The sequence below is a fragment of the Streptomyces sp. NBC_00009 genome, from assembly GCF_045040855.1.
Taxonomy (GTDB): domain Bacteria; phylum Actinomycetota; class Actinomycetes; order Streptomycetales; family Streptomycetaceae; genus Streptomyces; species Streptomyces aureus.
Genome location: NZ_CP108312.1, coordinates 2,698,056 through 2,753,086, shown reverse-complemented (window position 1 = coordinate 2,753,086; position 55,031 = coordinate 2,698,056). Strand labels below are relative to the sequence as shown.

Here is a 55,031-nt window from a genome sequence, read left to right as displayed (position 1 = left end):
TGTCATCCCGGACACCGGCCTCCCGACACTGCCGGGCACCCGCCCCCGCCCGCCACCATGGGTTCCATGACAACGACAGCACAGGCCACCGAGGTGGTCAGCTTCGAGCGGGTGAGCAAGAGCTACGGGGACGTCAGGGCCGTGGACGGGCTCACCCTCGATCTGCACCCGGGCGAGACCGTCGCCCTCCTCGGCCCGAACGGCGCGGGCAAGTCCACCACCCTCGACCTCCTCCTCGGCCTGCGCCCCGCCGACACCGGCACCGTCCGCGTCTTCGGCACCAGCCCGCGGGACGCGATCGTCCAGGGCCGCGTCGGCGCCATGCTGCAGAGCGGCGGCCTGATGGACGAGGTCACCGTGGCCGAGCTCGTGAAGCTCGCCTGCGCCCTGCACCCCAAGCCGTACAAGCCGGGCGAGGTGCTGTCCCGGGCGGGCATCGCGCAGATCGCCGACCGCAAGGTCAACAAGCTCTCCGGCGGCCAGGAGCAGCGCGTCCGCTTCGCCCTCGCCACCGCCGGGGCCAACGACCTCATCGTGCTCGACGAGCCGACCACCGGCATGGACGTCTCGGCCCGCCAGGCGTTCTGGGCCACGATGCGCGAACAGGCCGACCAGGGCCGCACGGTCCTCTTCGCCACGCACTACCTGGAGGAGGCCGACGCGATCGCCGACCGCGTCCTCGTCCTGCACCGCGGCCGCCTCCTCGCCGACGGCACCGCCGCCGAGATCAAGGCCAGGGCGGGTGCCCGCAAGGTCGCCTTCGACCTGGAGGGCGACATCGACGAACAGGCCCTGCGCGCCCTGCCGTTCCTCACCACCCTCGACGTGTCGGGCCGCACCGTCCGCCTCCAGTCGAGCGACGCCGACGCCACCGTGCACGCCCTGTACGGACTCGGCGTCTACCCGCGCAACCTGGAGGTCGCGGGCCTCGGCCTGGAGCAGGCCTTCGTAGCCATCACCACGGCCGAGGAGGCCAGGACGTCATGAACAGCCTGATCAAGCTCGAGATCACCCGGGCCCTGCGCAACAAGAAGTTCCTGTTCTTCTCCGTCGTCTACCCGTCGGTCCTGTTCCTGCTCATCGCGGGCAGCTCCGACAGCTCGACCATGGTCGACGGCACCGGCCTCAACCTCGCCGCGTTCATGATGGTGTCGATGGCGTCCTTCGGCGCCCTGACCGCCGTCCTCATGGGCAACAGCGAGCGCATCGCCAAGGAGCGCGAGAGCGGCTGGGTGCGCCAGCTGCGCCTCACCACGCTTCCCGGGCGCGGCTACGTCCTCGCCAAGACCGCCAGTGCCGCCGTGGTCAGCCTGCCGTCCATCGTCGTGGTCTTCGTCGTCGCCGCGGTCACCAAGGGCGTACGGCTCGACGCCTGGCAGTGGCTCGCCCTCGTCGTCGCGATCTGGGCCGGCAGCCTCTGCTTCGCCGCGCTCGGCGTGGCCATCGGCTACCTCGCGACGGGCGACGCCGTCCGCCCCATCACGATGATCGTCTACTTCGGCCTGTCGATCCTGGGCGGCCTGTGGTTCCCCTCGGCCAGCTTCCCCGAGTGGCTGCGGAACATCGCCTCCTGGCTGCCCACGCACGCGTACGCTGCCCTCGGCCAGGCCATCGAGCTGGGCAACGCCCCGCACGCCAAGGACGTCACGCTGATCGTCGCCTACTTCCTGGTCTTCGCCGGCGGCGCGGCCTGGCTGTACCGGAAGGACACCCTGAAGGCGTGAACGCCATGACGTCGGACGAGACCACGCTCACCGGCATGGGGCAGCCGCCCCGCAACCACCGTGAGGCGCTGCGCAAGCTGCTGTGGATCGGCATCTGGCTGGTCTTCATGGCGGATCCGATCGACGACCTCGTCAACGGCGGCCACACGGCCTGGGCCACCGCGCTCGGCTGGCTCGGCCTGGTCGCCTTCGTCGGCGTCTACCTGGCCCTCGTCTTCCGCCACACGGCCCGCGCCATGCGCCTGGGGCGGCTGGCCGCGATCCTCGGGGCGCTCGCCGCGGTCGCCGTCGTCATGTCCCTCACGCTCGGTGCCCCCTGGCTCGTCCTGTTCGTGTACGTCTCCGTGTCCTGCGGGGCGGTGCTGCCCATGCGGTACGCCCGCTGGACGATCGTCGCGGTCACGGCCGCGATGGTCCTCCTCGGGATCCCGCTCGGCCGCGGCTGGGACCTCGGCCTGGTCGTGCCCGCCCTCCTCGGCGGGTTCGCGATGACGGGCGTACGGCAGCTCGTGCGCACGACCGTCGAACTGCGCAGGGCGCGCGCCACCGTCGCCCAGCTCGCGGCCAACGAGGAGCGCCTGCGCCTCGCCCGCGACCTGCACGACCTCCTCGGCCACTCGCTCTCCCTGATCACGCTCAAGAGCGAGCTCGCCGGCCGCATGCTCCCCGACCACCCCGAGAAGGCGGCTCAGCAGGTCGCCGACATCGAGCAGGTCAGCCGCCAGGCACTCGTCGACGTCCGGGAGGCCGTCACCGGCTACCGGCGCGCCCGCCTCGGCGCCGAACTGGCCGGAGCGCGCGCCGCGTTGGCCGCCGCCGGCATCGAGGCCGAGGTTCCCGCGGACGCGCCCGACGACCTGCCCGCCGAGCAGGAGGCCGCCCTCGCCTGGACCCTGCGCGAGGCCGTCACCAACGCCGTACGGCACAGCGGCGCGCACCGCTGCACGGTCGGCATCGCCCGCCGCCAGACCCTGGACGGCCCCGTCATGGAGCTCACGGTGGAGGACGACGGGGCCGGCGCCGCGACGGGCGGCAGCGGCGTACCCGGCAACGGCCTGACGGGTCTGCGCGAACGCGTCGAGGGCGTCGGCGGCACCCTGGAGGCGGCGCCCGTGCGCGACCGCGGGTTCCTGCTGGTGGCCCGGGTGCCCGTGGGCTCCGTAGGATCCGCCGCATGAGCGCTCAGATCAAGGTCCTGCTCGCGGAGGACCAGTCGATGGTGCGGGAGGCCCTCGCGGCGCTCCTCGGCCTCGAACCCGACATCGAGGTCGTCGCCCAGGTGGCGCGCGGCGACGAGGTGCTTGAGGCGGCCCGCGCACACGGCCCCGACGTGGCGCTCCTGGACATCGAGATGCCCGGCATGACCGGCATCGAGGCCGCCGCCCAGCTCAGCGAGCACCTGCCCGCCCTCAAGGTCGTCGTCCTCACCACGTTCGGCCGCCCCGGCTATCTCCGTACGGCGATGGAGTCCGGCGCCCACGCGTTCCTCGTCAAGGACGCCCCCGCGGCCCAACTCGCCGAAGCCGTACGCAAGGTGCTCGCCGGCGAGCGTGTCATCGACCCCACCCTCGCGGCCGCCGCGCTCGCCGGGGGCGCCAACCCGCTGACCGACCGCGAACGCGAGATCCTGCGCGCGGCGGCCGACGGCTCGACCAACGCCGAGCTGGCGGCGGCCCTGCACCTGTCGCAGGGCACGGTCCGCAACTACCTCTCGACGGCCATCCAGAAGCTCGCCGTGCGCAACAGGGCGGAGGCGGTACGGATCGCCCGCGAGAAGGGGTGGCTGTAGCCGGTCAGTTGAGCATGGCCCGGGCCGCCCGCGCCTGCGCGCGCACCGTCTCGGCGGCCGGGGCGTCCACGGCGCCCACCACATCCGCGTACGCGTCCAGCTCCGCCGCCCCCGCGAGGAAGTCCCCGCTGCGGACGAGGAGTTGGGCCCGTTGGTAGCGCAGCCGGGCCGGGTGCGCGGGCAGCAGCAGCGACAGCTCGACCGCCCACAGCGCCACGTCCGACCGCTCCGGCCGCGTGGCCGCCCACGCGCCGATGTTGTTCAGGATCCGCAGCACGACATCCAGCGGATCGGCCGGCTGCAGCATCGCCGCGTTCAGCGGCGCCCCCGTCGCACCGGCCACGAGCAGCTCCGCGTCCGCGCCGGTCAGCACCCGGCCCCCGTCGAACGGGTCGGCGAGCACCTGATCCTGCGCGGGGCCGAACCCGACCACGAAGTGCCCCGGCAGCGCCACCCCGTACACCGGCGCCCCCGCCCGCCGCGCGACCTCCATCCACACCACCGACAACAGGATCGGCAGCCCCCGCCTGCGCCGCACCACCTCGTGCAGGAGCGACGACTCCAGGCGCTCGTAGTCGCCCGGCGTGCCACGGAAACCGCAGCGGGCGCCCAGCAGCTCGGCCAGCGCCGTCGCCCACGCCAGCGGCCCGCCGGGCCGGAACGGCACCTGCCCGGCGAGCCGGTCGAGGTCCATCTGGACCGCGTCCATACCGGCCTCGTCGAGCGAGCCGTCCGCCTCCGCGGCCACCAGCAGGCACAGCTGCGACAGATCGGGCCGCTCCGTCCGCGCCTCCTCGGCGAACCGCCGGCGCAGCTCCTCGGAGCGGGGTGAGATGTGGGGGGACATACGTACCTCGCTCAGTGTCCGGCCGGGTCCGGGTCCGGGTCCGGTGCGCGGTAGTGGTGGTACGCGTGGTGCGCGGCGAAACCCAGCCGCCCGTACATCGCCCGAGCCCCCTCATTGTCCGCCTCCACCTGGAGCCAGGCCGCTGACGCGCCCTCCTCCAGTGCGCGCCGCGAGAGCGCCGTCATCACGGCAGACGCCAGGCCCTGGCGCCGCCGTGAGGGGGCCACCTCGACCGCCGCGAAGCCGGCCCACCGCCCGTCCACGACGCACCGCCCGATCGCGTCGGGCTCCCCGCCCTCGCCCGGCACGGTCGCGAACCACACGGAAGGCCCGGAGGTCAGTACCTTCAGGGCCACCTCGCGGGCGCCCTTGCGCTGATACCGGCCGAGCCACGCCTCGCCCGGCTCCCGCGTCAGCTCGATCCCTTCGCCGGGGTCCACGCCGTCCGCGACCGGCGCGAGCCCCGCGATCCACATCTCCGCGGTGACCTCACGCACCCACCCCCGCGCCTCCAGCTCCGCGCACAGCAGCTCCTGCGTGCCCTCGGCGCCGGTCGCGGTCTGGATGTACGCGGGCAGCCCGCGCAGCTCGTACCAGGCGCGGACGCGCGAGAGCGCCTCGTCGAGGGGGAGCCCCGGATCACCCAGTGGCAGCACCGAGTTGGCCCGCCGGGTGAACCCGGAGGCAGCCCGCAGCTCCCAGTCGCCGAGCCGCTCCGGCTGCCACGCGCGCGCGCCCGCCCGCGCCAGCTCCTCGTACGACGCGGCGGGCCCGCGGCGCCGGGCGGGCGCGGCCGGCACGACCTTCCCCGCGACCAGCGACGATTCCGAAATACGGACCTGTTCGCCACCCCGCGTTGTGATGAGCAGCACACCGCCGTTCCACGATGTGAGAACTCCGACCGTGTCGGTGAACTTCGCACCCGGCGAGCCGCCCTCGGTCAGCCGTCGCACAGAGACACGTTTTCCCACGTCAGAGGCCGTCAAGCGAACCTCGAGCCGTCCGCCCGCAGAGAATTCCACAGCTCGGTCCACCCCTCCTGTTCGGATCATGCCCAGGAACGGAGATACTAGATGCGGGCATCGACGACGCCGCGCTCCCGCGCGCCACGCGGACGGAGCCGCAGATCGGCCCGCCGCGCCCTATCGAGGAGGAACGACAGCGTGACCTACGTCATCGCGCAGCCTTGTGTCGACGTGAAGGACAAGGCGTGCATCGAGGAGTGCCCGGTCGACTGCATCTACGAGGGCTCCCGGTCCTTGTACATCCACCCGGACGAATGCGTCGACTGTGGAGCCTGTGAGCCGGTCTGCCCGGTCGAGGCGATCTTCTACGAGGACGACACTCCTGAAGAGTGGAAGGACTACTACAAGGCGAACGTCGAGTTCTTCGACGAGCTCGGTTCGCCCGGCGGCGCCAGCAAGCTCGGCCTGATCGAGCGCGACCACGCCTTCATCGCCGCGCTTCCGCCGCAGAACCAGTAAGCGGGCCGCATATCGCGCCGCCCCGGTCCCGTACGGCACGCCCGCCGTACGGGACCGAGGCGTTTGCCCGAGTGCGCATGCACGTACGAAAGAAGTGAGCCAGGTGTCCGCAGTCTCCGACCGCCTTCCCACGTTCCCCTGGGACAAGCTCGAGCCGTACAAGAAGACGGCCGCCGCCCATGAGGGCGGGATCGTCGACCTCTCCGTCGGCACGCCGGTCGACCCGGTGCCCGAGCTGATCCAGAAAGCGCTGATCGCGGCCGCGGACTCGCCGGGTTATCCCACGGTGTGGGGCACGCCCGAGCTGCGGGACGCACTCGTGGGCTGGAGCGAGCGGCGCCTCGGCGCGCGCGGGTTCACCCACCACAACGTCCTGCCGGTCGTCGGTTCCAAGGAGCTCGTGGCCTGGCTCCCGACGCAGCTGGGCCTCGGCCCCGGAACTGCGACATCTAAAGACGTGGTCGCCTACCCGCGCCTGGCCTACCCGACGTACGAGGTCGGCGCCCGCCTCGCCCGCGCGGACCACGTCGCGTACGACGACCCTACGGAGCTCGACCCCACCGGGATCAAGCTCCTGTGGCTCAACTCGCCCTCGAACCCGACCGGCCGCGTCCTGTCCAAGGACGAGCTGACCCGGATCGTCGCCTGGGCGCGCGAGCACGGCATCCTCGTCTTCTCCGACGAGTGCTACATCGAGCTCGGCTGGGAGGCGGACCCGGTCTCGGTCCTGCACCCGGACGTCTGCGGCGGCTCGTACGAGGGGATCGTGTCGGTCCACTCGCTCTCGAAGCGGTCGAACCTCGCCGGCTACCGGGCCGCCTTCCTGGCCGGTGACGCCGCCGTCCTCGGCGACCTGCTCCAGATCCGCAAGCACGGCGGCATGATGACGTCCGCCCCGACGCAGGCGGCCGTCGTCGCGGCGCTCGGCGACGACGAGCACGTGCAGGAGCAGCGCGGGCGCTACGCGGCCCGCCGTGCGGCCCTGCGCGACGCCCTGGTGAAGCACGGCTTCCGCATCGAGCACAGCGAGGCGAGCCTCTACCTGTGGGTCACGCGCGACGAGTCCTGCTGGGACACCGTGGCGCATCTGGCGGAGCTGGGGATCCTGGTCGCGCCCGGCGACTTCTACGGTCCCGCGGGCGACCGGTTCGTCCGCGTGGCGCTGACGGCGAGCGACGAGCGCGTGGCCGCGGCGGTCGAGCGCCTGAGCCAGGGGGCCTGAGCCAGGGGGCCTGAGCCAGGGTGCCTGGGCTGGGGCGTCTGAGCCAGGGCGCCTGGGCTGGGGCGCGCTTGGGCTGGGGCGTCTGAGCCAGGGCGCCTGGGCTGGGGCGCGCTTGGGCTGGGGCGCCTGAGTTACAGCTCACGCGGCTCACGGCACAGCGAAGGGGGCGGGGAGCCTGTCGTCACAGGCTCCCCGCCCCCTTTCACTCTCACTGTGTGGCGGATGCTCAGCCGAGCGGCAGGCCCTGCGTCGGCAGCTCGCCCGTGGCGGGGAGCGCGCCGGTAGGCAGGCCGCCGCCGAGCGCGCCGGTCGGGAGGCCGCCGTCGGTGGCCGCGCCCGCGGTCTGGCCGACCACGTCACCGGCGCTGCCCGCGACGTCGCCGGCCGCCTTCTGGGCGGCGGGGGTGGCCGTCTTGGCGCTCCGGCCCACGGCCTTGCCGGCGGTCGGCACGGCCTTCTTCACGGCCTTGCTGCCCGTGTTACCCGCGAGGCCGCTGACGTTCTTGGCGGCGCCGTCGACGGTGTTGCCGACGTTCGCGCCGTCGAGCGCGGTGAGGCCGCCCACGTTCGGGGTGGCCGGGAGGTCTACGGCGCTCGCGGATCCGGCCGCTCCGACCACGGGAGCCGCTCCCGCTGCGATCAGCAGCGCGGCACGGGCGATCCGGCGGGTCAGGGGGAGGGACATTGATGCTCCTTAGACGGGAGAGAACGGTGGTGTCAGGCGCCGGGTGCCCGGCGCTCGGACGCAGTGACTACCGCTCGAAGGTCGCGAAGGTTTCGCCCCCGCAACGTAAAGAGTTGGCAATGTGTCGCATTATCATCTGCGGCGAAAAACGGGCAAACGCCACGAGCTCCGCGAGGTCGTAAAACGCCTACGCCCCTTTGCCCGCAAGGGATTTCCGCATATGCCCACGGGTCCTGCGAAGAACCGTGCGGGACGTCGCCCCCGGATGACGTACATCGCCCGATCGAGCTATCAACCGCACTACTGCGCGGTGACGATCCGGACCTCTCCGAGGCCCTTCCCGGCCCCCGCCGCGGCCTGCGCCGCCGCCCCGCTCCACTTGCCGCCGGCGTCGCCCGCGGTCCAGTCGCGGCCCGCGTAGGACACCCGCTCGATGTGCAGCGCCGAGGAGTTGGCCACCGCCCAGTGCGCCAGCTCCCAACCGCGCTGCCGCTCCCCGCCCTCGGCCGAGTCCACCGTGGCGGGCACCGGGACGGTCACGCCGTGCCCGCCCGCGCCGGCCGCCGGCGACACCTCGCGCCCGAAGTCACGCACCAGCGCCGCCCGCACCTTCGCCGGATCGCCCGGCTTCCTGACCTCCGTGCCGCTCGGCCGGCCCTCGCAGGTCAGCGACGCACCCGCCCGGCCGGTCAGCGCCGCGGCGAGCAGCGTGGCGTCCGGCTCGTGCTTCGCGTACGCCTGCGGATAGCCGCTGCGCTGCACCCGCTGCGCGGCGACCGTCAGGGGCAGCCGCGAATAGCCCGGGATCTTGTCCAGATGCTCGTAGAACCGCCCCGCCGCGTACACCGGGTCCATGATCTGCGCCTGCGTGCCCCAGCCCTCCGACGGGCGCTGCTGGAACAGGCCCAGCGAGTCGCGGTCGCCGTGGTGGATGTTCCGCAGGCCCGACTCCTGGAGCGCGGTCGCGAGCGCGATCGTGACGGCGCGCTCGGGCATGCCGCGCGAGGTGCCGACGGCCGAGATCGTCGCCGCGTTCACCGCCTGCTCCGAGGTGAACTCGTAGGACGCGCCGTCGCCGTTCCCCGACACGACCGTGCAGCGCGGGGCCGGTCTGCCGCCCGAGACGTACTGGACCACCAGATACGCGGCGACAGCGAGCAGCACCACGACGGCCGCCCCGATACGGAGGAGACGGCCGCGCCGGACGAGGGTGGGGGGCTCAGGCACGCGTCAAAGGTACTGGAGGCCACCGACAGGGCCCGCAGCCGCCGGGCATTAGGGTCGGCACCATGGACCTCACCGCCCTTGACCTCACGCGGGACGCCGCGCTGCTCACCGCCCAGCTGGTCGACTTCGCGTCGCCGAGCGGGCAGGAGAAGCCCCTCGCCGACGCCATCGAGACGGCCCTGCGCGCCCTGCCGCACCTCACGGTCGACCGGTACGGCAACAACATCGTCGCGCGGACGAACCTGGGGCGCGCCGAGCGGGTCATTCTCGCCGGGCACATCGACACGGTCCCGATCGCGGACAACGTCCCTTCGCGCCTCGACGAGGACGGCGTCCTGTGGGGCTGCGGCACCAGCGACATGAAGTCGGGCGTCGCGGTCCAGCTGCGCATCGCGCAGACCGTCACCGAGCCCAACCGCGACCTCACGTTCGTCTTCTACGACAACGAAGAGGTCGCCGCACACCTCAACGGTCTGGGACATGTGGCCGAGGCCCACCCCGACTGGCTGGAGGGCGACTTCGCGATCCTCCTGGAGGGCACCGACGGCGAGGTCGAGGGCGGCTGCCAGGGCACCCTGCGCGTCATCCTGACGACCAAGGGCGAGCGGGCGCACTCCGCGCGCGCGTGGATGGGCTCCAACGCCGTCCACAAGGCCGCCCCCATTCTCGAACGCCTCGCCGCGTACGAGCCCCGCAAGCCCGTCGTCGACGGACTCCAGTTCCACGAGGGCCTCAACGCCGTGCGCATCGAGGGCGGCGTCGCCACCAACGTCATCCCCGACGCCTGCTCCGTCACCGTCAACTTCCGCTACGCGCCCGACCGCAGCGCCGAGGAGGCCGAGGCCTTCGTCCGGGACTTCTTCGCCGGCTGCGACATCGACGACTATGTGGTCGACGACCACACCGGCGGCGCGCGCCCCGGCCTCGACCACCCGGCCGCCGCCGCCTTCATGGCGGCCGTCGGCGGCAAGGCCCGCCCCAAGTTCGGCTGGACGGACGTCTCCCGGTTCAGCGCGCTCGGTGTCCCTGCCGTGAACTACGGCCCCGGCGACCCGATCTTCGCCCACAAGAGGGACGAGCACGTGGACACCCGCAAGATCCTCGCCGCCGAGGAGCGTCTGCGCTCCTGGCTCACGGCCTGACACTCCGAGGTCCCCCGCACGTAACCCGCGTAGACCTACCCTTGCTGAACGTACGCAGTGGAGGGAGCAGCGAATGAGCAACCCCGAGGGCAGGAAGCGTCCCCAGGAGCAGCGGCTCGGCCCGGTGATCCGTCGCCACGACCAGGTCCAGTCGAGCACCACCGATCAGCGCCTCCTCGACTCCGAAGGTCCCTCCGAGTGGGTGCACACCGATCCCTGGCGGGTACTGCGCATCCAGTCGGAGTTCATCGAAGGCTTCGGCACGCTCGCCGAACTCCCGCCCGCCATCAGCGTCTTCGGCTCGGCCCGCACACTGCCGGACTCGCCGGAGTACGCGGCGGGAGTCGCCATCGGCAGGGCGCTCGTCGAGGCCGGGTTCGCGGTCATCACGGGCGGCGGCCCCGGCGCGATGCAGGCCGCGAACCAGGGCGCCGTCGAGGCCAAGGGCATCTCCGTGGGCCTCGGCATCGAGCTGCCCTTCGAACAGGGCCTCAACCAGTACGTCGACCTCGGCCTGAACTTCCGCTACTTCTTCGTCCGCAAGACGATGTTCGTGAAGTACGCGCAGGGCTTCGTGGTCCTGCCGGGCGGCCTCGGCACCCTGGACGAGCTGTTCGAGGCGCTCACCCTCGTCCAGACCACGAAGGTCACGCGCTTCCCGATCGTCCTCTTCGGTACGCAGTACTGGAGCGGCCTGGTCGACTGGCTGAAGAACACCGTCATCGCCCAGGGCAAGGCCTCCGAGGCCGACCTGCTCCTGTTCCACGTCACGGACGACGTGGAAGAGGCGATCTCCCTCGTGACCAAGGAAGTCGGCAAGTAAGGCCCTGAGGACAGGCCTGCGCGAGCCCTCGGCGGGCGACCGCCGGGGGCCGGGGGCCGGTGGCCGGCGATGGTGGCCACCATGTCGAGCACCTGCCTGGGCCCCTTCTTCGTGCCGCCCTCGCACTGCTCGGCCGCGGGCGGCCTCCCTGGCTTCGGGCGGCTGCGTCGGCCTCCGGCCTCCGGTGTGTGCCGGAGCTAGGCCAGTCCGCGGCGGGCGACCGCGGGTGGCCGGTGGCCGGCGATCGTCGCCACCATGTCGAGCACCTGCCGCGTCTCGGCCACCTCGTGGACCCGGTACACCTGCGCGCCCAGCCACGCCGACACCGCCGTCGTCGCCAGGGTCCCGATCACACGCTCCTTGACCGGCCTGTCGAGCGTCTCGCCGACGAAGTCCTTGTTCGACAGGGACACCAGGACCGGCCAGCCCGTCTCCACCATCTCGCCCAGCCTGCGCGTCGCCTCCAGGCTGTGCCGGGTGTTCTTGCCGAAGTCGTGCCCCGGGTCGATGAGCACCGACTCACGCGGCACCCCCAGCGCCACGGCCCGCTCGGCGAGCCCCACCGTCACGTCGAGGATGTCCGCCATCACGTCGTCGTACGTGACCCGGTGCGGGCGCGTACGCGGCTCGGCGCCGCCCGCGTGCGTGCAGACCAGACCCTTCCCGTAACGCGCAGCGACCTCCGCCAGCTTGGGGTCGACGCCGCCCCACGCGTCGTTCAGGACGTCGGCGCCGGCCTCGCAGACCGCCTCGCCCACGTCGTGCCGCCAGGTGTCGACGCTGATGACGACGTCCGGGAAGCGGCGGCGCACCTCGGCCACGAAGCCGACCGTGCGGCGCGCCTCCTCCTGCGCGCTCACCTCGTCGCCGGGGCCCGCCTTGACCCCGCCGATGTCGATGATCGCGGCGCCCTCCGCCACGGCCTGTTCGACCCGGGTGAGCGCGGGCTCGTCGTGGAACGTCGAGCCCTGGTCGTAGAACGAGTCAGGGGTCCGGTTCACGATCGCCATGATCACCGGCTCGTGTGCGCCGAACTCGCGCGGGCCAAGCCTGAGCATCCCCTGTGACTCTCCTTGTGGCTGCTGTGAAACCTGTCGACCGGTCGCCTGCGACCTTAACTGTCACACCCTCATGGCACGATCGGACCCTGACAGTTTCCGGACCGGGATCGGGACCGGATCCGGGCTTCGAGCCAGGGGACAGCGAAGATGGTCATGTTCTTGTTTCTGGTCGTCGCGCTCGTCGTGGTCGTCGGCGCGGTGACGCTCGCCGTGCTCGGCGGCGGCGAGAGCGGGGCGCTCCCGGAGGCGCCGCCCGAGCAGTTCGCCGACCCGCTGCCCTACGACCGGCCGGTCGGCCGCGCCGACGTGGAGGCCCTGCGCCTGCCCGTCGCGCTGCGCGGCTACCGCATGGCGGAGGTGGACGACGCCCTCGGGCGGCTTGGCGCCGAGCTCGCCGAGCGGGACCGGCGCATCGCCGACCTCGAGACCGCCCTGTCGGGGGCGCGGGCCCAGATGCGACCCCAGGGACCCGGTTTCGGCCGGCACCCCGGAGAGGACCACCAGTGAGCGACGAGAGCGCCGGCGGGGCTGTACCGGGCCCGGACGGGGCGCTGCGCTGCCCGTGGGGCCTGTCCACCGAGGACTACGTGACGTATCACGACGAGGAGTGGGGCCGCCCCGTCCACGGCGACGACGCGCTGTTCGAGCGGGTCTCCCTGGAGGCGTTCCAGTCCGGCCTGTCCTGGATCACGATCCTGCGCCGCCGCGAGGGCTTCCGCGCCGCGTTCGCCGGGTTCAAGATCTCCGACGTGGCCGCGTTCACGGACACCGACCGCGAGCGGCTCCTCGCCGACGAGGGCATCATCCGCAACCGCGCCAAGATCGACGCGACGCTGGCCAACGCGCGCGTGATCGCCGACTGGCCCGAGGGCGAGCTCGACACCCTCATCTGGTCGCACGCACCGGACCCGGCCGCCCGCCCGGCGCCGCGCGTCATCGGCGACGTACCCGCGATCACGGACGAGTCGACGGCCCTGTCCAAGGCGCTCAAGAAGCGCGGCCTGCGCTTCGTCGGCCCGACGACGGCGTACGCGCTGATGCAGGCCTGCGGCCTGGTCAACGACCACCTGGTGGACTGCGTGGCCCGCAAGCGCTGAGGACGGGCCTCAGGCACGCTCCGGGCCGCGCACGCGACCTGCCGGCCCAGGTATTTGGGCTACCGGCCCAGGTACTTGGGCTTCTCCTTGGCGATGAACGCCTGGACCGCGATGGCGTGGTCCTCCGACGCGCCTGCCCTCGACTGGAGTTCGTCCTCCTTGTCGAGGGACTCGTCCAGCGTGTGGCCCGCCGCGAAGGCGAGGGACTCCTTCAGCGCCGCGTACGCCAGCGTCGGACCCTCGGCCAGCGAACGCGCCAGCTTCCGTGCCTCCCCGGCCAGTTCGCCCGCGGGCACGACCCGGTTCGCGATCCCGAGCTCGTACGCCTCCTGCGCCTTCACCGAGCGCGGGAACAGCAGCAGGTCGGCGGCGCGGCCGGGGCCCACGACGCGCGGCAGCGTCCAGGACACACCCGAGTCCGCGGTCAGGGCGACGCCCGCGAAGGACGTGTTGAAGGCCGCCGTGTCCGAGACGATCCGGTAGTCGGCGGCGAGCGCGAAGCCGAAACCGGCCCCGGCGGCCACACCGTTGACCGCGGCCACGACGGGCTTGGGCATCTGCGTCAGGGCCCGCAGGATCGGGTTGTAGTGCTCGCGCACGGTGTTCATGGTGCGGCCCGTGCCCGCCTCGCGGTCGGCCATCAGGGAGCCCACGTGCTCCTTCAGGTCCTGGCCCACACAGAACGCCCGGTCACCCGCGGCGGTGAGCAGCACGGCCCGTACCGCACCGTCCGCCGCGGCCGCCTGCGCCGCGTCCCGGAAGGCGACCTTGGACTCGGTGTTCATCGCGTTCATCGCCTCGGGGCGGTTGAGCGTGATGGTCGCGAGCCCGTCGCTCACCTCGTAGAGAACGCTGTCGGCCATGGATCCCCTCCAACTGATGCGGCTCGGTCGTCGTCAGTGCTCAGCATGACGGAGATCACGGTCCGCGGCGGGGCCCGCGCATGTGACCTGCGTCAAAGAAATTAGTCTCGGGGGAGTCGTGAAGGAGGCGCAGTATCGCAGCCACATCGCCGAATTGAGTGGTTTTGCTCAAGCGCGTTGCGCAAGCGATGCGGACCGGAGTTGGTCATCGGGTCCCGCGATGCGGGATAATGGCCAAGAAGCAATATGTTCGATGCCGGTGACACCTGGGTTGTCGGCTGCGATGAGCTGGTTTCAGGAAGGGGAACGAGCATGGCGGCCATGAAGCCGCGGACGGGCGACGGCCCGCTCGAGGTGACCAAGGAGGGGCGGGGCATCGTCATGCGCGTTCCGCTCGAAGGCGGCGGTCGGCTTGTCGTCGAGCTGACTCCGGACGAGGCCGATGCACTCGGCGATGCCCTCAAGAAGGTCGTCGGCTGACGCGGAAGCGACCATACCTGTCGACTGCCCCGGTACCGCAAGCGGTGCCGGGGCAGTCGTGTATCCGCAGGTCAGATAGCGTGCAGAAGCATTTTCTACGGGGCTCGGGACGCGGCGTCAGCGCTTGACGGCGCAGAGCAGCCCGTCGCCGACGGGGAGCAGCGAGGGCACCAGTTCCTGCGCCTCGCGCACCGCCCGCAGCAGCTCCCGCATCCGCAGGACCTCCACCGGCTGGGGGCCCGAATCGACCGTCCGGCCGTCGGCGAAGACGCCCTCGAAACAGACGAGCCCACCAGGTCGCAACAGGCGCAACGATTCAGCGAGGTAGTCGAGGCACTCGGTGCGGTCGCCGTCGCAGAAGACGAGGTCGTACCCGCTGTCAGCAAGCCGGGGCAGCACGTCGAGGGCCCGTCCGGGGATGAAACGCGCCCGATTGCTCGCGAATCCTGCGGCGCGGAACGCCTGCCGGGCGAACTGCTGCCGCTCCGGCTCCGGATCCACCGTGGTCAGGACGCCGTCGGGCCGCATGCCGTGCAGCAGATGGATTCCGGACACCCCGGTCCCCGTGCCGATCTCGGCCACCGCCTTGGCGCCCACGGTGGCAGCGAGCATCCGCAGCGCGGCGCCCGCGCCGGGCGACACCGGGCGGGAGCCGGCCTCACGGGCCCGGTCCCGGGCCCAGCGCAGCGCGTCGTCCTCGGCGACAAAGGCGTCGGCGAACGCCCAGCTCGTCTGCCGGTTGCCGGTAATGGCCCTCTCCTGTCCCCGTGGTTGCCTGCGCGTGACTGTATCCGTTGGTGGCGGGAACTCGCAGATGGGACCGGGCGTTTAAGGGGGCAGGGGAAAACGGCGTGGGACAGAGCGCGGGGGTGGCCGGTGGACGGACAGGGCAATCAGCGCAGGCGAAGCGCCCGGCGCCCTCAGGCAAATCTCAGTAAAAACGCTTATCCGGAGCTAACGGGCGAGGTGGCTATGGTAGGGGCTCCACTGGACACCACCAGAGCCGATAGGGGAGGTGCGGCTGCGCCTGTGGATCGGGGAGGAGTGCTGCGGCGCTTTCTCAGGTCGGCGGGTGAGCCGAAATCCGTGACCAACACTGCTGACCGTTCCAACGCCGCCCGTTCCGCGCAGACCGCGACCTTTGCCGCTGATGCGGAATCGCAGGCGTGGACTCCCCCGACCTGGGAGGAGATCGTCAGCACGCACAGCGGCCGGGTCTACCGCCTCGCCTACCGCCTGACGGGTAACCAGCACGACGCCGAGGACCTCACACAGGAAGTCTTCGTCCGCGTCTTCCGCTCGCTGTCGACGTACACGCCCGGCACCTTCGAGGGCTGGCTGCACCGCATCACCACGAACCTCTTCCTCGACATGGTGCGCCGCAAGCAGCGCATCCGCTTCGACGCCCTCGGCGACGACGCGGCCGAGCGCCTGCCGAGCCGCGAGCCGTCGCCGCAGCAGGTCTTCCACGACACGCACTTCGACGCGGACGTCCAGCAGGCGCTGGACACCCTCGCGCCCGAGTTCCGTGCGGCCGTCGTCCTGTGCGACATCGAGGGCCTCTCGTACGAGGAGATCGCCGCGACCCTGGGCGTCAAGCTCGGCACGGTCCGCAGCCGGATCCACCGCGGCCGCTCGCAGCTGCGCAAGGCCCTGCAGCACCGGTCGCCGGAGGCCCGCGCCGAGCGTCGCTCGCTCGCGACCACGGGCGTTCCCGCGCTTGGAGGAGGGGGCGCGACCGCGTGAGTGGATCACGTCCGGACCCCACCGAGCGGCAGCTCTCCGAGCAGCATCTGGGAGACCGGCTCGCAGCCCTGGTCGACGGCGAGCTGGGCCATGACGCCCGCGAGCGGGGACTCGCCCATCTGGCCACCTGTCCGAAGTGCAAGGCCGAGGCCGACGCGCAGCGGCGGCTGAAGAGCGTCTTCGCCGAGGCGGCACCACCGCCCCCCACCGAGAGTTTCCTGGCACGCCTCCAGGGGCTCCCCGGGGGAGGTGGCGACTCATACGGCGGCGGCACCCCGTTCGGCGGGGGAGGACTCGGCGGCAGAGGCTTCGGGAACGGAGTCTTCGGAGTAGACCCCGAACCCTTCGGCTACGCCCCGACCGGCCGCCACAACGCACTGCTCGCCAGCGCCCCGGCCGCGGAGCGCGGCTTCCGCATCCATGAGGTCGGCCGCGGTGACAGCGACCGCGCGGCCTCCCGCGGGCGCCGCTTCGCGTTCGCCGCCGCCGGTGCGGTGTCGCTGGCCGCGATCGCGCTCGGCGGCGTCTCCACCGGCGTTCCCGCCGACACGGGCGGTGACGTCCGGGGCGGCGGTTCGGGCAGCAATGCGACACCGCTGCGCACCCAGGGTGCCGGCGTCGCGACGGCGGCCGAGTCGCAGCGCCGCCGGAACCTGTCACCGATGCTCGGACAGCGGGCGGGCGGCGCGCTGAACGCGCCGGTCGCCGCCACGGAGTCGGGCGCCCCCCTGCTGTCCGGCATGGCCACGCAGCCGGGCGCGCAGAGCGCCGTCTACCCGCTCGCGGCCCCGCTCCTCAGCGGGCCCCAGACGCTGTCTCCGCTGATACGTCCCGCCGCATCCGTCCCCGCAGTGCCCCTGTCCGGCGTCGGCACCGCTTTCGAAAGCCCCGGGCCGGGTCCGGAGTCCAGCCCCGGGTCAAGCCTCGCGGCGGCCCCCGCGGCGTCGCCCTCCGGCACGCCCACGGCCTCCGCCCGCTGACCCTGCCCTCTGCGCGCCGGTCCGCGAACCTGGTTGAATCCATGGTGAGCGGCCGCGCCCGCCGGGCGATCCCGGGGCGCGGCGCCGAGGGGCGGTCCGACTGGGGCGATCGCCGTGTGGCTGCCCGCGGGTCGTTGCCGCGGGCCAGGTGTGGGGAGAGCGGCGGAACATGGACGAGGGGAAGCCCACGAAGGCGAAGTGGTGGAGCCGCCCCCGGCCGACCGGGGGCGCTCCGCGCGACGACGGGGACTTCGAGCTGGCCGAGCCGGCGCCCGCAGCTGTGGTGTCGGGCTCAGGGGATGGGTCCGATGCCGCAGAGATCCTGGCCGGGAACGGTGAGGGCGCGGGTGACGGGGCGTCGGTTGCGGGCGCGGGTGCCGATGATGGTTCCGGTGACGGCTCTGCCGTTGCCGAGGTGGTGACTGCTGAAGCTCCCGGTGATCCCGCGCAGGCGGCTGGTGCCGTGGCGGGCGAGGTTGAACCCGCGCAGGTGGCCGATTCCGTTGTCGCCGAAGGGTCTGCCGCGGCGCCCGGTGAAGCCGTAACGGTTGATCAGGGTGCCGTGCAGCAGACGCGGCCGCGTCCTCTGCATGCCCCGGACCCCTACGGCACGCCGCCTTACGGCGAGCCCGGGCCCTGGGCGCCCGCGCCGCCGGTCCAGCACCCGGCCACCGCCACGCCCGCGCAGGGCACGGCCATGCCGTCCCCGGCCCACGGCACGCCCATACCGCCGGAGCACGGCACCCCGCCGCCGTACGCCGGCGGACCGATACTCCACGCCGCCCCGTACGCCCCGCACCCGGCGGATCAGGCACCGGTGCCCGTCGAACAGCAGGCCCACCATGCGGCACCGCTGCTCACAGGCGGTTCGGCGGGGCCCGGGGCGGTCCCGGGCGGACCCGGGATCAACCCGCCCCCGCCCGGAGGGCCTTGGCAGCGGTACGACCCCTGGAACGCGCCCGCCCCCGCGAACGGGCAGCGGCGCGGGACCAAGCGGGGGCGGCGGCTGCTCGTCGTCTGGACCGCCGTGGTCGCGCTCGTCGCGGGCGGGATCGGTGGCCTAGTCGGCACGTATCTGGAGCGCGACGGCTCGTCCGCCGACGTGGAACTGCCGCAGGCCGACACCGAGTCCGTGAAGCGCGACCCCGGCAGCATCGCCGGTATCGCGGCCCGTGCCCTGCCGGGCGTCGTCACGATCCACGTCAGCGGTTCCGACGCCCAGGGCACCGGCACCGGCTTCGTCCTCGACGCCCAGGGCCACATCCTCACCAACAACCACGTCGTCGAACCGGCCGGCAGCAGCGGCGACATATCGGTCACCTTCAGCGGAGGCGAGACCGCCAAGGCCGAGGTGATCGGCCACGACTCCGGCTACGACCTCGCCGTCGTCAAGGTCACCGGCGTACGCGGGCTCAAGCCCCTCGCCCTCGGCAACTCGGAGAACGTCCAGGTCGGCGACCCCGTCGTGGCCATAGGCGCGCCCTTCGACCTGGCCAACACGGTGACCTCCGGGATCATCAGCGCCAAGGAGCGGCCCATCACGGCCGGCGGCGAGAAGGGCGACGGCAGCGACATCAGCTACGTCGACGCGCTGCAGACCGACGCGCCCATAAACCCGGGCAACTCGGGCGGTCCGCTGGTCGATGCGCAGGGCCGCGTCATCGGCATCAACAGCGCCATCCGCTCCGCCGACAGCGGCTCGGACCTGGAGGGCGGCCAGGCCGGCTCGATCGGCCTCGGTTTCGCCATCCCCATCAACCAGGGCAAGCGCGTCGCCGAGGAGCTGATCAACACGGGCCGCGCGACCCACCCTGTGATCGGCGTCACGCTCGACATGGACTACTCGGGTGACGGAGCCCGTGTCGCGACGAAGGGCAACAACGGCGGTTCGCCGGTGAATCCGGGCGGCCCCGGCGCCAAGGCCGGGATCGAGGGCAGCGACGTCGTCACCGCGGTGGACGGTGCGCGTATCCACTCCGCCGAGGAACTCATCGTCAAGATCCGGTCCCACCGGCCCGAGGACCGCCTGGCCCTGACCGTGGAACGGGACGGCAAGGAGCACAAGGTCACCCTCGTCCTCGGCTCGGCGGACGGCAGCTGAAAGGGCAACCGACGACGCGCGACAGGCGCCCCGCCGCGGCCCCACCGCGGCCCCGCCCCGGCCCCGCCCCCGCCCCCAGGGGGTCATGGCGGGACCCTGGTGAGGTGCCGGCGGCAAGCGCTTGTGCGACGGCTGAGCCCAGACGTAGCCCAGTGGCTACCGGACGGACAGCAACGCCGGGTACCGTGGACCCGGTCCGGAACCCGGAAGACCTGCCACGGAGACCTGCTGCGGGCCTGAGGACACGCTAGGAGCGCAAGGTGTTCAACGACATAGGCCCACTCGAGCTGCTGACGCTCGTCGTCCTCGCGGTGCTCGTCTTCGGCCCGGACAAGCTGCCGAAGGTCATCCAGGACGTGACGCGCACGATCCGTAAGATCCGCGAGTTCTCGGACAGCGCCAAGCGGGACATCCGCGAGGAACTGGGCCCGGAGTTCAAGGACTTCGAGTTCGAGGACCTCAACCCGAAGACGTTCATCCGCAAGCAGCTGGACAACGACGAGCTCGGGCTGAAAGAGATCCGCAACGGCTTCGACCTGAAGAAGGAGATGGCCGAGGTCACGGAGGCCGTGCAGAGCGCGGACGAGGTTTCGTCCGGCTCCGGGGCCGCCGCCGCGTCGTCCGGTTCGGCTCCCGCCAGGATCGACATGCAGAAGAAGCCGGGGAAGCCGGCGGCGGACGACCACCCGCCGTACGACGCCGACGCGACCTGAGGCGTCCCGACTCGCTGCGCAGCGGCCCGGCGACCCGCCCCGCGTACCTGCCGGAACCCGGGGTCGCGTACCCGGGTGTGGCATCCTGCCTTGTTGTTGCGCGGATCGGTGGCGAGGACGCCCGAGGGGGGTGGGCCGCCGCGGTCCGACTGAGCGAGGAGGCGGCCGGGTACATGGAGACGACGAGTCGGGTAGGCGCGCAGGCGCCCGCGGCGGAAGGGGCCCCCGAGGTCCTGACGGCCCGGCGCACGGTCGACGGCTACCTGCTGGCGCCCTTCCCGTGGTACGGCCTCGACGAGGCGTACACGGGACCGCGGTGGCTGATGCAGGTCGGCACCTCGGCGGAGGGCGCCGTGGAGCACGGTTCCATCGGGCACGGCGACGAGCCCACCTTGCGGAGCGAAGGACCGGCAGGAAGGGACGCCCAGGAGCGGTTCGCGGTCGTCGTGACCGTGGCGGCCAGCCCCGTCCGGCGCAGCGCCGACGGCACGGGTGTCCTGGAGGCGACCTCGGTCTCCTCGGCGGCCTGGCTCGCCGGGGTCGGCCTGCTCAACGTCACGTGGCCGGGGCAGATGGACCACACCCTGCGCGACGACTGGCTGGACCAGCAGACCGAGACGGCGTGGGTCCTCGCGGACGACCTCGAGGGCGCGGACTGGACGATGCTGTCCCTGCCGGTGGACGGCGTCCCGACGCCGTTCCACTACCGGGAGTCGGAGTTCGGCTGGGTCCTCGCCGGGTCGACGCAGGAGGGCGTGCACCTGGGGGCGTACGGGCGCGGCATGAGCGCGTACGGTCTGGGCTTCTCGATGATCAAGGACATCGGCGCCTACGAGGCGTAGCGGTTCCGAGTACGCCGATGGGGCACGGTCGCGATGACCGTGCCCCATCGGCGTACTCCCTGAGGGTCAGAACTTGTTGCGCGGGGTGATTCCCAGCGACATGCCCGACAGGCCGCGCTGGCGGCCGCCCAGCTTGCCGGCGATGGCGCGCAGGGCGGAGCCCGCGGGGGAGTCGGGGTCGGAGAGAACCACCGGCTTGCCCTCGTCGCCGCCCTCGCGCAGCCGGACGTCGATCGGGATGGAGCCGAGCACCGGCACGTTCGTCCCGGTCGTCCTCGTCAGGCCCTCGGCGACGCGCTCGCCGCCGCCCGTGCCGAACACGTCGACCATCTCGCCGCAGTGCGGGCACGGCAGGCCCGCCATGTTCTCGACGACGCCGACGATCTTCTGGTGGGTCTGGACGGCGATGGAGCCGGCGCGCTCGGCGACCTCGGCCGCCGCCTGCTGGGGCGTCGTGACGACGAGGATCTCCGCGTTCGGGACGAGCTGCGCGACGGAGATCGCGATGTCGCCCGTGCCCGGCGGCAGGTCCAGGAGCAGGACGTCCAGGTCGCCCCAGAAGACGTCGGCGAGGAACTGCTGGAGCGCGCGGTGCAGCATCGGGCCGCGCCACACGACCGGCGCGTTGCCAGGCGTGAACATGCCGATCGAGATGACCTTCACGCCGTGCGCGGACGGCGGCATGATCATGTTCTCGACCTGGGTGGGCTTGCCGTCGGCGCCCAGCATGCGCGGCACGCTGTGGCCGTAGATGTCGGCGTCCACGACGCCGACCTTCAGCCCGTCGGCGGCCATCGCCGCCGCCAGGTTCACCGTCACCGAGGACTTGCCCACGCCGCCCTTGCCGGACGCCACCGCGTACACACGGGTCAGCGAGCCGGGCTTGGCGAAGGGCACCTCCCGCTCGGCCGTGCCGCCGCGCAGCGCCGCGGCGAGCTCCTTGCGCTGCTCGTCGCCCATCACGTCCAGCGTGACGTCGACGCGCGTGACGCCCTCGACGGCCGCGACCGCGTCGGTCACGTTCTTGGTGATGGTCTCGCGCATGGGGCAGCCGGAGACGGTGAGGTACACGGTGACCGCGACCGCGCCATCCGCGCCGATCTCCACCGATTTGACCATCCCCAGCTCGGTGATGGGTCGCTGGATCTCGGGGTCGTTCACCGTCGCCAGTGCTTCGCGCACCGCGTCTTCCGTAGCCATACGCCGATAGTACGGCGCGGTAACCCTTGTCCGGAAAGCCCTGTCAGCGGTCGTCTACGTCACGTCCGTGACCTGCGTCGGGCGTGGAGCCGGCCGGGAAGGTGACGCGCTGGTCCTCCAGCTCCTTGAGCAGGTCCTGGAGTTCGGAGCGGATCCAGTCGCGGGTGGCGACCTCGCCGAGGCCCATCCGCAGGGCGGCGACCTCGCGGCTGAGGTACTCGGTGTCGGCGATGGAGCGCTCGTTCTGCTTGCGGTCCTGTTCGAGGTTGACCTTGTCCCGGTCGTCCTGCCGGTTCTGCGCGAGCAGGATGAGCGGAGCGGCGTACGACGCCTGGAGCGAGAGCATCAGGGTCAGGAAGATGAAGGGGTAGTTGTCGAAGCGCAGGTCCCTCGGCGCGGAGACGTTCCACACCACCCACGCGATGATGATCACCGTCATCCAGACGATGAACCGGCCCGTCCCCAGGAAGCGGGCGATGCGCTCCGAGAGGCGTCCGAAGGCCTCCGGGTCGTAGTCGGGCAGCAGCTTGCGGCGCGGGGGGCGCGGCTGGTCGAGCCGGAAGCGCGGCGCCCGCACGCCCTCGGGGCGGCCGTCCCGCTCGCGCTCAGCGGGCGCCATGGTCCACCTCCGCGTCGGCCAGGTGGAACTCCGATTCGCGCCAGTCCTCGGGCAGCATGTGGTCGAGGACGTCGTCCACGGTGACAGCGCCGAGCAGCGAACCGCTCTCGTCGACGACGGGCGCCGCCACCATGTCGTACGTCGCGAAGAACCCGGCGACGACCGGGAGCGCGGCGGACGGCGCGAGGGCCTGGAGGTCCTCGTCGAGCATCGAGGACACCAGCGTGTACGGGGGATCGCGCAGCAGCCGCTGGAAGTGCACCGTGCCGAGGTACTTGCCGGTGGGCGTCTCGTCCGGCGGCCGGCACACGTACACCTGCGCGGCCAGCGCGGGGGAGAGGTCGGGGTTGCGGACCCGGGCCAGCGCGTCGGCGACGGTCGCGTCGGGCCGCAGCACGATCGGCTCGGTCGTCATCAGACCGCCCGCGGTCTTGTCCTCGTACGCCATCAGCCGCCGCACGTCGGCCGCGTCCGAGGGCTGCATCAGGGCGAGCAGCCGCTCCTTGTCGTCCTCGGGCAGCTCGCCGAGCAGGTCGGCCGCGTCGTCCGGGTCCATCTCCTCCAGGACGTCGGCGGCGCGCTCCTCCTTGAGCTTGCCGAGGATCTCGATCTGGTCGTCCTCGGGCAGCTCCTCCAGTACGTCCGCGAGCCGCTCGTTGCTCAGCGCCGACGCGACCTCGGCGCGGCGCTTGGGCGAGAGGTGGTGCAGGACGTTGGCGAGGTCGGCCGGGCGCAGCTGCTCGAACGTGGCGAGGAGGTTCTCGGCGCCCTGCCCGTGCTCCTCCAGCGAGAACCCGTCGACGGCCGACCACTCGACGGTGAGCGTCTCGCCCTTGGCGCGGCGGAAGGCGCCACCGCTCTTGCCCTTGCGTACGAAGACCCGGTCGATCTCCCAGTCCCTGCGGGCCGGCAGCTGCTGGATGGAGACGTCCAGGACCGTCACCTCCTCACCGGACTCGACGAGCCGCACCCGCCGGTCGAGCATCTCGCCGAGGACGAGCCGCTCGGTGGGCCGCTGCTCGAAGCGCCGCACGTTCAGTACGCCGGTGGTGATGACCTGGCCGGACTCGATGCCGGTCACGCGGGTCATCGGCAGGAAGATGCGGCGCCGCGTGGAGAGCTCCACGACGAGCCCGAGCAGCCGGGGCGGGCGGCGGCCGACGCGCAGCATGGCGACGAGATCGCGGACGCGCCCCACCATGTCGCCGTTGGGGTCGAAGACGGCGATGCCGGAGAGATGCGAGACGAAGATCCGGGGGGCGCCTGCAGCCATGCGCCGCGCCTCCTTTACATCCTCATTTGTTCTGAAGGTGTGCTTCAGGCTAGCCCGTCCCGGTCCCGTGCGCCTTTGCGCTGCGTCCGGACGGACTGGCTCCGTTCACCGCAGGTGACACGGGTACGCTGCCGTTCTGCCGCCGAGCAAGACGTCGTACGAGAGGTAGCGCGAGCCGTGACCGTACTTCCCCTGGCCCGCCGTTCCCCTGGGATCTTTCTGGTGGGAGTGATGTGCCTCGGGCTCGCGGCATGCAGCGGCGAGGATCCGGACGCGGGCACGAACGGCGTCGCCAAACTGACCGCCCCGAAGATCCAGAGCCGCACCGTCAAGGCCGCGCAGGGTGCCGGGGCCGTCCATCTGTCCGGCACGGTCGTCAGCAGCGGGCACTCGTACAAGATCGACATGCGGCTCAAGGACGAGGGCGGCACGGGATCCGTCACGACGGGCGGCCGGACCTTCCAGTTGCTACGGGTCAAGGAGCATCTGTTCCTGAAGGCCGACGCGGACTTCTGGACGCACCAGGACAGCAAGGGTTCGGGCAGCACGGCGCAGGGGGGCACGGCCGCCGCAGCGGACAAGCTCGACGGCAAGTACGTCAAGGTCCCGCAGGGCGACCCGGCCTACAAACGCCTGAGCGGCTTCACCGTCAAGGGCGCGCTCCTGGACGGACTGCTCACCCTGCACGGCAAGGTGGAGAAGGGCGACCGGGGTTCGGCGGGCGGCGTACGCACGGTCGAACTCACCGGCGACAAAGGTGCCGGCGGCACGCTCGACGTCTCCCTCGAGGGCACCCCGTACCCGCTGCGCCTGGAGCGGGCGGGCGGCGCCGGCACGCTCCAACTCACCGACTGGGGCAAGGACTTCACGCTCCGCGAGCCGGGCAAGGGCGACACGGTGGACTACGGGGCCCAACTCCCGGCGTCCTGAGTCACCGAGGGTCGGCTCGCGCTACTTCCCGCGCTGCTTCCCGCGCCGCTTGCGGCGGAGCAGGAGGTGGGGGAGCGCCGCGGGGGCCTCGCGACGGGTGGTCGCGGTCGTGGCCAGCGGCGCCGCGGCCAGCGCCTCGGACGACGGCGGGACCGTGGTCCCCGTCGGCTCCAGGCGGAGCACCCGGCACTCGTGTGCCCAGCGCTCCGGCATCACCTCGGCGTCCGGCGCGTTCAGGCGCTTGCCCTTCAGCTCGGCGACGGCCGCCTCCCACCCCTCGGAGTGCGGGGCGAGCTCGACGACCCTGGCCGCCCAGCCCACGAGGCGCCCGCCCTTGTCCTTGCTGCGCACGGTGACGGTCGCCGCCCCGCCGTCGGTGAGGCCGGGCAGCGGCTGCTCGCCGGGCCCGTCGCCGACCAGGTTCGCCGCGCCCTCGTGCCACACGTGCCACAGGGCGCGCTCGGGGCCACAGGCACCCCGTACCCAGATGAGGCCGGACTTCTTGGTGGCCTCCTCGACGAGGGCCTGGTCGAGCAGCTGATCCGTCATGGCGCCAGCCTAGAGCCTGTCCGTCGGCTGTTCAGAGCCACCCGTTCCGCTTCAGGATGCGGTGGATCGCGAAACAGGCGCCCACCGTGACGCCGAGGACGAGCGGGTAGCCGAACCGCCAGTGGAGCTCCGGCATGTGCTCGAAGTTCATGCCGTACACGCCACAGACCATCGTCGGTACGGCGATGATCGCCGCCCAGGACGTGATCTTGCGCATGTCCTCGTTCTGCGCGACGGACGCCTGCGCGAGGTTGGCCTGGAGGATGGAGTTGAGCAGTTCGTCGAAGCCGACGACCTGCTCCTGCACGCGCGCGAGGTGGTCGGCGACGTCACGGAAGTACTTCTGGATGTCCGGGTCGACGAGCCGCATCGGCCGCTCGCTCAGCAGCTGCATGGGCCGCTGGAGCGGAGCCACCGCCCGCTTGAACTCGAGGACCTCACGCTTGAGCTGGTAGATCCGCCCGGCGTCGGTGCCGCGCGGAGCGCCCTTGCCCGTCTGCGAGAAGACGTCCGTCTCGACCTCGTCGATGTCGTCCTGCATCGCGTCGGCGACGGCGAGATACCCGTCGACGACGTGGTCCGCGATGGCGTGCAGGACGGCGGACGGGCCCTTGGCGAGCAGCTCGGGGTCGTCCTGGAGCCGGTGCCGCAGCGCCCGCAGCGAGCCCTGGCCGCCGTGCCGGACGGTGATGAAGAAGTCCCGGCCGGTGAAGCACATCACCTCGCCGGTCTCCACGACCTCGCTCGTCGCGGTGAGTTCGGCGTGCTCCACGTAGTGGATGGTCTTGAAGACGGTGAACAGGGTGTCGTCGTAGCGCTCCAGCTTGGGGCGCTGGTGGGCGTGCACGGCGTCCTCGACGGCGAGCGGGTGCAGCCCGAACTCGGCTGCGATACCGGCGAATTCGGACTCGGTCGGCTCGTGGAGACCGATCCAGGCGAAGCCGCCGTCGCGGCGTGCCTTGAGGATCGCGCCGCCGGGCGTCAGGCAGTCGCTGTCGTGGACGCGGGCGCCGTCGCGGTAGACGGCGCAGTCGACGACGGCTGTGGACGTCGACGGATCGCGGGTGGTGTCGTACGGGGCTGACGTGCTGCCGGTCTCGCGCGGCGCGGGGCGGACAGCGGCACGCAGGTCACGGATCATCGACATGGGCAGGCTCCTTCGCGGGCGGGAGCCGCCGGTGGCCATACGGGTCGGCGCTAACCGGAATGAGGACGTCCTGACTGCGGATCCTGTGTGCACGTCCACAAAGCGGGGAGCGCCGCACCGGTGCGGTGGCGGCTTCGCTACTGATTCAGATCAGGCGGAAACGAAGTGCTCTTCCGTGGTGCGCAGACAGACTGGAGCGTGCGCGGAAAGCCGGGAAAATGCGGCTCAGTGGCCGGAAGAGCGGGTGGTACTGCACGGTCGACTTCGGTCCATTGCAGCCCCACCTCCTCCAGCCGGTCCCCCGTGAGGGACGACGTCTCATCCCTCGCAGGGGACGCATGTAGGTCAGGGGCTCGAAAGCAACGCTTGGCGTGCTGCCCCGACCAGCGGCCAAGACTATCAGCCGACTGAAGAAGCGAGCCCACCCTTTACCCATTGGATGCGAGTTCTATGCTCGCGGCATGGGAGATGTTCTTGCTCTGGTCGAGGCCCGGCTGCGTACGGCCCTCGGTGAACCGGACGCGCGCGCCGCGGTCACGTTCCTCGGCACCGACCGCATCGAGGTGCTGCGCTTCACGGACGCGGCGGATACCGGCCTCGTGCGCTACGCCACGCTCGGTATGTCGGCCGCCCCCATGGCCGACCCGACGTCCGCGCTCGCCGACCCGCTCAAGGGCCCGCGCGCGGAGCTCGTGCTGTCGGTGCGCGCCGGTCGCGCCGACACCGACAAGGTGCTGCGCCCGCTCGCCGTGCTCGCCGCGTCGCCACAGGTCGAGGGGGTCGTCGTGGCCGCGGGCGCCTCGCTCGACGTGGGTGAACCCCTGTGGCCCGGCGCCCCGTTCACCTCGGTGCTCGTCTCGGAGTCCGGGGGCCTCGTGGAGGATCTGGAACTGGACGATCCGCTCGATCCCGTACGGTTCCTGCCGCTGCTGCCGATGACGCAGAACGAGGCGGCGTGGAAGCGGGTGCACGGCGCGGCCGCCCTCGAGGAGAAGTGGCTGAACAGCGGAACGGACCTGCGCGATCCGCTGCGCAGGTCCGTAACTCTCGATTAGGGCAATGCAGTTGGTGAAGAACGTGTAGTTTTGACGATCCTCTCCCGGTGGGTGCCGAGAGATTCCCTTGGGCTACCCGAGGGTGGCTGGCTGGGCTTCACGCATCCGCCTCCGCCGCTGGGCGGGACTCGGCGCCCAGGGCGCCTGCGCGTGCTGTTGATGACCGAGCCACCCGTCCGGCGGGCTCGGGCCTCGATCTCGACCGAGGCATTGTGGTCGGCGTCGTCCTCGTGCCCGCAGTGGACGCACGCGAACAGCCGGCCGCGCCCCTTGCGGGATTCGGGGTCGACCTGGCCGCAGGCGGCGCAGGTCTGGGAGGTGTGAAACGCCGGGACAGTGATCAGCCGGGAGCCGTAGAGGTCGCACTTGTAGGCCAGCTGTTGCCGTCGCTCGCCAGGGCAGTTGTCCAGGATCGAGCGGTTCAGTCCGGCCTTCTGCGCCACGTTCCTGCCAGGTTGTTCACGGGTTCCCCTGGCACTGGCAGTCAGGTTGGGTACGCGTAGATCCTCGATGCCGACGAAGCCGTGGTTTTTGGCGAGGTCGGTGGTGAGCTGATGCGTAAAGTCCTGACGTCGGTTCGCTTCTCGGGTCTTCAGCTTGCCGATGGCCGCGATTGTGCTGCGCAGGCGGTTGCCGTACTCCCCGCCGTTGTGCTTCTTGGCGAAGGCGATTTGGCGGGCCTTGCGCTGCTCCAGCGCCAGCAGTCGCTGTTTCTCGCTCTCCGTCAGTCCTGCGGGCTTGAGGCGTGGTGCATTGTCGGTGGACACGTACGCGGAGGAGGTCACTCCGAAGTCCACCCCACACCCTGGCCGCCCGTTCGGTGCCGCTGCCTTGCGGCCGGTGGCAACACCGAAAGAGACATGCCAGCCTGTCCCGTCTCGGCTGATTGTGGCGTTGCGCAAGACGCCGCCCAGTGCGCGCGAGAGCCGGAAGCGCACCCAGCCCAGCTTGGGGATCTTCACTACGGCCCAATGCCGGTTGAGTTTGCGGATTTCCACGATCTGCCCCGGGAACGAGACCGATGTCTGATGCCCGCGCTTCCTGCGCTGCGGAAAGCCCGCAGGGTGGTCAGGATTCCAGAAATTGTCGTATGCCCGGTCCAGGTGGCGTAGTACCTGCTGGGCCGCCTGCGCCGGAAGCTCAGCCAGCCACGGCAACTCGGCCCGGGCGATGGTCAGGTGCGTGCACTGCTCGATAGACCGCAGGGTGTACCGGCGCTGCTCCCACATGTGCACCCGCTGTTCCAGCGCAACATTCCACAAGGCGCGCACAGTGTGACCCCCACCTGGTCAGGACCTGCTCCTGCTCGCCGGTGGGATACAGCCGGTACCGCCGCCCCATGTCTGCCCGCACAACTGGACGCTACCAAGCGTCACCGACCGTACGTGCACAGTTTGCGCTATCTGCGATGCCGCCCTCGGACGGGTGATCGTCCTTGACGGAGCGGGAGACGGGGAGGACCGTTGGACCCTATGAGGGGCGAACCCAGTTGCCCGAAGTGTGGTGGCCGGGTCAGGGCTCCCGGCCTTTTCTCCGACTCCTGGCAGTGCGACGTGCACGGGGCGGTGCATCCGCTGCAGCCCGTGATCCCGCCCAGCGTCGAGGCGCTCAGCGTCGTCGTGCACCGCGCCCAGGTGCCGGTGTGGATGCCCTGGCCGCTGCCCGTCGGGTGGCTGTTCACCGGAGTGGTCAGCGCGGGCGACGACCGCACGGGCGGCAAGGCGACCGCGGTGGCGTGCTCGGGCCCCGGACCGCTCGGCGGCGTGGGGGAGATGCTGCTCGTCGCGGAGGAGCTCGGCGTCGGCCTCGGCGCCCGGTACGCGGGCATCGACGGCCCCGACCCCGGCCCGTACATGAACGTCGAGAAGCCGCCCCAGGTCAAGGTTCTGGCCGCCGGACGCCCGACCCCGATGTGGCACGTCTCCGGCACCCCCGACGACCGCGCGGTCTTTGCGGGCGAGGCGCGCGGCCTGTGGGTGTGGGCGATCGTGTGGCCCGAGCAGACCGGGCTCCTGATGTACGACGAGCTGGTCCTGACCGACCTGCGCGACGTGGGCGCCGAGGTCGACGTGGTGCCCTGCGGTGCGCTGTCCCCGCGCATCCTGACGTAAGGGGTCATACGGGGAGACGACGGTGACGGGATCGCTCCGGATCCCCGTTATCCTTGAGCGTCCCCTTCCGTCCGTTCAGAGCCTGGAGTACGCGCGTGCGCATCGATCTGCACACCCACTCCACCGCTTCCGACGGCACGGACACCCCGGCCGAGCTGGTCCGCAACGCGGCTGCCGCCGGTCTGGACGTCGTCGCGCTCACCGACCACGACACGAGCCGCGGGTACGCGGAGGCCGTCGCCGCCCTGCCGGCCGGACTCACACTCGTCACCGGCGCCGAACTCTCCTGCCGCCTCGACGGCGTGGGCCTGCACATGCTGGCCTACCTCTTCGACCCCGACGAGCCCGAGCTGCTGCGCGAGCGCGAGCTCGTACGGGACGACCGGGTGCCGCGCGCGCAGGGCATGGTCGCCAAGCTTCAGGACCTCGGCGTGCCCGTGACCTGGGAGCAGGTCGCCCGCATCGCCGGCGACGGGTCCGTCGGCCGCCCGCACGTCGCGGAGGCCCTCGTCGCACTCGGCGTCGTCGGATCCGTCTCCGACGCCTTCACGCCCGACTGGCTCGCCGACGGCGGCCGCGCGTACGTCGGCAAGCACGAGCTCGACCCCTTCGACGCGATCCGCCTGGTCAAGGCCGCGGGCGGGGTCACCGTCTTCGCACACCCGGCGGCCGCCAAGCGCGGGCAGGTCGTGCCCGAGTCGGTGATAGCCGACCTCGCCGCGGCCGGACTCGACGGCATCGAGACCGACCACATGGACCACGAACCGGCCACGCGGGCCCGCCTGCGCGGCCTCGCCGCCGACCTCGGCCTCCTGGCCACGGGCTCCTCCGACTACCACGGCAGCCGGAAGACCTGCGTGCTCGGCGAGTTCACCACCGACCCCGAGGTGTACGGGGAGATCACGCGCCGGGCGACCGGGGCGTTTCCCGTGCCCGGGGCCGGCGGAACCACCGCGTAGCCCGCGCCCTGCCGCGATCCGGCGGGCCGCCTCTCTCATGCCCCGGTGCGGGCTCACGCACCGCACCCCCACGCACGACGCGTCCCGGCTGATCCCGCGGACCCCACTCGCAAGGCCACACCCGTGTTTGATGTTGCTGTCTTCGGATCCCTTTTTCTCACGCTATTCGTGATTATGGACCCCCCGGGGATCACCCCGATCTTCCTCGCGCTCACCGCGGGCCGGCCCGCCAAGGTGCAGAAGAGGATGGCCTTCCAGGCCGTCTGTGTCGCCTTCGGCGTCATCGCGGTCTTCGGCCTGTTGGGCCACCAGATCCTCGACTACCTGCATGTCTCCGTCCCCGCGCTCATGATCGCGGGCGGGCTGCTGCTGCTCCTCATCGCGCTCGACCTGCTCACCGGCAAGACCGACGAACCGAAGCAGACCAAGGACGTGAACGTCGCGCTCGTGCCGCTCGGCATGCCGCTGCTCGCGGGCCCCGGCGCGATCGTGTCCGTCATCCTCGCCGTGCAGAAGGCGGACAGCGCCGCGACGCAGGTGTCGGTGTGGACGGCGATCGTCGCCATCCATGTCGTCCTGTGGTTCGTGATGCGCTACTCGCTGCTGATCATCCGCGTCATCAAGGACGGCGGCGTGGTCCTGGTGACGCGCCTCGCGGGCATGATGCTCTCCGCGATCGCCGTGCAGCAGATCATCAACGGTGTGACCCAGGTGATCCAGGGCTCCTGACGCCGACGGCGCCGAGCCCCCGCCGTGCACGCAAAAGAGCCCCCGTACGGATGTCGTACGGGGGCTCTGAAGCGTGTTATTCGATTACGTACGGTGTATCAACGGTGTATCAGGAGTCGTCGTCGCGTTACGAGGCCGGCGACTCGGCCGGGCGGATGTAGAGGCGCTGCCCTATGGCGGCCGCCTGCTGAACGATCCGGTTGACGGAGGCGGCGTCCACGACGGTGCTGTCCACGGCGGTTCCGTCGACATCGTCGAGTCGCATGATTTCGAAGCGCATAACCGCTTCTCCCTTCGTCTGGTCATCCTCCTGGAGGAGAACTACTGGTACGGGACAACAGTCTTGCCCCGTCGTACGGCCAGGCGGTTGCCTGACCGTTAAGAGTGGATTGCGCGGCTTCAATGCCCCGCGTTCTGTAGGGATCAACGGGTTGCCCCCAGCAAACATTCCCTACGCTAAGGAAATTTTTCGCGAGGCTAATTACCCGCGGGTAGCGGGACCGGTTGTGTTCGCAGCGTGACGGCCGGGACAATGGGCCCCATATGAACGACGACCTGACGGCCATCCGCGCGGAGCTCGACCGTACGAACGAGCTGCTCAAGCGCATGCTCGCCGAAGTGGCCAAGACCCCGTCCACCCACGCGATCTTCGTGGACGCCGGATACCTCTACGCCGCCGCCGGCCGCCTCGTCACCGGGACCGAGGACCGCAGAGCCTTCGACCTCGACGCCGAAGGCATCGTCGACGCCCTCATCGACAAGGCCCGCACGATCTTCGCGGACAGCCGGCTGCTGCGCGTGTACTGGTACGACGGCGCCCGGCGCCGCATCCACACGAACGAACAGCAGTCGATCGCCGAGCTGCCCGACGTCAAGGTCAGGCTCGGCAACCTCAACGCCCACAACCAGCAGAAGGGCGTCGACTCCCTGATCCGCACGGACCTCGAGTCGCTCGCCCGGCACCGCGCCATCAGCGATGCCGCGCTCATCGGCGGGGACGAGGACCTCGTCTCCGCGGTCGAGGCGGCGCAGGGCTACGGTGCACGCGTCCACCTGTGGGGCATCGAGGCGCCCGAGGGCCGCAACCAGGCGGACCCGCTCCTGTGGGAGGTCGACAGCCAGCGCACGTTCGACCTGGCGTTCTTCAAGCCGTACGTGTCCCGGCGCACCGCCACGGCGACGTACGAGAACGCGGGCACGCCCCGCCCCTCGCGGGAGGACGTGCGCTTCGTCGGTGCGCAGATCGCCGCGAAGTGGCTCGCCGCGCGCGGCAGGGAGTCACTGGTGGAGCTGCTGCCGGGGCACCCGTATCTGCCCGGGCCCGTCGACCAGGAGCTGCTGGTCGAGGCGGAGGCGCTGCTGCAGTACTCGCTGCGGGGGCAGTCCGACCTGCGGCGCGCCCTGCGGGACGGCTTCTGGGGCCACCTCCAGGCGCAGTACTAGTACCGCGCCCTCCGGCTAGACCACCGGCGGGTGCAGGTCCCAGAACGCGGCCAGGGCCGCCGCGGTCTCCTGGGGGCGGTCCGTGTTCGGGGAGTGCTCCGCGCCCGCGATGACGGTCCTGCGGGCCGAGAGGCGTACGGCCATGGAGTCGAGGAGCTGTACCGGCCAGGTGTCGTCGCGCTCGCCCGACAGCACGTGCTTGGGCAGCCGGACGGCCGCCAGCTCGTCGACCAGGTCGGGTTCCGTGCACAGCTGGCGGCCGGTCGCGATGAGCTGCGCCGGGCTGTTGAGCAGCCAGCGGTGCCGCAGGGCGGCGGCATCGTCCGCGCCCGCTCCGGGGGCATCCGTCTCCTCCGGCGCGTCGAGCGCCTGTATCGCGTCCCAGACCTGCGCCATGTCGAGCACCGCGAGTGCGTCCCGCAGCAGCTTGACCCGCTCCTGCTGCGACGGCGAGATCTGGGCCGGGCCCGAGGACATGAGGGTGAGCGAGGCGAACGGCGTCGCATCGACGAGCACGGCCGCCCGGGCGATCAGGCCGCCCAGCGAATGCCCCACGAGATGCAGCGGCGTCCCGTCGTCCACGACGGCCGCCTGCGCGAGCACATCGCGGGCCAACTCCCGCTGAGCGTAAGGAGATTCGTCGTCGAGGGGCCCCGTCGACTCGTACTGCCCCCGCCCGTCCACGGCGACCGTGCGGTACCCGGCGGCGGCGAGTGGCACGTGCAGGGCGATGAAGTCCTCCTTGCTGCCGGTGAATCCGGGCAGCAGGAGCGCGGTACCGGTGTGCCCGGCGTCCTGCGGGCCGGCACTGATGGCGGCGAAGTCGCCGCGCTCGGTCCGAAGAGCGTGGGCGACGGCGCCGGGCGGCGGGACGAATGCGGGAGGCCGACTCATGCGACGAGGCTAACCGCAGTGCCGCCGCGGGTCATTCGGGGATGGCGCGGGGCCCTCCGCGACCTCCGTGACCGTGAACGCCAATGGCCCGGCCCCGCTTTCGCGGGCCCGGGCCATGTGGCTTGCTACGTGGTCACGCTCAGCTCTCCGTCGGCTCCGCGGCCTTGCGGGTGCGGCGGCGGGGCTTGGCGGGCGCCTCCTCGGCGGGCGCTTCGGCGGCGGCCTTGGGGGCCGCGGCCTTGCGCGTGCGCTTCGGCTTCGTCTCCGTGACCTCGGCGGCCGCGTCGGCGGTCGCCTTGGGGGCGGCGGCCTTACGGGTGCGCTTCGACTTGGTCTCCGCGACCTCCGTCACCTCGACGGTGTCCGCCACGGCCTCGGCCTTGGGCGCAGCCTTGCGGGTGCGGCGGCGCGGCTTGGTCTCGGCCTCCTCGGCGACGACCGCCTCGGCGGCAGCCTTGGGGGCGGCGGCCTTACGGGTGCGCTTCGGCTTCGTCTCCGCGACCTCCGTCACCTCGACGGTGTCCGCCACGGCCTCGGCCTTGGGCGCAGCCTTGCGGGTGCGCTTGGGCTTGGCCTCCGCGGGAGCCTCGGCCGACTCGACGGCCTCGACCGTGTCCACCACGGCCTCCGCGGCCTTGCGGGTGCGGCGGCGCGGCCTCGGGACCGTCGCCTCGACGGTCTCGGCGACCTCCTCGGCAGCGGCCTTGGGGGCGGCGGCCTTACGGGTGCGCTTCGGCTTCGTCTCCGCGGCCTCGGGCGCCTCGACCGTGTCGGCGACAGCCTCGGCCGTCGCGACGGCGGCGGTCTCGACGACGGCCTCCGGCGCGGCGCCCGAACGGGTGCGACGGCGACGACGCGGCGTACGCGGCTCCACCACCGTGGCGTCCACGGCCTCGGAGGCGGCGACCGCCTCGGCCGGGGCCGTCCTCGGCTCGTTCACCGTCGGCGCGGCCACCGGCTCGCCGTTACGGATGCGGCGACGGCGACGCGGCGTCGTACGCGCCGTACGCGGCTCGCGCTCGGGCTCCTGGACGGGAGCCGGAGCGGCCGTACGGCCACCACGGCCGCCGCGCCCGCCACGGCCACCGGTCTCGCCGAGGTCCTCGACCTTTTCGGCGGACAGACCGGCCCGGGTGCGCTCGGAGCGCGGCAGCACGCCCTTCGTGCCGGCCGGGATGTTCAGCTCCTCGTACAGGTGCGGAGACGACGAGTACGTCTCGACCGGGTCGGGGAACTTCAGGTCCAGCGCCTTGTTGATCAGCTGCCAGCGCGGGATGTCGTCCCAGTCGACCAGCGTGATCGCGATGCCCTTTGCGCCCGCGCGGCCGGTACGGCCGATGCGGTGCAGGTACGTTTTCTCGTCCTCGGGGGACTGGTAGTTGATGACGTGCGTCACACCCTCGACGTCGATGCCGCGAGCGGCGACGTCGGTGCAGACGAGCACGTCCACCTTGCCGTTGCGGAAGGCCCGCAGGGCCTGCTCACGCGCGCCCTGGCCGAGGTCACCGTGGACGGCGCCGGACGCGAAGCCGCGCTGCTGCAGCTGGTCGGCGATGTCGGCGGCGGTCCGCTTCGTACGGCAGAAGATCATCGCGAGCCCGCGGCCTTCGGCCTGCAGGATGCGCGCGACCATCTCCGGCTTGTCCATGTTGTGCGCGCGGTAGACGTGCTGCGAGGTGTTCGCGACCGTCGCGCCCTCGCCGTCGGGCGACGTGGCGCGGATGTGCGTCGGCTGCGACATGTAGCGACGGGCCAGGCCGATGACGGCGCCGGGCATCGTCGCGGAGAACAGCATCGTCTGGCGCTTGGCCGGAAGCATGTTGATGATCTTCTCGACGTCGGGCAGGAAGCCCAGGTCGAGCATCTCGTCGGCCTCGTCGAGGACGAGGGACTTGATGTGCTTCAGGTTGAGCTTCTTCTGGCCCGCGAGGTCGAGGAGACGGCCCGGGGTGCCGACGACGACGTCGATGCCCTTCTTGAGGGCCTCGACCTGCGGCTCGTAGGCACGCCCGCCGTATATGGCGAGGACGCGCACATTGCGCACCTTGCCGGCCGTCAGCAGGTCGTTCGTGACCTGCTGGCACAGCTCACGGGTGGGGACGACGACGAGCGCCTGCGGGGCGTCGGTCAGCTGCTCGGGCTGCGCCCGGCCCGCCTCGACGTCCGCGGGGACGGTGACGCGCTCGAGGAGCGGAAGCCCGAAGCCGAGCGTCTTGCCGGTGCCGGTCTTGGCCTGGCCGATGACGTCGGTGCCGGAGAGCGCTACGGGGAGCGTCATCTCCTGGATGGGAAAGGGGGTGATGATGCCGACGGCCTCGAGGGCTTCGGCGGTCTCGGGAAGGATCCCAAGGTCTCGGAACGTAGAAATCTGCTGCGTAGTCAGGGTGTTGCCTCTTCTGTGAGACGCGGTGCGAGGCGAACGCGGGGGTCGTGACCGTGCCTTGATCGCCGGTCGCCAGCGAGAGGCGGGCGGGCCGGGTGACGCGGGACCACTGCCGACGCTCGAGCGCTCGTGCCGCTGAGGGATTCCCTCCTCATGCCGTACGTCGTGTGACGTACCGCCCGGAGGGCTGTCGGGTCGGAGCCGATCGGGCCACCGACCGGGCATCCTCATTCATGAAGCCCGTCGAAAACGCGTACAAACAGACACGTAGAAGTTCTGCTCGTACCCGGCGGGCTCTTTACCACCATACCCCGGAATCGCGCATGTGCGATGGCCGAATTGGTCACGTAGTCGTCGTCACAGTCATTGACCAGGGACTTCGGGGCGGCGGTCGGCGGGCTATTCTGCGCTTCATGGAGACGCCTGACACCGCCGCAGCCGACGAACCCACCGGAATCGCCGCCCAGGACTGGGCGAAGGCATCCGTCGACCCCCATTACCGCGCAGCGGTCGTGGACCTGCTCGGCGCACTCGCGTACGGAGAGCTGGCCGCATTCGAGCGGCTCGCCGAGGACGCGAAGCTGGCGCCCACGCTCGGCGACAAGGCCGAGCTCGCGAAAATGGCGTCCGCCGAATTCCACCACTTCGAGCAACTGCGCGACCGGCTCTCGGCGATCGGCGTCGAGCCGACCGAGGCGATGGAGCCCTTCGTCGCCGCGCTCGACGGCTTCCACAAGCAGACCGCGCCGTCGGACTGGCTGGAAGGTCTGGTCAAGGCGTACGTCGGCGACTCGATCGCCAGTGACTTCTACCGTGAGGTCGCGGCCCGGCTCGACTCGGACACCCGCTCCCTCGTCCTCGCCGTACTCGACGACACCGGGCACGCCAGCTTCGCCGTGGAGAAGGTGCGGGCCGCGATCGAGGCCGAGCCGCGCGTGGGCGGCCGGCTCGCGCTGTGGGCTCGCCGCCTGATGGGCGAGGCGCTCTCGCAGTCGCAGCGGGTCGTCGCCGACCGGGACGCCCTGTCGACGATGCTCGTCGGCGGCGTGGCCGACGGGTTCGACCTCGCGGAGGTCGGCCGGATGTTCTCGCGGATCACCGAGGCGCACACCAAGCGGATGGCCGCGCTGGGGCTCGCGGCCTGAGGCCGCTTCACCGCCGGTCGGTCACGGTCTAGGCCGGCGCCGACCGGCGGACTGGGGCTGAGGGGCGCAGCAGCAGCGACAGGAACGCCACCCCCACGACGACCGCTCCGGCGAGGGTGGCAAGGGCGTGGCCGGAGCCGAGCGCGGTGTGGGTCAGAAATGCCCCGAAGAGCGCACCCGCGATTCCTGTCGGCAGCACGAGCGCCCGGGGCGGGAGCCGGCGGGGCAGGCGGACAGTCGCGGCCCAGGCAAGGCCGAGGCCGAGCAGGGCGGAGCCGAGCGCTTCCAGGAGCATTGTGTGAGGTCCCTCCCGCATTGGCCGTGGTGCAAATCGGTCTTGACCGGTGTACCCCCGGGCCGCGGAATGCAATCCTCCCCGTATGGGTTCGCTGTGTCCGCCCTGTGAAGGCCGCAGCGTCGCGGACAGGCACGGAAACAGGTACGGGAGAGGCCCGGTGGCGGATGCCACCGGGCCTCTCCCGTACGTCTTTCGTGCCGCCGTGCGCGGGGCTCTACACCGGGCCGAAGCCCACCTTGCGCACCGTCGGCTCACCGATCTCCACGTACGCCAGGCGCTCGGCCGGCACCAGGACCTTGCGGCCGTGCTCGTCCACGAGAGTCAGCAGCTGCACCTTGCCGGACAGTGCCTCGGACACCGCGCTCTCGACTTCCTCGGCGGTCTGGCCGCTCTCCAGAACGATCTCGCGGGGCGTGTGCTGCACGCCGATCTTGACCTCCACGGCCTTGTCCCTCCGACGATCCGTGATGTGCGCGGACGACCGCGCCGTACTCAGCACACATTAGCCCGGTGAGGGGACGTGCCCGGCGTCCACGCTGCACGCCAGGAGCGAACAAGACCCGTAAACGCCGCGCGCCGTGCGCCGCGCCTCGTCAGTGGTGGTCGGTGCCGTGCAGCGGGAAGCCGGCGATGCCGCGCCAGGCCAGGGACGTCAGGAGCGTCACGGCCTTGTCGCGCGGGATCTGCGACTGGCTGGAGAGCCAGTAGCGCGCCACGACCTGCGATACGCCGCCCAGGCCGACGGCGAGCAGCATCGACTCGTCCTTCGACAGGCCGGTGTCCTCGGCGATCACGTCGGAGATCGCCTCCGCGCACTGCAGGCTGACGCGGTCCACGCGCTCCCGCACCGCGGGCTCGTTCGTCAGGTCCGACTCGAAGACCAGGCGGAAAGCGCCGCCCTCGTCCTCCACGTAGGCGAAGTACGCATCCATCGTGGCCGCGACCCGCTGCTTGTTGTCGGACGTGGAGGCCAGCGCCGTGCGCACGGCCAGGAGAAGCGCCTCGCAGTGCTGGTCGAGCAGGGCCAGGTAGAGGTCGAGCTTGCCGGGAAAGTGCTGGTAGAGCACCGGCTTGCTGACGCCCGCGCGCTCCGCGATGTCATCCATGGCCGCCGCGTGATAGCCCTGCGCGACGAATACCTCCTGGGCCGCGCCCAGAAGCTGGTTACGTCGGGCACGGCGCGGCAGGCGCGTGCCCCGAGGGCGCGCTGCCTCTGTCTGCTCGATGGCTGTCACGCCGCCTCCCAAGATTGTCCGTGTGCGGTGTGCGCCGCTTCGCCATCGTACTTTTCGGTAACCGTGGTGTGCGCGGTGCGAACGCACAATTTCACGGACCGGACAGCTATGGAAACCGTCCGCATACGGGCAAATACGGGCAGGTCATCGATAGTCGTCCTCGTCCACATCCACTACGCGGGCCTGTTCGGCACGGTCCGCCTCGTTCGCGGCGTCCGGGTCCGCGTCCGCCGGAGGGTCGTCCCGGTGCGGCGAGAGCTCCGTGAGCTGCTCGGCCGCGTCCGCCTCGGGGGCCTCGACGCCGACCTCCGCGTCGTCCTCCTGCCGCTCGAATGTGTCTGGGTCGGATGGGTCGACCGTCATGGCGGCTCCCTTCCCTCATGTGTCCTTGTACGTCCTCATGTGGGCGGGTGCCCAGATCCGAGCGTAGGAGACACCGGAACGAGGCGCGATGCGATCTGTGACGGCGAACACACGATCCAGTGCGTGATCGTCTCGTAACATATCCCGCATGTCTTCGACCGAGTCGCCGCGCGTGCCTGCCGCCTTCGCAGCCGCGGCGCCCAAGCCGGGCACCGTCCGGGTCGCGGAGGGTGAGCGGCTCGGCTCGGTCGGCCTGCCGGGGCTCACGCTCACGGTCCGCTCCCGCCCTGGCACCCGCGCAGGGCTGCCGCCCGCGCTGTACGTGCACGGTCTCGGCGGGTCCTCGCAGAACTGGTCGGCCCTGATGCCGCTCCTCGAGGACGCCGTCGACGGCGAGGCGCTCGACCTGCCCGGCTTCGGCGACTCGCCGCCGCCGGACGACGGCGACTACTCGGTGACCGGGCACGCCCGCGCCGTCATCCGCCACCTCGACGCGGCGGGCCGCGGGCCCGTCCACCTCGTCGGCAACTCCCTCGGCGGGGCGATCACGACACGGGTCGCGGCCGTACGGCCCGATCTCGTGCGCACCCTCACACTCGTCTCGCCCGCGCTGCCCGAGATCCGCGTGCAGCGCACGGCGGTGCCGACCGCACTGCTGGCCGTACCGGGCGTGGCCTCGCTCTTCACCCGCCTCACCAAGGACTGGACCGCCGAACAGCGGGTGCGCGGCGTCACAGCACTCTGTTACGGGGATCCCGGCCGGGTCACCCCCGAGGGGTACCGGGCCGCCGTCGAGGAGATGGAGCGGCGGCTTCAACTGCCTTATTTCTGGGACGCGATGACCCGTTCGGCGCGTGGCGTCGTGAACGCGTACACCCTGGGCGGGCAGCATGGGCTGTGGCGTCAGGCCGAACGTGTCCTCGCGCCCACGCTCCTCGTCTACGGTGGACGCGATCAGCTCGTGTCCTACCGGATGGCGGCGCGGGCCGCGCGGACGTTCCGTTCCTCGCGGCTCCTGACGCTGCCGGACGCGGGGCACGTGGCGATGATGGAGTATCCGGAGACGGTCGCCACGGCGATGCGTGAGCTCCTCGCGGATGCGGGGGAATCGACCGAGAGCGACGAGACGAGCGGGCGGGGAGCTGAGGCGGCGAGTGGGACGGCATAGCCGCCGGGGGCCTGCACCGGCACCGTTGGACGACGCGGAGGCGGCCGGGGCACCGGTCGCCGCAGGCCGCGGTCGCCGCAGGCGCGGCGCCCCCGATGTCCCACGTCCCACCACGCCGGGACCCCAGGCGCAGCAGGGCGCTCCGCGCGGGCAGGCCGGGCCGGGGCCGGCCCCGTACCGCGGCCCGTCTCCGAACGCCGGGCCGCCGCGCGGGTTCCCCGAGGCGACGCCCGCACATGGCTTTCCCCAGGCGACCCCGCCGCACGGTTTCCCGCAGGCGGCTCCGCCGCAGGGGCCCACCACGCGTGGGTTCTCCGAGGCGACCCCCGCACATGGCTTCCCGCAGGCGACCCCGCCGCACGGTTTCCCGGTGCAGGGGACTCCGGCGCAGGGGACTCCGGCTCATGGGTCGCCCCGTGTGACGCCTTCCCATGGATTCCCGCAGGGCACGCCCGCGCACGGCGTTCCGCATGTGCGCGGTGGGCACCCTGAGCAGTTCGAGGGGGGTGCCCGGGGCGAGACCCGCATGGGCGTCGGCTACGCGGCCGCGCCGGTCGTGCCGGCCGCGCCGGTTGTGCCGTCGCCCCGGAGCAGGCCGCGGCAGGACTACGTGGACGCGTTCGCCCCGCCTGTCCGTCCCTCCGACCCGTACGGCACTGTCACCGACTGGGACGCGGAGGGCGGCGAGCCCGACGTGGCCGCCGCCGCGTATGGCGAGGACGAGGAGCCGGGTGACAAACGGCGCAAGGGCCGTACGTACACCGGCATCGCGGCCGCCGCCGTGACCACCGTGCTCGCCGTCGTCGTCGCCGGGCACGTCGTCCAAGGGCGTGGCGACGCGGCCGACGCCCACGCGCAGTCCGCGGCCGGGCCCGGCAAGCGGTCGACGGCCGGGTCGGCGTCCCGTTCGGACGACCGCGCCACCCCCGGGGGCAAGGCGCGGCCCGTCACCCCGCTGACGTACGACCAGAAGATGGGCAAGACGTATCCCCTGTCCGCCAAGCTCAAGGGCTCCGGGAAGTTCACCGCGGTGCCCGGATTCGACAAGGCGCCGGGCAAGGGAGAGAAGTTCCAGTACCGGATCGACGTCGAGAACGGGCTCGGGCTCGACGGCGCGCTTTTCGCACAGGCCGTGCAGAAGACCCTGAACGACGACCGCAGTTGGGCGCACGGCGGCGGCAGGGCTTTCGAGCGGATTTCCTCTGGAAAGCCCGATTTCGTGATAACGCTCGCCAGTCCGGGGACCACCGGCGTCTGGTGCGAGAAATCCGGGCTCGACACGACCGAGGACAATGTGTCCTGCGATTCCGCCGCCACCGACCGCGTCATGATCAACGCCTATCGGTGGGCGCAGGGATCGACGACGTACGGGAACAAGATCCATCTGTACCGGCAGATGCTCATCAACCACGAGGTCGGGCACCGGCTCGGGTTCAACCACGTGACCTGCACGAAGAACGGCGCGCTCGCGCCCGTCATGCAGCAGCAGACCAAGTTCCTGACCTTCGACGGAATCACCTGCAAGCCCAACCCCTGGGCCTTTCCCAAGAGTTGAGCCGTAGGGCAGAGGTCGCGTTGACATCCGGCGAAAGTTCGTTCATATTTCTCCGCATGTCGCACCGTCACGCACCCTCGCGCACCGCCATTGAGCTCACGCTCATCGGCGTGACCGCGCTGTGCGTCGCCGACGTGCACTGTTGCTGACGCCCGCCCCTGGCGTGCTGCGTCGCATTTAATCTCTCCTTTCCGGTATCCACCCTTATTTCTTCTCAGGGTTTCCGGTTTCGCGGTTTCCGGCTGTCGACGTGCCTCGGGCGAGTTCTGCGCATTTCCCTGCCTGCCCTCTGCTGCCCAGTGCAGCGCACATTCCCCAAGGGGTCGATTTCCGATGCGTCAACCGTCCGTCATAGCGCGCCGCGTGGCCGCCGCATCCGTAAGCGTGGTCCTCGCCGCCGGCGCCGCCGCCTGCGCCGGGCCCAAGGACAGCGACGCAGGGGGGAGCTCCGACGCCAAGGCGCAGAAGGGCGGCACCCTCACCGTCCTCAACTCCAACCCGCAGTCCGACTTCGACCCGGCGCGGCTCTACACCTCCGGCGGCGGCAACGTCCCCTCGCTCGTCTTCCGCACGCTGACCACCCGCAACCGCGAGGACGGCGCAGCCGGCGCGAAGGTCGTCCCCGACCTCGCCACCGACCTGGGCAAGCCCAGCAAGAACGCGACCGTGTGGACGTACACCCTGAAGAAGGGCGTCACCTACGAGGACGGCTCGCCCATCACGTCCGCCGACATCAAGTACGGCATCGAGCGGTCGTTCGCCGCCGAACTCTCCGGCGGCGCACCGTACTTGAGGGACTGGCTGATCGGCGGCGCCGACTACCAGGGCCCGTACAAGGACAAGAAGGGCCTCGACTCGATCGAGACCCCGGACGCGCGGACCATCGTCTTCCACCTGAACAAGCCCGAGGGCGAGTTCCCCTACCTGGCCACGCAGACGCAGTTCACGCCCGTGCCCAAGGCCAAGGACACCGGCACGAAGTACGAGGAGCACCCCGTCTCGTCCGGCCCGTACAAGGTCGTGAAGAACGAGAACGACGGCGAGCGGCTCGTCCTGGTGCGCAACACGCACTGGTCCGCGACAACCGACGAGGAACGCAAGGCCTACCCGGACCGGATCGACGTCCGCTCCGGTCTCGACTCCTCCGTCATCAACCAGCGGCTCTCCGCAGGTCAGGGCGCCGACGCCACCGCCGTCACCACCGACACCAACCTCGGCCCCGCCGAACTCGCCAAGGTCAGCGGCGACAAGAAGCTCGCCGCCCGCGTCGGTACCGGCCACTTCGGCTACACGAACTACATCGCCTTCAACCCGAAGGTGAAGCCGTTCGACAACCCGAAGGTGCGCCAGGCCATCGCCACCGCCGTCGACCGCTCGTCGGTGATCAACGCGGCCGGCGGCTCCTCGCTCGCCGAGGCCGCGACGACGTACCTGCCGAACCAGAAGTCCTTCGGTTACACCGCGTACGACCACTTCCCGGCCGGTGCCTCGGGCAACGCGCAGAAGGCCAAGGAGCTGCTCAAGGAGGCCGGTTACAAGAAGGGCCTGACCGTCACCCTCACGCACTCCAACGCCAAGGACTTCGAGACCAGCCCGGAGATCGCCACCGCCCTCCAGGACGCCCTGAAGAAGGCCGGCATCACCGTCAAGCTCCAGGGCCTGGAGGCGAACGACTACTCCGACACGATCCACAGCGCCAAGAAGGAGCCCGGCTTCTTCCTCGCGCACTGGGGAGCCGACTGGCCCTCCGGCGGCCCGTTCCTCGCCCCGATCTTCGACGGCCGGCAGATCGTCAAGGACGGCGCGAACTTCAACACCGGCTTCCTCAATGACAAGTCCGTCAATGACGAGATTGACTCGATCAACAAGTTGACCGATCTTGACGCTGCAGCCAAGCGCTGGGGTGCACTGGACAAGAAGATCGGGGAGCAGGCACTGACCGTGCCGCTGTTCCACCCGGTGTACAAGCGCCTGTACGGACCGGACGTCAAGAACATCGTCATCAGCGACTGGACCGGCGTGCTCGACATCTCGCAGGTCTCGGTGAAGTGACGCGATGACCGAGGCACTTGTGGCCTCGGAGACCGCAGGGGCGGGCGCCATCACGGCGTCCGCCCCCGTCTCCGGAGCCCGTCAGTTCTGGCGGCGCCTGCGCACGCAGCGCGCCGCCCTCGTCGCGGCAGCCGTCGTCGCCCTGCTCGTCCTGATCGCCCTCGGGGCCCCGCTCCTCGCGCTGATCGAGGGCCAGGACCCGAACACGTACCACCCCCACCTCATCGACTCCGCGCGCGGCGGCGTGCCCGTCGGCGCCTTCGGCGGAGCCGGCGGCGAGCACTGGCTCGGCGTCGAACCGCAGACCGGACGCGACCTGTTCACCCGCCTCGTCTACGGGGCCCGGGTCTCCCTCGGTGTCGCACTCGCCGCCACCGTCGTGCAGGTGTTCATCGGCGTCACCGTCGGCATCGCGGCCGGGCTCGGCAACCGCTGGGTCGACCAGATCCTCAGCCGCGCCACCGACGTCATCGTCGCGCTGCCCCTGATGATCCTCGCGCTCGCCCTGATGGCGATCGTCCCGAGCGGCTTTCCCCGGCCCGTCCTCGTCGCCCTCGTGATCGGGCTCGTGGCCTGGGGCGGCACCGCCAAGATCGTGCGCGCCCAGACCATCACCCTCAAGGAGCGCGACTTCGTGGCCGCGGCCCGGCTCAGCGGCTGGCCCACCTGGCAGATCGCCCGCCGCGAACTCCTCCCGTCGCTCGCCGCGCCCGTCATCACGTACGCGTCCCTGCTCGTCCCGACGAACGTCACCGTCGAGGCGGCCCTCTCGTTCCTCGGCGTCGGCGTCAAACCGCCCACACCCTCCTGGGGACAGATGCTCACCGCCGCCGACGTCTGGTACCAGGCCGCGCCGCAGTACCTACTGCTACCCGCAGGCGCGCTCTTCGTGACCGTGCTCGCGCTCACCGTCCTCGGCGACGGCGTGCGCACCGCGCTCGACCCGCGCGCCGCGTCCCGCCTGCGCATCGGCACGGGCCGCAAGCGGGAGGCCGGCGCATGACCGGCTTCCTGCTGCGCAGGGCGATCGGCGCCGCCGTCACCCTGCTCGCCATCTCCGTGATCATCTACGTCGTCTTCTACGCGGCCCCCGGCAACGTCGCCCAGATCAGCTGCGGCCCCCGCTGCTCGCCCGCCCAAGTGCAGCAGGTCGCCGACCAGTTGAGGCTCGACGACCCGCTGTACCTGCGCTACTGGCACTTCCTCCAGGGCATCTTCGTAGGACAGGACTTCTCCACCGGCACCGCCGTCCAGCACTGCGACGCCCCCTGCCTCGGCTTCTCGTACCAGACCGACCAGCAGGTCACACAGCTGATCCTCACCAAGCTGCCCGCCACCGCCTCGCTCGCGCTCGGCGCCATGGTGCTGTGGCTGATCCTCGGCGTCGGCACCGGCGTCCTGTCCGCATGGCGGCGCGGCCGTCCCACCGAGCGGATCCTCACCGGCATCACCCTCGCCGGCACGGCCACGCCCGTCTTCGTCATCGGCCTGCTGCTGATGATCGTCGTCTGCGGACAGCTCCAGTGGCTGCCCTTCCCGCAGTACGTGCCCTTCACCGACGACCCCGAACAGTGGGCCTGGAACCTGCTCCTGCCCTGGCTGTCGCTCGCCCTCATCGAGGCCGCCAAATACGCGCGCCTCACCCGCGCCTCCATGCTGGAGACCCTCGCCGAGGACCACGTGCGCACCTTCCGCGCCTACGGGGTCGGCGAACGCTCCATCATCGGACGGCACGCCCTGCGCGGCGCCGTCGCCCCTGTCATCGCCCTGAACGCCAACGACTTCGGCTCCATGTTCGGCGGCGCCGTGCTCAGCGAGACCCTGTTCGGCATCCCCGGACTCGGCCGCGAACTCGTGCACGCCGTCAACGTCGTCGACCTGCCGGTCGTCGTCGGCATGGTCCTCGTCACCGGCTTCTTCGTCGTACTCGCCAATGCCGTCGCGGACGTCCTGTACGCGGTGGCCGACCGACGGGTGGTCCTGTCATGAGCCTCGTCGAAGTGGACGCGCTCACCGTCGAGTTCGGGGACCTGCGGGCCGTCGACACGCTCTCCTTCCGCCTGGAGGAGGGCGCGGCGCTCGGCGTCGTCGGCGAGTCCGGATCCGGCAAGAGCACGGTCGCCTCCGCGCTCCTCGGCCTCCACCGGGGGACCGGCGCGCGCGTCACCGGGTCCGTGCGCGTCGCCGGCACCGACGTACAGGAAGCCGACGACGACGCGCTGCGGCGGCTGCGGGGCGGGACGGCCGCCATGGTCTTCCAGGACCCGCTGTCCTCCCTCGACCCGTACTACGCCGTCGGCGACCAGATCGCCGAGGTGTACCGCGTGCACTCCAAGGCGTCCCGGCGCGCCGCACGCGCGCGTGCCGTGGAAGTGCTCGACCGGGTCGGCATCCCCGACGCCGCCCGCCGCGCGCGCTCACGCCCCCACGAGTTCAGCGGCGGCATGCGCCAGCGCGCCCTGATCGCCATGGCCCTGGCCTGCGAACCCGCCCTCCTCGTCGCCGACGAACCGACCACCGCCCTCGACGTCACCGTCCAGGCGCAGATCCTCGACCTGCTGCACGGACTGCGCCAGGAGACCGGCATGGGCCTCATCCTCGTCACCCACGATGTGGGCGTCGCCGCCGAGAGCGTCGACGACGTCCTCGTCATGCGCCACGGCCGCGCCGTCGAACGCGGAACCGTCGCCGACGTGCTCGGCTCGCCCTCTGCCGCGTACACGAAGGAACTGCTCGGCGCGGTGCCGCGCGTGGACGCGCCACGCCCGGTGCGGAGTGGCGCGGCCGGTGACATCCTGCTCGAAGCGGTCGACCTGCGACGGGAGTTCGGGCGCGGCAAGCGCGCTCTCGCCGCCGTCGACGGGGTCTCCCTGACCGTGCGCCGGGGCGAGACCCTCGGAATCGTGGGCGAGAGCGGCAGCGGCAAGACCACGCTCGGGCGGATGCTCGTCGGACTCCTCGCACCGACGTCCGGGCAGGTGCTCCTTTCAGGGGCGCGAGCCGACACGGGCGTGCAGATGGTGTTCCAGGACCCCGTCTCCTCCCTCAACCCCCGCCGCAGCGTGGGGGAGTCCGTCGCCGACCCGCTGCGGGCACGCGGCGACAAGGAGGTGCGCGGCCGGGTCGAGGAGCTCCTGGAACGCGTCGGGCTCGACCCGGCGCACTACGGGCGCTATCCGCACGAGTTCAGCGGCGGCCAGCGCCAGCGCGTCGGGATCGCCCGCGCGCTCGCCGCCGAACCGCGCATCATCGTGTGCGACGAAGCCGTCTCCGCCCTCGACGTCACGACCCAGGCCCAGGTCACCGGCCTGCTGCGGGAACTCCAGGACGAGCTGGGCCTCGCCCTCGTCTTCATCGCCCACGACCTCGCCGTCGTCCGCCAGGTCAGCGACCGGGTCGCCGTCATGCGCAAGGGACGCGTCGTCGAGTACGGCACCGTGGACGAGGTCTACGGAGCGCCGCAGGACCCGTACACCCGGCAGCTGCTCGCCGCCGTACCGGCGCTCGATCCGGCCGTCGCCGCGCGACGACGCACCGCTCGCAGGGAGCTGGCCGCAGCATGACACTCCGTGACCGAATGAGCGTGTAGCGCGACAGAACGCTACCCGCACGGGAAAGTTACGGCCGTTCACCCCTTTTGGTGGCGTGATGGACAACCGTCCATCACGCCACCGGCATGTCCGCATACGTTCGTCCCGCTGAGCCGCCGGACCAACGGCGGCTCCCCAGACGGGAGATCGGGGGTGTACTCGTGCGCATCGGACTGCTTACGGAGGGTGGCTATCCGTATGTGAGCGGTGAGGCCAGACTCTGGTGCGACCGGCTCGTGCGCGGGCTCGAGCAGCACGAGTTCGACCTCTACGCGCTCAGCCGCAGCCAGGACCAGGAGGACCGCGGCTGGATCGAACTGCCGCCGCAGGTCAGCCGGGTGCGCACCGCGCCGATGTGGACCGCCGACGACGACGGCACCGGCTACGGACGCCGCAGCAGGCGACGCTTCGCCGACGCGTACGCGGAGCTGGCCGCGGCCGTCTGCACCGGGCCTTCCCCCGACACCGCCGGCCTTGCTGGTGCGCCCGCCGACTCCGCCGGCGCCGAGGCGGACCGTTTCGGCAATGCGCTGTACGCGCTCGCCGAACTCGCCCGCGACGAAGGCGGACTCGTCGGCGCCCTGCGCTCCGAAACCGCCGTGCGCACGCTGGAGCGCGCCTGCCGCGCACCGGGCGCCCTGCGCGCGGCCCGCGCCGCCCGCGTCCCCGACCTCCTCGCCGTCGCCGGACAGATCGAACGCGCCCTGCGCCCGCTCTCCCTCGACTGGTACGGCGACGACGGCCTCGGCTCGGTCGACCTGTGCCACGCCACCTCCGGCGGCCCCGCCGCCCTCCCCGGACTCGTCGCCCACCACTTCTCCGGCGTCCCCCTCCTCGTCACCGAGTACGGCGTACAGCTGCGGGCCCACTACATCGCGGCCGGCGACGCCGAACTCAGCGCCCCCGTACGGGCGATGCTCGCCGCATTCCACGGCCGCCTCGCCGCCGAGACCTACCGGCAGGCCGCGATCATCACCCCCGGCAACACGCACGCCCGGCGCTGGCAGGAGCGGTGCGGCGCCGACCGCGCCAAACTGCGCACCGTCCACCCCGGCATGGAGGCCTCCCGCTTCGCCGAGATCGGCGAGCGCGAGGAGCCGGGGGAGCCCGGCACCCTCGTCTGGGTCGGCCGCATCGAACCCTCCAAGGACCTGATCTCCCTCCTCCACGCCTTCGCGGAGATCCGCAAGGAGGAGCCCAAGGCCCGCCTGCGCCTCGTCGGAGCGCCCGCCGAGGGGCCCGACGCCGCCGCCTACCTCGCCCACTGCAAGGCCCTCGCCGCCCAGCTCTTCCCCGACGAGGCGGAGGGCGCCCACGCGATGGGCGACAACCCGGTCTCCTTCGAGGAGATCGGCGGGCCCGAGACGCCCGACCTCGCGGACGCGTACGCCGCCGGGAGCGTCGTCGTCCTGTCGAGCATCGTCGAGGGGTTCCCCATCAGCCTCGTCGAGGCGATGTTCTGCGGACGAGCGACGGTCTCGACCGACGCGGGCGCCGTCGTCGAGGTCATCGGCGGCACCGGCCTGGTGGTCCCGCCGCGCAATCCGCGGGCGCTCGCCGAGGCGTGTGTGTCGCTGCTGCGCGACCCGGGGCGCCGCGAACGGCTCGGCGCCGCCGCGCGGGCACGAGCGCTCGAACTCTTCACCGTCGAGCAGAACATCACGGCATTTCACGGCATTTACCTGGAGATCGTTTCCCACTGCCCCGTGCGCCGTGAACCCGTGGACGACGCGGGCGAACCCCTGCCCTTCGCCAACCCTCCGGAGGCCCATGTACCGGGCCGCTGGACCGCACCGACGAGCGAGTCGGGCGGGGGCTTCGGCACGTGGCTGGCGGGGCGCTCCGCTTCTGGGGGCGCGCCTAGTTGGGCGGGGGCGGAGGGGGAGGCGGCCGTTGGTTCGGGTGGGGGTGTCGGCTCGGGCGGTGGCGTTGGTTCGGGTGGGGGTGTCGGCTCGGGCGGTGGCGTTGGTTCGGGCGGTGCCGTTGGTTCGGGCTGTGGCGGGGAGCGGCCGGCCGGTGAGCAAGGCCAGTTGGCCGGGGTCTTTCCTGGTGGGGAGGGGGACGCGTGAGCGGGCAGGGGCTGGGCGAGGCGGTCGTGGGCGCGGGCTTGGATACGCCGCAGGTGCCGGGTGGCGCGGATGCGTGGGGTGCGGGGTCGCAGGAGGTGTTGGGGGAGCCGGGGCCGAGTGTTGGGCCGGGGCCGGCCCGGGGGCCGGGGGCGGGGTCGGATGTCGGGTCGGAGTTGGGTGCTGAGCCGGTGGTGGGCTCGGGTGCTGAGTCGGTTACGGGGTCGGGTGCTGAGCCCGAATCGGAGCGGCGTGTGGAGCCCGAGCCGGAGGTTGGACCGGAAACGGAGCGGCGTGCGGAGGCTGGACCGGAATCGGAGCGGCGTGTGGAGCCCGAGCCGGAGGCTGGACCGGGGTTCCTGGCCCGCGGGCTCGACCCCGCCGCGGCCGAAGAAGCGCTGTTGAACGAACCCGTGGCCTGGCGCGCCACCGCCGCAGCCGCATCAACGGGCAGCCCGCTCCCCTACACGCCACCCCCTCCGCCGGCCTCCCCTCCCAGCAGCCTCGCCAACCCCGGCAGCCCCGCCAAGGCCGACGAGGCCACCGGCGGCAGCCGCCGCCGTACCGGCGTGGACCCCGTGAAAGCGCTGATGCACCGGCACCGCGAGCTGTGCGAGCGCGCCGTCGACGCCCTGGAGATCGCCGCCGGTCTGGAGGCCCACGGCGTGACCGACCGGACCGCCGCCCGCTTCCGGCACCGCGACGTCTTCTCGCTCGCCGAAGAGATGTACGCGCGCGTTCCCCGCGACAGCGACATCGCACCGGAAACCCAGCACGCCGTATCCGACACGCCACGCGGCCGGCGCCCCGTCTGGGCCGTCCTCGCGCTGCTCCCCGGCACGCTGGGCGCCCTCACCCTCGTAGGACTCAACTTCACCGGCGGACGACTGCGGCTCGCGGTCGGGGCCGCCGGAGTGCTCGCCGTCTCCGCCGCACTGCGCGCGGCCCTGCGCCGGGGCCCGCTGCGCGCCACCGCCCACACCGTGCCCGCCACCCGCGCCTGGACCTGCTGGCTCCTCGCCTACGCGCTCCTCGGCGACGGACTCCTGAGCGCCGCCGTAGCGGGCGGCCCCGACGAGGCCTGGGCACCCGCCACCGCCCCCCTCCTCGCCCTCGCCTTCGCCGTCGCGCCCGGCGCCTGGTGCGCCCAGCTCTTCGGCGCCGTGGCCCGGCGCAGGCTCGCCTCCAGCCGGGGCCTCGAAGAGTTCGCCGCCTCCGTCCGCCCCCTCCTCCTCGCCGTCTTCGCGCTCTTCCTGTGTGCGCTGTGGACCCTCATCGGGGTGGCCGCCGCCGTACTCGGCCAGGACGCCGCATACGCCGGTGCCGGAACGCTCGGCGCGCTCCTGCTGCTCGCACGCCTGCTCACGGCGCACGGCCGCACTCACGCCCCCGCCGTCGCCCTCGGCGCAGCCGCCGCGGCCGAGGCACTCGCGGTCTGCACCGTGTTCGCCGGCCGCCTCCCCGGCTGCGGCTTCCTCGCCGTCCCCGTAGAGACGGCCGTCGACACCTGGGGGCCCGGCACCGTACCCGGCCTGGCCTGCGGCGCCGCCGCCCTCACCCTCCTCGTCCACGCGGCCCGCACTCTCACCAGGGCCTCCGCCCACGCGCCCACGGACACCACTCCGTGACCGCGCCCGACGCCGTACGACCACACGAAGCGGCCGGCTGGCCGCTCCCCTCCCGCGGGGCCGACACCGCGGGCCTTCCGAAGACCCACGGCAACACCCCTAAGGAGAACGCGAGATGACCATCCCTCCCCCCGGAGGACCTGGACCATCCAGACACCCCGGGCGTCCAGGACTTCCCGGCGAGCTCGGAGAGCTCATCCAGGGAGCCGCCCGATGAGGGTGCTGCTGATCGGAGCCAATGGATATCTCGGCCGCTTCGTCGCCGACCGCCTCCTCGCCGACCCCGCCGTGCAGCTCACCGCACTCGGCAGGGGAGACGACGCGGACGTACGGTTCGACCTCGCCACCGGAAGCCCGGGCGCACTGACCCGCTTCCTCGACGCGGTCCACCCCGGAGTCGTCATCAACTGCGCGGGAGCCACCCGCGGCGGCGCCCGCGACCTCACCCGCCACAACACCGTCGCCGTCGCCACCATCTGCGAGGCACTGCGGCGCAGCGGCTGCGGCGCCCGCCTCGTCCAGATCGGCTGCGGCGCCGAGTACGGGCCCTCGCAGCCCGGCTCCTCCACCGCCGAGGACGCCGTGCCGAGGCCCGGCGGACCGTACGGCGTGAGCAAGCTCGCCGCGACGGAACTCGTCCTCGGCTCCGGCCTCGACGCCGTCGTCCTGCGGGTGTTCTCCCCGGCCGGACCCGGCACCCCCGCCGGCTCGCCCCTCGGCCGGCTCGCCGAGGCCATGCGCCGCGCCATGCAGTCGGGTGACGGCGAACTCAAGCTCGGCGGACTCGGCGCGCAGCGCGACTTCATCGACGTACGCGACGTGGCCCGTGCCGTCCACGCCGCCTCGCTCTCCGCCGCGCAGGGCGTCATCAACATCGGCTCGGGCCGTGCCGTCCGGCTGCGGGACGCGGCGTCCGTACTCGCCCGCGTCGCCGGCTTCGGCGGCGCGCTCCACGAGCTCGACTCACCCGGCGGCCCCGTCCGCCCGACGCTCGGCCACCCCCGCTCCGACCCCGACCACATGGCACCCGCCGCGTACCCGTACCCGGACGGCTGCGGCAGCTGGCAGCAGGCCGACGTGCGCACCGCACGCGACCGGCTCGGCTGGCGCCCCCGCATCAACCTCGAGGAATCACTCGCCGACATCTGGATGGAAGCGGCATGCCGTATCTGACCCCCACCGCCCCAGGGACCGCGAGCACCGACATACGGCTCGGCTTCGGCATCCCCGGCTACGCACACCCCCTCATGGCGCCCGTCGAATGGGCCGAACTCACCCGCCCCGGCGCCCCCTTGCACTGGGTCGTCCTGAACGTGGCGGACGGACCCGGGACCCGCCCCGACCCGCACTGCCTCGAAGCCGCGGGCAGGCTGCGCAACCGGGACGTACGGGTCCTCGGCCACCTCGACCTCACCTACGGCGCCCGCTCGTTCGGCGAGGTTGTCTCCGACGCCCACCGCTATCTCGACTGGTACCGCGTCGACGGGTTCTCCCTCGGCCGCTGCCCGACCGAGCGGGCGGCCCTCCCCGAGGTCCGCCGCATCGTCACCACGCTGCGCGCCCTGTGTGAGGACGCCCACATCGTCCTCGGGCACGGCACGCACCCGTACCCGGGATACGCCGAGACCGCCGACCAGTTGGTGACCTTCTCCGGGCCGTGGAGCGACTACCGCTGGTCCCAGGTTGCCGAGTGGACCGCCGACTACCCGCCCAAGCGCTTCTGCCACTTCGTGCACGGCGTACCCCGCGGGCACCTCGACGAGGCGCTGCGCATCGCCCGCTGGCAGGGCGCGGGGACGATCTACTTCACCGACCGCACGGACCGCGGCGGCGCCGCCGATCCCTGGGAGGCCATGCCCGGGTACTGGGACGACATCGTCTCGCGGGTCGGAACGGGTGTCTCGGAATGAAGAGGGGCGTGGCAGTGTTGACGCAAGAACCACTGTTCCGAAATGACGATCAACGGAGCCCCCGTGTCGCTGCCACCCCTGGTAGAGCCAGCTGCTGAGCTCACCGTAGACGAGGTCCGCAGGTACTCCCGCCACCTGATCATCCCCGATGTCGGGATGGACGGGCAGAAGCGGCTGAAGAACGCCAAGGTGCTCGCCGTGGGCGCGGGCGGCCTCGGTTCGCCGGCGCTCATGTACCTGGCCGCGGCCGGTGTGGGCACGCTCGGCATCGTCGAGTTCGACGAGGTCGACGAGTCGAACCTCCAGCGCCAGATCATCCACAGCCAGGCCGACATCGGCCGCTCCAAGGCCGAGTCCGCCAAGGACTCCGTCCTCGGGATCAACCCGTACGTGAACGTGATCCTCCACGAAGAGCGGCTCGAGGCCGAGAACGTGATGGACATCTTCAGCCAGTACGACCTGATCGTCGACGGCACGGACAACTTCGCGACCCGCTACCTGGTCAACGACGCGTGCGTGCTGCTCAACAAGCCGTACGTGTGGGGCTCGATCTACCGCTTCGACGGCCAGGCCTCGGTCTTCTGGTCCGAGCACGGCCCGTGCTACCGCTGCCTCTACCCAGAGCCCCCGCCCCCCGGCATGGTCCCCTCCTGCGCCGAGGGCGGCGTCCTGGGCGTGCTGTGCGCGTCCATCGGCTCCATCCAGGTCACCGAGGCGATCAAGGTCCTCGCGGGTGTCGGCGAGCCGCTCGTCGGCCGCCTGATGATCTACGACGCCCTGGAGATGCAGTACCGCCAGGTCAAGGTCCGCAAGGACCCCGACTGCGCGGTCTGCGGACCGAACGCGACCGTCACCGAGCTCATCGACTACGAGGCCTTCTGCGGCGTCGTGTCCGAGGAGGCCCAGGAGGCGGCGGCCGGCTCGACGATCACTCCCAAGCAGCTCAAGGAGTGGATCGACGACGGCGAGAACATCGAGATCATCGACGTCCGCGAGCCGAACGAGTACGAGATCGTCTCGATTCCCGGCGCCCGGCTGATCCCGAAGAACGAGTTCCTCATGGGCACCGCCCTGGAGAGCCTCCCGCAGGACAAGAAGATCGTCTTGCATTGCAAGACGGGTGTCCGCAGTGCGGAAGTCCTCGCCGTCCTGAAGTCCGCGGGCTTCTCGGACGCCGTGCACGTCGGCGGCGGCGTGATCGGCTGGGTCAACCAGATCGAGCCCGAGAAGCCGGTCTACTAGACCGCCCGCCGGCCCGCGCGGTCGGTCAGGGGGCAGCTTTTCCGAACGGGTCCCGGCACCTCGCGTGCGGGGCCCGTTCGTCATAGAGGGCCGCATAGAGCGCCGCATAGGCGTCCGCGTCAGGAACAGACCTTCCCGTCGCGCGGTATTCGGCCCTCCAGGAGATAGCCGTTCACCGTCGAGTCGACGCAGCTCGACCCGCTGCCGTACGCGCCGTGCCCCTCGCCCTTCCAGGTGAGCTCGACGCCGACGCCCTTGCCGAGCTCGTCCGCCATCCTGCGGGCGCCCTCGTACGGCGTCGCCGGGTCGCCCGTGTTCCCCACGACGAGGATCGGGGCGGCGCCCGGCGCGCTCACCTCGGGTGTCGCGTACTGGCCCGGCACCGGCCAGTCGTGGCACCAGCCCGCCGTGTCCCAGGCCATGAACTCCCCGAAGACGGGCGAGATCTCGCGGAACGAGGCGAGCCGCTTCTGCGCCTCCCGCGGCGTCGGCCGTGCCTTGTCGTCGAGGCAGGAGATCGCCCGCTGCGAGTGGCTCTGCGAGCTGTAATGCCCGGCGGGACTCCGCTCGTTGTACGCGTCGGCCAGGGCGAGCAGCGCCGTCCCGTCCCCCTTCTCCGCCGCCTCCAGGCCATGCGTCAGTGCGGGCCAACTGCTCTGGC

57 protein-coding genes (1 of these 57 only partly in view) are annotated in these 55,031 nt (G+C 71.6%); 35 read left to right on the top strand and 22 right to left on the bottom strand.

The window, feature by feature from the left end; translation table 11 throughout:
* The first annotated feature begins 66 nt into the window (after positions 1–66).
* From OHA58_RS12180 to OHA58_RS12165, 4 genes are read left to right on the top strand one after another with little or no spacing between them, the layout of a single operon-like run.
* Complete coding sequence (locus OHA58_RS12180; RefSeq protein ID WP_405478708.1) at positions 67–987, top strand: ABC transporter ATP-binding protein; 921 nt, start codon at positions 67–69, stop codon at positions 985–987.
* Complete coding sequence (locus tag OHA58_RS12175) at positions 984–1,724, top strand: ABC transporter permease (protein WP_405478707.1); 741 nt, start codon at positions 984–986, stop codon at positions 1,722–1,724. The genes OHA58_RS12180 and OHA58_RS12175 overlap by 4 nt, the downstream gene beginning before the upstream one ends.
* Before the next feature lie 5 nt (positions 1,725–1,729).
* Positions 1,730–2,902 (top strand): sensor histidine kinase, encoded by a 1,173-nt coding sequence (locus tag OHA58_RS12170; protein WP_405484925.1) that lies wholly within the window; start codon positions 1,730–1,732, stop codon positions 2,900–2,902.
* The gene (locus OHA58_RS12165; protein WP_266560518.1) at positions 2,899–3,513 is read left to right on the top strand and encodes a response regulator transcription factor; all 615 of its coding nucleotides are present in this window, start codon (positions 2,899–2,901) and stop codon (positions 3,511–3,513) included. Before OHA58_RS12170 ends, OHA58_RS12165 begins: the two co-directional genes overlap by 4 nt.
* A 4-nt stretch (positions 3,514–3,517) precedes the next feature.
* On the opposite strand, the gene OHA58_RS12160 is transcribed toward OHA58_RS12165, so the two are convergent.
* A complete protein-coding gene (locus OHA58_RS12160; RefSeq protein WP_405478706.1) occupies positions 3,518–4,360 on the bottom strand; it encodes a tetratricopeptide repeat protein in 843 nt (280 codons plus the stop codon).
* An 11-nt stretch (positions 4,361–4,371) separates the two neighbouring features.
* Positions 4,372–5,382 (bottom strand): GNAT family N-acetyltransferase, encoded by a 1,011-nt coding sequence (locus OHA58_RS12155; protein ID WP_405478705.1) that lies wholly within the window; start codon positions 5,380–5,382, stop codon positions 4,372–4,374.
* 141 nt (positions 5,383–5,523) lie between these two features.
* Here OHA58_RS12155 and fdxA point away from each other — a divergent pair, with 141 nt between their 5' ends.
* Complete coding sequence (gene fdxA / locus OHA58_RS12150) at positions 5,524–5,844, top strand: ferredoxin (RefSeq protein WP_030573070.1); 321 nt, start codon at positions 5,524–5,526, stop codon at positions 5,842–5,844.
* Positions 5,845–5,947: 103 nt separating this feature from the next.
* On the top strand, positions 5,948–7,066 hold the full coding sequence (locus tag OHA58_RS12145; protein WP_405478704.1) for a bifunctional succinyldiaminopimelate transaminase/glutamate-prephenate aminotransferase: 1,119 nt from the start codon (positions 5,948–5,950) through the stop codon (positions 7,064–7,066).
* A gap of 226 nt (positions 7,067–7,292) precedes the next feature.
* Here OHA58_RS12145 and OHA58_RS12140 read toward each other — a convergent pair whose 3' ends face one another.
* Entirely contained in the window at positions 7,293–7,751 is a 459-nt protein-coding gene (locus tag OHA58_RS12140) for an ATP-binding protein (RefSeq protein WP_405478703.1), read from the bottom strand.
* A 300-nt stretch (positions 7,752–8,051) separates the two neighbouring features.
* Positions 8,052–8,978: a heavy metal transporter gene (locus OHA58_RS12135; protein WP_405478702.1), complete on the bottom strand. Its 927-nt coding sequence runs from the start codon at positions 8,976–8,978 to the stop codon at positions 8,052–8,054.
* Positions 8,979–9,040: 62 nt separating this feature from the next.
* Between OHA58_RS12135 and dapE the strand changes: the two genes are divergently transcribed.
* Together dapE and OHA58_RS12125 are read left to right on the top strand one after the other, a co-directional pair.
* Entirely contained in the window at positions 9,041–10,120 is a 1,080-nt protein-coding gene (gene dapE, locus OHA58_RS12130) for a succinyl-diaminopimelate desuccinylase (RefSeq protein WP_116510322.1), read from the top strand.
* Positions 10,121–10,193: 73 nt separating this feature from the next.
* Complete coding sequence (locus OHA58_RS12125) at positions 10,194–10,943, top strand: TIGR00730 family Rossman fold protein (protein ID WP_405478701.1); 750 nt, start codon at positions 10,194–10,196, stop codon at positions 10,941–10,943.
* A gap of 197 nt (positions 10,944–11,140) precedes the next feature.
* On the opposite strand, the gene folP is transcribed toward OHA58_RS12125, so the two are convergent.
* On the bottom strand, positions 11,141–12,001 hold the full coding sequence (gene folP / locus OHA58_RS12120; protein ID WP_405478700.1) for a dihydropteroate synthase: 861 nt from the start codon (positions 11,999–12,001) through the stop codon (positions 11,141–11,143).
* A 150-nt stretch (positions 12,002–12,151) separates the two neighbouring features.
* Between folP and OHA58_RS12115 the strand changes: the two genes are divergently transcribed.
* Together OHA58_RS12115 and OHA58_RS12110 are read left to right on the top strand one after the other, a co-directional pair.
* Positions 12,152–12,511 carry a DivIVA domain-containing protein gene (locus OHA58_RS12115; protein ID WP_405478699.1) on the top strand — a complete coding sequence of 120 codons (360 nt, stop codon included), beginning with the start codon at positions 12,152–12,154 and terminating at the stop codon, positions 12,509–12,511.
* On the top strand, positions 12,508–13,101 hold the full coding sequence (locus OHA58_RS12110; RefSeq protein WP_405478698.1) for a DNA-3-methyladenine glycosylase I: 594 nt from the start codon (positions 12,508–12,510) through the stop codon (positions 13,099–13,101). Before OHA58_RS12115 ends, OHA58_RS12110 begins: the two co-directional genes overlap by 4 nt.
* 59 nt (positions 13,102–13,160) lie before the next feature.
* Here OHA58_RS12110 and OHA58_RS12105 read toward each other — a convergent pair whose 3' ends face one another.
* Positions 13,161–13,964: an enoyl-CoA hydratase/isomerase family protein gene (locus tag OHA58_RS12105; RefSeq protein ID WP_405478697.1), complete on the bottom strand. Its 804-nt coding sequence runs from the start codon at positions 13,962–13,964 to the stop codon at positions 13,161–13,163.
* 312 nt (positions 13,965–14,276) lie between these two features.
* On the opposite strand from OHA58_RS12105, the gene OHA58_RS12100 reads away from it, so the two are divergent.
* Complete coding sequence (locus OHA58_RS12100) at positions 14,277–14,444, top strand: DUF3117 domain-containing protein (RefSeq protein ID WP_003966491.1); 168 nt, start codon at positions 14,277–14,279, stop codon at positions 14,442–14,444.
* A 117-nt stretch (positions 14,445–14,561) separates the two neighbouring features.
* On the opposite strand, the gene OHA58_RS12095 is transcribed toward OHA58_RS12100, so the two are convergent.
* Positions 14,562–15,260, bottom strand: a complete 699-nt coding sequence (locus OHA58_RS12095; RefSeq protein ID WP_405484923.1) for an O-methyltransferase — start codon at positions 15,258–15,260, stop codon at positions 14,562–14,564.
* A gap of 156 nt (positions 15,261–15,416) precedes the next feature.
* Here OHA58_RS12095 and sigE point away from each other — a divergent pair, with 156 nt between their 5' ends.
* The gene (gene sigE / locus OHA58_RS12090) at positions 15,417–16,190 is read left to right on the top strand and encodes an RNA polymerase sigma factor SigE (protein ID WP_266676613.1); all 774 of its coding nucleotides are present in this window, start codon (positions 15,417–15,419) and stop codon (positions 16,188–16,190) included.
* Positions 16,187–17,170: a zf-HC2 domain-containing protein gene (locus OHA58_RS12085; RefSeq protein WP_405478696.1), complete on the top strand. Its 984-nt coding sequence runs from the start codon at positions 16,187–16,189 to the stop codon at positions 17,168–17,170. Before sigE ends, OHA58_RS12085 begins: the two co-directional genes overlap by 4 nt.
* A 292-nt stretch (positions 17,171–17,462) precedes the next feature.
* Here OHA58_RS12085 and OHA58_RS12080 read toward each other — a convergent pair whose 3' ends face one another.
* Positions 17,463–17,762: a hypothetical protein gene (locus tag OHA58_RS12080; protein WP_405478695.1), complete on the bottom strand. Its 300-nt coding sequence runs from the start codon at positions 17,760–17,762 to the stop codon at positions 17,463–17,465.
* Here OHA58_RS12080 and OHA58_RS12075 point away from each other — a divergent pair.
* From OHA58_RS12075 to OHA58_RS12065, 3 genes are all read left to right on the top strand, one after another.
* The gene (locus OHA58_RS12075) at positions 17,733–19,271 is read left to right on the top strand and encodes a trypsin-like peptidase domain-containing protein (protein WP_405478694.1); all 1,539 of its coding nucleotides are present in this window, start codon (positions 17,733–17,735) and stop codon (positions 19,269–19,271) included. The two genes, OHA58_RS12080 and OHA58_RS12075, sit on opposite strands and share 30 nt — an antisense overlap.
* 260 nt (positions 19,272–19,531) lie before the next feature.
* Positions 19,532–19,984: a sec-independent translocase gene (locus OHA58_RS12070; protein ID WP_405478693.1), complete on the top strand. Its 453-nt coding sequence runs from the start codon at positions 19,532–19,534 to the stop codon at positions 19,982–19,984.
* 173 nt (positions 19,985–20,157) lie between these two features.
* The gene (locus tag OHA58_RS12065) at positions 20,158–20,826 is read left to right on the top strand and encodes a hypothetical protein (protein WP_405478692.1); all 669 of its coding nucleotides are present in this window, start codon (positions 20,158–20,160) and stop codon (positions 20,824–20,826) included.
* Between the two features lie 66 nt (positions 20,827–20,892).
* Here OHA58_RS12065 and OHA58_RS12060 read toward each other — a convergent pair whose 3' ends face one another.
* The 3 genes from OHA58_RS12060 to OHA58_RS12050 are packed head-to-tail and all read right to left on the bottom strand — an operon-like array spanning position 20,893 to position 23,918.
* Complete coding sequence (locus OHA58_RS12060) at positions 20,893–22,026, bottom strand: Mrp/NBP35 family ATP-binding protein (RefSeq protein WP_405478691.1); 1,134 nt, start codon at positions 22,024–22,026, stop codon at positions 20,893–20,895.
* A gap of 43 nt (positions 22,027–22,069) precedes the next feature.
* On the bottom strand, positions 22,070–22,645 hold the full coding sequence (locus OHA58_RS12055; RefSeq protein WP_405478690.1) for a DUF1003 domain-containing protein: 576 nt from the start codon (positions 22,643–22,645) through the stop codon (positions 22,070–22,072).
* Complete coding sequence (locus tag OHA58_RS12050; RefSeq protein WP_405478689.1) at positions 22,632–23,918, bottom strand: magnesium transporter MgtE N-terminal domain-containing protein; 1,287 nt, start codon at positions 23,916–23,918, stop codon at positions 22,632–22,634. Before OHA58_RS12050 ends, OHA58_RS12055 begins: the two co-directional genes overlap by 14 nt.
* 177 nt (positions 23,919–24,095) lie before the next feature.
* Here OHA58_RS12050 and OHA58_RS12045 point away from each other — a divergent pair, with 177 nt between their 5' ends.
* Positions 24,096–24,848 carry a hypothetical protein gene (locus OHA58_RS12045; protein ID WP_405478688.1) on the top strand — a complete coding sequence of 251 codons (753 nt, stop codon included), beginning with the start codon at positions 24,096–24,098 and terminating at the stop codon, positions 24,846–24,848.
* 21 nt (positions 24,849–24,869) lie between these two features.
* On the opposite strand, the gene OHA58_RS12040 is transcribed toward OHA58_RS12045, so the two are convergent.
* Both OHA58_RS12040 and OHA58_RS12035 read right to left on the bottom strand, forming a co-directional pair.
* Positions 24,870–25,397: a hypothetical protein gene (locus tag OHA58_RS12040; protein ID WP_405478687.1), complete on the bottom strand. Its 528-nt coding sequence runs from the start codon at positions 25,395–25,397 to the stop codon at positions 24,870–24,872.
* 31 nt (positions 25,398–25,428) lie between these two features.
* Positions 25,429–26,544, bottom strand: a complete 1,116-nt coding sequence (locus tag OHA58_RS12035; protein WP_116510290.1) for a magnesium and cobalt transport protein CorA — start codon at positions 26,542–26,544, stop codon at positions 25,429–25,431.
* 461 nt (positions 26,545–27,005) lie between these two features.
* Between OHA58_RS12035 and OHA58_RS12030 the strand changes: the two genes are divergently transcribed.
* A complete protein-coding gene (locus tag OHA58_RS12030; protein WP_405478686.1) occupies positions 27,006–27,599 on the top strand; it encodes a suppressor of fused domain protein in 594 nt (197 codons plus the stop codon).
* On the opposite strand, the gene OHA58_RS12025 is transcribed toward OHA58_RS12030, so the two are convergent.
* On the bottom strand, positions 27,596–28,870 hold the full coding sequence (locus OHA58_RS12025) for an RNA-guided endonuclease InsQ/TnpB family protein (RefSeq protein ID WP_405478685.1): 1,275 nt from the start codon (positions 28,868–28,870) through the stop codon (positions 27,596–27,598). The two genes, OHA58_RS12030 and OHA58_RS12025, sit on opposite strands and share 4 nt — an antisense overlap.
* 201 nt (positions 28,871–29,071) lie before the next feature.
* Between OHA58_RS12025 and OHA58_RS12020 the strand changes: the two genes are divergently transcribed.
* The 3 genes from OHA58_RS12020 (at position 29,072) to OHA58_RS12010 (ending at position 31,398) form a co-directional block, all read left to right on the top strand.
* Positions 29,072–29,710: a DUF6758 family protein gene (locus OHA58_RS12020; protein WP_405478684.1), complete on the top strand. Its 639-nt coding sequence runs from the start codon at positions 29,072–29,074 to the stop codon at positions 29,708–29,710.
* A gap of 95 nt (positions 29,711–29,805) precedes the next feature.
* Entirely contained in the window at positions 29,806–30,669 is an 864-nt protein-coding gene (locus tag OHA58_RS12015) for a PHP domain-containing protein (RefSeq protein WP_405478683.1), read from the top strand.
* Between the two features lie 123 nt (positions 30,670–30,792).
* Complete coding sequence (locus OHA58_RS12010; RefSeq protein ID WP_376257925.1) at positions 30,793–31,398, top strand: MarC family protein; 606 nt, start codon at positions 30,793–30,795, stop codon at positions 31,396–31,398.
* 127 nt (positions 31,399–31,525) lie between these two features.
* Here the strand turns inward: OHA58_RS12010 and OHA58_RS12005 are convergent, their stop codons facing one another.
* Positions 31,526–31,678 carry a hypothetical protein gene (locus OHA58_RS12005; protein WP_165914635.1) on the bottom strand — a complete coding sequence of 51 codons (153 nt, stop codon included), beginning with the start codon at positions 31,676–31,678 and terminating at the stop codon, positions 31,526–31,528.
* Positions 31,679–31,941: 263 nt separating this feature from the next.
* Here OHA58_RS12005 and OHA58_RS12000 point away from each other — a divergent pair, with 263 nt between their 5' ends.
* On the top strand, positions 31,942–32,841 hold the full coding sequence (locus OHA58_RS12000; RefSeq protein WP_382998384.1) for an NYN domain-containing protein: 900 nt from the start codon (positions 31,942–31,944) through the stop codon (positions 32,839–32,841).
* A 15-nt stretch (positions 32,842–32,856) separates the two neighbouring features.
* Here the strand turns inward: OHA58_RS12000 and OHA58_RS11995 are convergent, their stop codons facing one another.
* Both OHA58_RS11995 and OHA58_RS11990 read right to left on the bottom strand, forming a co-directional pair.
* Entirely contained in the window at positions 32,857–33,735 is an 879-nt protein-coding gene (locus tag OHA58_RS11995; RefSeq protein ID WP_405478682.1) for an alpha/beta fold hydrolase, read from the bottom strand.
* Between the two features lie 139 nt (positions 33,736–33,874).
* Positions 33,875–36,013, bottom strand: coding sequence for a DEAD/DEAH box helicase (locus tag OHA58_RS11990; protein WP_405478681.1), 2,139 nt, complete (start codon positions 36,011–36,013; stop codon positions 33,875–33,877).
* A 518-nt stretch (positions 36,014–36,531) separates the two neighbouring features.
* Between OHA58_RS11990 and OHA58_RS11985 the strand changes: the two genes are divergently transcribed.
* Positions 36,532–37,263 (top strand): ferritin-like fold-containing protein, encoded by a 732-nt coding sequence (locus OHA58_RS11985; RefSeq protein WP_116513430.1) that lies wholly within the window; start codon positions 36,532–36,534, stop codon positions 37,261–37,263.
* Positions 37,264–37,291: 28 nt separating this feature from the next.
* Here OHA58_RS11985 and OHA58_RS11980 read toward each other — a convergent pair whose 3' ends face one another.
* From OHA58_RS11980 to OHA58_RS11965, 4 genes are all read right to left on the bottom strand, one after another.
* Positions 37,292–37,558 carry a hypothetical protein gene (locus tag OHA58_RS11980; protein WP_405478680.1) on the bottom strand — a complete coding sequence of 89 codons (267 nt, stop codon included), beginning with the start codon at positions 37,556–37,558 and terminating at the stop codon, positions 37,292–37,294.
* A 217-nt stretch (positions 37,559–37,775) separates the two neighbouring features.
* Positions 37,776–38,003: a DUF3107 domain-containing protein gene (locus OHA58_RS11975; RefSeq protein WP_206302077.1), complete on the bottom strand. Its 228-nt coding sequence runs from the start codon at positions 38,001–38,003 to the stop codon at positions 37,776–37,778.
* 151 nt (positions 38,004–38,154) lie between these two features.
* Complete coding sequence (locus OHA58_RS11970; RefSeq protein ID WP_116510278.1) at positions 38,155–38,796, bottom strand: TetR/AcrR family transcriptional regulator; 642 nt, start codon at positions 38,794–38,796, stop codon at positions 38,155–38,157.
* A gap of 144 nt (positions 38,797–38,940) precedes the next feature.
* Positions 38,941–39,159: a hypothetical protein gene (locus tag OHA58_RS11965; protein WP_405478679.1), complete on the bottom strand. Its 219-nt coding sequence runs from the start codon at positions 39,157–39,159 to the stop codon at positions 38,941–38,943.
* Between the two features lie 148 nt (positions 39,160–39,307).
* Between OHA58_RS11965 and OHA58_RS11960 the strand changes: the two genes are divergently transcribed.
* The 12 genes from OHA58_RS11960 to moeZ all read left to right on the top strand — a co-directional run bounded on the left by OHA58_RS11960 (position 39,308) and on the right by moeZ (position 54,370).
* Positions 39,308–40,327 (top strand): alpha/beta hydrolase, encoded by a 1,020-nt coding sequence (locus OHA58_RS11960; protein WP_405478678.1) that lies wholly within the window; start codon positions 39,308–39,310, stop codon positions 40,325–40,327.
* A complete protein-coding gene (locus OHA58_RS11955; protein WP_405478677.1) occupies positions 40,257–41,882 on the top strand; it encodes a DUF3152 domain-containing protein in 1,626 nt (541 codons plus the stop codon). The genes OHA58_RS11960 and OHA58_RS11955 overlap by 71 nt, the downstream gene beginning before the upstream one ends.
* A gap of 56 nt (positions 41,883–41,938) precedes the next feature.
* The gene (locus OHA58_RS11950) at positions 41,939–42,031 is read left to right on the top strand and encodes an Ms4533A family Cys-rich leader peptide (RefSeq protein ID WP_323182959.1); all 93 of its coding nucleotides are present in this window, start codon (positions 41,939–41,941) and stop codon (positions 42,029–42,031) included.
* A 184-nt stretch (positions 42,032–42,215) separates the two neighbouring features.
* Positions 42,216–43,934: an ABC transporter substrate-binding protein gene (locus OHA58_RS11945; RefSeq protein ID WP_405478676.1), complete on the top strand. Its 1,719-nt coding sequence runs from the start codon at positions 42,216–42,218 to the stop codon at positions 43,932–43,934.
* A gap of 4 nt (positions 43,935–43,938) precedes the next feature.
* Complete coding sequence (locus OHA58_RS11940) at positions 43,939–44,937, top strand: ABC transporter permease (protein WP_405478675.1); 999 nt, start codon at positions 43,939–43,941, stop codon at positions 44,935–44,937.
* Positions 44,934–45,923: an ABC transporter permease gene (locus OHA58_RS11935; protein WP_355693667.1), complete on the top strand. Its 990-nt coding sequence runs from the start codon at positions 44,934–44,936 to the stop codon at positions 45,921–45,923. The genes OHA58_RS11940 and OHA58_RS11935 overlap by 4 nt, the downstream gene beginning before the upstream one ends.
* Positions 45,920–47,497, top strand: coding sequence for a dipeptide ABC transporter ATP-binding protein (locus tag OHA58_RS11930; protein WP_405478674.1), 1,578 nt, complete (start codon positions 45,920–45,922; stop codon positions 47,495–47,497). The genes OHA58_RS11935 and OHA58_RS11930 overlap by 4 nt, the downstream gene beginning before the upstream one ends.
* Before the next feature lie 188 nt (positions 47,498–47,685).
* On the top strand, positions 47,686–49,593 hold the full coding sequence (locus OHA58_RS11925; RefSeq protein ID WP_405478673.1) for a DUF3492 domain-containing protein: 1,908 nt from the start codon (positions 47,686–47,688) through the stop codon (positions 49,591–49,593).
* Positions 49,594–49,916: 323 nt separating this feature from the next.
* A complete protein-coding gene (locus tag OHA58_RS11920) occupies positions 49,917–51,218 on the top strand; it encodes a hypothetical protein (protein ID WP_405478672.1) in 1,302 nt (433 codons plus the stop codon).
* A gap of 213 nt (positions 51,219–51,431) precedes the next feature.
* A complete protein-coding gene (locus tag OHA58_RS11915; RefSeq protein ID WP_405478671.1) occupies positions 51,432–52,391 on the top strand; it encodes an NAD-dependent epimerase/dehydratase family protein in 960 nt (319 codons plus the stop codon).
* A complete protein-coding gene (locus OHA58_RS11910; RefSeq protein WP_405478670.1) occupies positions 52,379–53,128 on the top strand; it encodes a spherulation-specific family 4 protein in 750 nt (249 codons plus the stop codon). Before OHA58_RS11915 ends, OHA58_RS11910 begins: the two co-directional genes overlap by 13 nt.
* 63 nt (positions 53,129–53,191) lie before the next feature.
* Complete coding sequence (moeZ, locus tag OHA58_RS11905) at positions 53,192–54,370, top strand: adenylyltransferase/sulfurtransferase MoeZ (protein WP_116513428.1); 1,179 nt, start codon at positions 53,192–53,194, stop codon at positions 54,368–54,370.
* Between the two features lie 119 nt (positions 54,371–54,489).
* On the opposite strand, the gene OHA58_RS11900 is transcribed toward moeZ, so the two are convergent.
* On the bottom strand, positions 54,490–55,031 hold the final stretch of the coding sequence (locus tag OHA58_RS11900; RefSeq protein WP_405478669.1) for an alpha/beta hydrolase. The gene runs 1,060 nt beyond the window's last position; only the last 542 of its 1,602 coding nucleotides appear in the window; its start codon lies beyond the right edge, outside the window; its stop codon occupies positions 54,490–54,492.

What these genes read in the sequence shown, in the direction of transcription:
- OHA58_RS12080 (WP_405478695.1), bottom strand. Translation starts at nt 17,762, where the DNA reads ATGCAGAGGACGCGGCCGCGTCTGCTGCACGGCACCCTGATCAACCGT.
- OHA58_RS11960 (WP_405478678.1), top strand. Translation starts at nt 39,308, where the DNA reads ATGTCTTCGACCGAGTCGCCGCGCGTGCCTGCCGCCTTCGCAGCCGCG.
- OHA58_RS11910 (WP_405478670.1), top strand. Translation starts at nt 52,379, where the DNA reads ATGCCGTATCTGACCCCCACCGCCCCAGGGACCGCGAGCACCGACATA.
- OHA58_RS11935 (WP_355693667.1), top strand. Translation starts at nt 44,934, where the DNA reads ATGACCGGCTTCCTGCTGCGCAGGGCGATCGGCGCCGCCGTCACCCTG.
- folP (WP_405478700.1), bottom strand. Translation starts at nt 12,001, where the DNA reads ATGCTCAGGCTTGGCCCGCGCGAGTTCGGCGCACACGAGCCGGTGATC.
- OHA58_RS12040 (WP_405478687.1), bottom strand. Translation starts at nt 25,397, where the DNA reads ATGACGGATCAGCTGCTCGACCAGGCCCTCGTCGAGGAGGCCACCAAG.
- OHA58_RS12100 (WP_003966491.1), top strand. Translation starts at nt 14,277, where the DNA reads ATGGCGGCCATGAAGCCGCGGACGGGCGACGGCCCGCTCGAGGTGACC.
- OHA58_RS11940 (WP_405478675.1), top strand. Translation starts at nt 43,939, where the DNA reads ATGACCGAGGCACTTGTGGCCTCGGAGACCGCAGGGGCGGGCGCCATC.
- OHA58_RS12065 (WP_405478692.1), top strand. Translation starts at nt 20,158, where the DNA reads ATGGAGACGACGAGTCGGGTAGGCGCGCAGGCGCCCGCGGCGGAAGGG.
- OHA58_RS12170 (WP_405484925.1), top strand. Translation starts at nt 1,730, where the DNA reads ATGACGTCGGACGAGACCACGCTCACCGGCATGGGGCAGCCGCCCCGC.
- OHA58_RS11915 (WP_405478671.1), top strand. Translation starts at nt 51,432, where the DNA reads ATGAGGGTGCTGCTGATCGGAGCCAATGGATATCTCGGCCGCTTCGTC.
- OHA58_RS12005 (WP_165914635.1), bottom strand. Translation starts at nt 31,678, where the DNA reads ATGCGCTTCGAAATCATGCGACTCGACGATGTCGACGGAACCGCCGTG.
- OHA58_RS11945 (WP_405478676.1), top strand. Translation starts at nt 42,216, where the DNA reads ATGCGTCAACCGTCCGTCATAGCGCGCCGCGTGGCCGCCGCATCCGTA.
- OHA58_RS11930 (WP_405478674.1), top strand. Translation starts at nt 45,920, where the DNA reads ATGAGCCTCGTCGAAGTGGACGCGCTCACCGTCGAGTTCGGGGACCTG.
- OHA58_RS12035 (WP_116510290.1), bottom strand. Translation starts at nt 26,544, where the DNA reads ATGTCGATGATCCGTGACCTGCGTGCCGCTGTCCGCCCCGCGCCGCGC.
- OHA58_RS12115 (WP_405478699.1), top strand. Translation starts at nt 12,152, where the DNA reads ATGGTCATGTTCTTGTTTCTGGTCGTCGCGCTCGTCGTGGTCGTCGGC.
- OHA58_RS11955 (WP_405478677.1), top strand. Translation starts at nt 40,257, where the DNA reads ATGCGGGGGAATCGACCGAGAGCGACGAGACGAGCGGGCGGGGAGCTG.
- OHA58_RS12000 (WP_382998384.1), top strand. Translation starts at nt 31,942, where the DNA reads ATGAACGACGACCTGACGGCCATCCGCGCGGAGCTCGACCGTACGAAC.
- OHA58_RS12125 (WP_405478701.1), top strand. Translation starts at nt 10,194, where the DNA reads ATGAGCAACCCCGAGGGCAGGAAGCGTCCCCAGGAGCAGCGGCTCGGC.
- OHA58_RS11995 (WP_405478682.1), bottom strand. Translation starts at nt 33,735, where the DNA reads ATGAGTCGGCCTCCCGCATTCGTCCCGCCGCCCGGCGCCGTCGCCCAC.
- OHA58_RS11950 (WP_323182959.1), top strand. Translation starts at nt 41,939, where the DNA reads ATGTCGCACCGTCACGCACCCTCGCGCACCGCCATTGAGCTCACGCTC.
- OHA58_RS11965 (WP_405478679.1), bottom strand. Translation starts at nt 39,159, where the DNA reads ATGACGGTCGACCCATCCGACCCAGACACATTCGAGCGGCAGGAGGAC.
- OHA58_RS12030 (WP_405478686.1), top strand. Translation starts at nt 27,006, where the DNA reads ATGGGAGATGTTCTTGCTCTGGTCGAGGCCCGGCTGCGTACGGCCCTC.
- OHA58_RS11985 (WP_116513430.1), top strand. Translation starts at nt 36,532, where the DNA reads ATGGAGACGCCTGACACCGCCGCAGCCGACGAACCCACCGGAATCGCC.
- OHA58_RS12060 (WP_405478691.1), bottom strand. Translation starts at nt 22,026, where the DNA reads ATGGCTACGGAAGACGCGGTGCGCGAAGCACTGGCGACGGTGAACGAC.
- OHA58_RS12055 (WP_405478690.1), bottom strand. Translation starts at nt 22,645, where the DNA reads ATGGCGCCCGCTGAGCGCGAGCGGGACGGCCGCCCCGAGGGCGTGCGG.
- OHA58_RS12140 (WP_405478703.1), bottom strand. Translation starts at nt 7,751, where the DNA reads ATGTCCCTCCCCCTGACCCGCCGGATCGCCCGTGCCGCGCTGCTGATC.
- OHA58_RS12105 (WP_405478697.1), bottom strand. Translation starts at nt 13,964, where the DNA reads ATGGCCGACAGCGTTCTCTACGAGGTGAGCGACGGGCTCGCGACCATC.
- OHA58_RS11980 (WP_405478680.1), bottom strand. Translation starts at nt 37,558, where the DNA reads ATGCTCCTGGAAGCGCTCGGCTCCGCCCTGCTCGGCCTCGGCCTTGCC.
- OHA58_RS12180 (WP_405478708.1), top strand. Translation starts at nt 67, where the DNA reads ATGACAACGACAGCACAGGCCACCGAGGTGGTCAGCTTCGAGCGGGTG.
- sigE (WP_266676613.1), top strand. Translation starts at nt 15,417, where the DNA reads ATGGTAGGGGCTCCACTGGACACCACCAGAGCCGATAGGGGAGGTGCG.
- OHA58_RS12160 (WP_405478706.1), bottom strand. Translation starts at nt 4,360, where the DNA reads ATGTCCCCCCACATCTCACCCCGCTCCGAGGAGCTGCGCCGGCGGTTC.
- OHA58_RS12175 (WP_405478707.1), top strand. Translation starts at nt 984, where the DNA reads ATGAACAGCCTGATCAAGCTCGAGATCACCCGGGCCCTGCGCAACAAG.
- OHA58_RS12050 (WP_405478689.1), bottom strand. Translation starts at nt 23,918, where the DNA reads ATGGCTGCAGGCGCCCCCCGGATCTTCGTCTCGCATCTCTCCGGCATC.
- OHA58_RS12020 (WP_405478684.1), top strand. Translation starts at nt 29,072, where the DNA reads ATGAGGGGCGAACCCAGTTGCCCGAAGTGTGGTGGCCGGGTCAGGGCT.
- OHA58_RS11990 (WP_405478681.1), bottom strand. Translation starts at nt 36,013, where the DNA reads ATGACGCTCCCCGTAGCGCTCTCCGGCACCGACGTCATCGGCCAGGCC.
- dapE (WP_116510322.1), top strand. Translation starts at nt 9,041, where the DNA reads ATGGACCTCACCGCCCTTGACCTCACGCGGGACGCCGCGCTGCTCACC.
- OHA58_RS12165 (WP_266560518.1), top strand. Translation starts at nt 2,899, where the DNA reads ATGAGCGCTCAGATCAAGGTCCTGCTCGCGGAGGACCAGTCGATGGTG.